The organism is Nostoc sp. (assembly GCF_036917395.1).
Classification (GTDB): Bacteria; Cyanobacteriota; Cyanobacteriia; order Cyanobacteriales; family Nostocaceae; genus Nostoc.
On record NZ_JBALDI010000004.1, the window covers coordinates 346028 to 403318 of the forward strand.

At 41.5% G+C, this 57291-nt stretch carries 47 protein-coding genes, 5 pseudogenes and 1 riboswitch (1 of these 53 running past the window's edge); of the genes and pseudogenes, 27 read left to right on the forward strand and 25 right to left on the reverse strand.

Annotated elements, in window-relative coordinates:
- Positions 1–65, reverse strand: the start of a protein-coding gene (locus V7K46_RS03860) for a hypothetical protein (protein ID WP_335111213.1). 283 nt of this gene lie to the left of the window's left edge; only the first 65 of its 348 coding nucleotides appear in the window; its start codon is at positions 63–65; its stop codon lies off the left edge, out of view.
- A gap of 13 nt (positions 66–78) precedes the next feature.
- Positions 79–555 (reverse strand): hypothetical protein, encoded by a 477-nt coding sequence (locus V7K46_RS03865; RefSeq protein ID WP_335111215.1) that lies wholly within the window; start codon positions 553–555, stop codon positions 79–81.
- A 126-nt stretch (positions 556–681) separates the two neighbouring features.
- Here V7K46_RS03865 and V7K46_RS03870 point away from each other — a divergent pair, with 126 nt between their 5' ends.
- Positions 682–1098, forward strand: coding sequence for a XisH family protein (locus V7K46_RS03870; protein WP_335111217.1), 417 nt, complete (start codon positions 682–684; stop codon positions 1096–1098).
- Positions 1086–1421, forward strand: a complete 336-nt coding sequence (locus V7K46_RS03875; protein ID WP_335111219.1) for a XisI protein — start codon at positions 1086–1088, stop codon at positions 1419–1421. Before V7K46_RS03870 ends, V7K46_RS03875 begins: the two co-directional genes overlap by 13 nt.
- Positions 1422–1480: 59 nt before the next feature.
- Here the strand turns inward: V7K46_RS03875 and V7K46_RS03880 are convergent, their stop codons facing one another.
- The 3 genes and pseudogenes from V7K46_RS03880 to V7K46_RS03890 all read right to left on the reverse strand — a co-directional run bounded on the left by V7K46_RS03880 (position 1481) and on the right by V7K46_RS03890 (position 5679).
- The gene (locus V7K46_RS03880; RefSeq protein WP_335111221.1) at positions 1481–1702 is read right to left on the reverse strand and encodes a type II toxin-antitoxin system HicB family antitoxin; all 222 of its coding nucleotides are present in this window, start codon (positions 1700–1702) and stop codon (positions 1481–1483) included.
- Positions 1703–1773: 71 nt separating this feature from the next.
- Positions 1774–1926: pseudogene (locus V7K46_RS03885) on the reverse strand (type II toxin-antitoxin system HicA family toxin); the annotation flags it as partial.
- A gap of 15 nt (positions 1927–1941) precedes the next feature.
- Positions 1942–5679 carry a HEAT repeat domain-containing protein gene (locus V7K46_RS03890; RefSeq protein ID WP_335111224.1) on the reverse strand — a complete coding sequence of 1246 codons (3738 nt, stop codon included), beginning with the start codon at positions 5677–5679 and terminating at the stop codon, positions 1942–1944.
- A 149-nt stretch (positions 5680–5828) separates the two neighbouring features.
- Between V7K46_RS03890 and V7K46_RS03895 the strand changes: the two are divergent.
- A pseudogene (locus V7K46_RS03895) lies at positions 5829–6348 on the forward strand (hypothetical protein).
- Positions 6349–6515: 167 nt separating this feature from the next.
- On the forward strand, positions 6516–7370 hold the full coding sequence (locus V7K46_RS03900) for an HIT family protein (protein WP_335111226.1): 855 nt from the start codon (positions 6516–6518) through the stop codon (positions 7368–7370).
- A 263-nt stretch (positions 7371–7633) separates the two neighbouring features.
- Here the strand turns inward: V7K46_RS03900 and V7K46_RS03905 are convergent, their stop codons facing one another.
- The gene (locus tag V7K46_RS03905; RefSeq protein WP_335111228.1) at positions 7634–8374 is read right to left on the reverse strand and encodes a Uma2 family endonuclease; all 741 of its coding nucleotides are present in this window, start codon (positions 8372–8374) and stop codon (positions 7634–7636) included.
- Positions 8375–9187: 813 nt separating this feature from the next.
- Here V7K46_RS03905 and serA point away from each other — a divergent pair.
- Together serA and prmA are read left to right on the forward strand one after the other, a co-directional pair.
- Positions 9188–10768 carry a phosphoglycerate dehydrogenase gene (gene serA / locus V7K46_RS03910; protein ID WP_335111230.1) on the forward strand — a complete coding sequence of 527 codons (1581 nt, stop codon included), beginning with the start codon at positions 9188–9190 and terminating at the stop codon, positions 10766–10768.
- A gap of 250 nt (positions 10769–11018) precedes the next feature.
- The gene (gene prmA / locus V7K46_RS03915; protein WP_335111232.1) at positions 11019–11939 is read left to right on the forward strand and encodes a 50S ribosomal protein L11 methyltransferase; all 921 of its coding nucleotides are present in this window, start codon (positions 11019–11021) and stop codon (positions 11937–11939) included.
- A 391-nt stretch (positions 11940–12330) separates the two neighbouring features.
- Here the strand turns inward: prmA and V7K46_RS03920 are convergent, their stop codons facing one another.
- Positions 12331–13512 carry an acyl-CoA dehydrogenase family protein gene (locus tag V7K46_RS03920; RefSeq protein ID WP_335111234.1) on the reverse strand — a complete coding sequence of 394 codons (1182 nt, stop codon included), beginning with the start codon at positions 13510–13512 and terminating at the stop codon, positions 12331–12333.
- Positions 13513–14159: 647 nt separating this feature from the next.
- Here V7K46_RS03920 and V7K46_RS03925 point away from each other — a divergent pair.
- Entirely contained in the window at positions 14160–15872 is a 1713-nt protein-coding gene (locus V7K46_RS03925) for an iron uptake porin (RefSeq protein ID WP_335111236.1), read from the forward strand.
- 570 nt (positions 15873–16442) lie between these two features.
- On the opposite strand, the gene V7K46_RS03930 is transcribed toward V7K46_RS03925, so the two are convergent.
- Positions 16443–17336, reverse strand: coding sequence for a hypothetical protein (locus tag V7K46_RS03930; RefSeq protein WP_335111238.1), 894 nt, complete (start codon positions 17334–17336; stop codon positions 16443–16445).
- Between the two features lie 58 nt (positions 17337–17394).
- Between V7K46_RS03930 and V7K46_RS03935 the strand changes: the two genes are divergently transcribed.
- Entirely contained in the window at positions 17395–17592 is a 198-nt protein-coding gene (locus V7K46_RS03935; protein ID WP_335111240.1) for a hypothetical protein, read from the forward strand.
- 97 nt (positions 17593–17689) lie between these two features.
- Here V7K46_RS03935 and V7K46_RS03940 read toward each other — a convergent pair whose 3' ends face one another.
- A complete protein-coding gene (locus tag V7K46_RS03940) occupies positions 17690–18898 on the reverse strand; it encodes an SfnB family sulfur acquisition oxidoreductase (protein WP_335111242.1) in 1209 nt (402 codons plus the stop codon).
- A gap of 256 nt (positions 18899–19154) precedes the next feature.
- A complete protein-coding gene (gene sfnG / locus V7K46_RS03945) occupies positions 19155–20252 on the reverse strand; it encodes a dimethylsulfone monooxygenase SfnG (RefSeq protein WP_335111244.1) in 1098 nt (365 codons plus the stop codon).
- Positions 20253–20829: 577 nt separating this feature from the next.
- Here sfnG and V7K46_RS03950 point away from each other — a divergent pair.
- From V7K46_RS03950 to V7K46_RS03960, 3 genes are all read left to right on the forward strand, one after another.
- Entirely contained in the window at positions 20830–21879 is a 1050-nt protein-coding gene (locus V7K46_RS03950; protein WP_335111246.1) for an LLM class flavin-dependent oxidoreductase, read from the forward strand.
- A gap of 23 nt (positions 21880–21902) precedes the next feature.
- Positions 21903–23990 (forward strand): LysR family transcriptional regulator, encoded by a 2088-nt coding sequence (locus tag V7K46_RS03955; protein ID WP_335111248.1) that lies wholly within the window; start codon positions 21903–21905, stop codon positions 23988–23990.
- 204 nt (positions 23991–24194) lie between these two features.
- Positions 24195–24572, forward strand: coding sequence for a hypothetical protein (locus V7K46_RS03960; RefSeq protein WP_335111250.1), 378 nt, complete (start codon positions 24195–24197; stop codon positions 24570–24572).
- Between the two features lie 58 nt (positions 24573–24630).
- Here V7K46_RS03960 and V7K46_RS03965 read toward each other — a convergent pair whose 3' ends face one another.
- The 4 genes from V7K46_RS03965 to V7K46_RS03980 form a co-directional block, all read right to left on the reverse strand.
- A complete protein-coding gene (locus tag V7K46_RS03965; protein ID WP_442939800.1) occupies positions 24631–24957 on the reverse strand; it encodes a WD40 repeat domain-containing protein in 327 nt (108 codons plus the stop codon).
- Between the two features lie 168 nt (positions 24958–25125).
- Complete coding sequence (gene glmS, locus V7K46_RS03970) at positions 25126–27006, reverse strand: glutamine--fructose-6-phosphate transaminase (isomerizing) (RefSeq protein ID WP_335111252.1); 1881 nt, start codon at positions 27004–27006, stop codon at positions 25126–25128.
- A gap of 459 nt (positions 27007–27465) precedes the next feature.
- Positions 27466–27711, reverse strand: coding sequence for a photosystem I iron-sulfur center protein PsaC (gene psaC, locus V7K46_RS03975; protein ID WP_012411495.1), 246 nt, complete (start codon positions 27709–27711; stop codon positions 27466–27468).
- Between the two features lie 729 nt (positions 27712–28440).
- Positions 28441–28677 (reverse strand): hypothetical protein, encoded by a 237-nt coding sequence (locus V7K46_RS03980; protein WP_335111254.1) that lies wholly within the window; start codon positions 28675–28677, stop codon positions 28441–28443.
- Positions 28678–28887: 210 nt separating this feature from the next.
- On the opposite strand from V7K46_RS03980, the gene V7K46_RS03985 reads away from it, so the two are divergent.
- The gene (locus V7K46_RS03985; RefSeq protein WP_335111256.1) at positions 28888–29256 is read left to right on the forward strand and encodes a Dethiobiotin synthetase; all 369 of its coding nucleotides are present in this window, start codon (positions 28888–28890) and stop codon (positions 29254–29256) included.
- Positions 29257–29363: 107 nt separating this feature from the next.
- Here V7K46_RS03985 and V7K46_RS03990 read toward each other — a convergent pair.
- The 3 genes and pseudogenes from V7K46_RS03990 to V7K46_RS04000 all read right to left on the reverse strand — a co-directional run.
- A pseudogene (locus tag V7K46_RS03990) lies at positions 29364–29729 on the reverse strand (hypothetical protein); the annotation flags it as partial.
- Between the two features lie 75 nt (positions 29730–29804).
- A pseudogene (locus V7K46_RS03995) lies at positions 29805–29960 on the reverse strand (dehydrogenase); the annotation flags it as partial.
- A 152-nt stretch (positions 29961–30112) separates the two neighbouring features.
- Positions 30113–30499, reverse strand: a complete 387-nt coding sequence (locus V7K46_RS04000; RefSeq protein ID WP_335111258.1) for a hypothetical protein — start codon at positions 30497–30499, stop codon at positions 30113–30115.
- Positions 30500–30996: 497 nt separating this feature from the next.
- Here V7K46_RS04000 and V7K46_RS04005 point away from each other — a divergent pair, with 497 nt between their 5' ends.
- Positions 30997–32901, forward strand: coding sequence for a chloride channel protein (locus tag V7K46_RS04005; protein WP_335111260.1), 1905 nt, complete (start codon positions 30997–30999; stop codon positions 32899–32901).
- Between the two features lie 507 nt (positions 32902–33408).
- Here the strand turns inward: V7K46_RS04005 and V7K46_RS04010 are convergent.
- On the reverse strand, positions 33409–33822 hold the full coding sequence (locus V7K46_RS04010) for an AbrB family transcriptional regulator (protein ID WP_273768913.1): 414 nt from the start codon (positions 33820–33822) through the stop codon (positions 33409–33411).
- Between the two features lie 472 nt (positions 33823–34294).
- Here V7K46_RS04010 and V7K46_RS04015 point away from each other — a divergent pair, with 472 nt between their 5' ends.
- The 3 genes from V7K46_RS04015 (at position 34295) to pyrR (ending at position 36586) form a co-directional block, all read left to right on the forward strand.
- Complete coding sequence (locus V7K46_RS04015) at positions 34295–34735, forward strand: Rrf2 family transcriptional regulator (protein ID WP_335111262.1); 441 nt, start codon at positions 34295–34297, stop codon at positions 34733–34735.
- Positions 34736–34988: 253 nt separating this feature from the next.
- A complete protein-coding gene (cbiB, locus tag V7K46_RS04020) occupies positions 34989–35960 on the forward strand; it encodes an adenosylcobinamide-phosphate synthase CbiB (RefSeq protein WP_335111264.1) in 972 nt (323 codons plus the stop codon).
- An 89-nt stretch (positions 35961–36049) separates the two neighbouring features.
- A complete protein-coding gene (gene pyrR, locus V7K46_RS04025; protein WP_335111266.1) occupies positions 36050–36586 on the forward strand; it encodes a bifunctional pyr operon transcriptional regulator/uracil phosphoribosyltransferase PyrR in 537 nt (178 codons plus the stop codon).
- Positions 36587–36596: 10 nt separating this feature from the next.
- Here pyrR and V7K46_RS04030 read toward each other — a convergent pair whose 3' ends face one another.
- On the reverse strand, positions 36597–36755 hold the full coding sequence (locus V7K46_RS04030; RefSeq protein ID WP_335111268.1) for a hypothetical protein: 159 nt from the start codon (positions 36753–36755) through the stop codon (positions 36597–36599).
- Between the two features lie 490 nt (positions 36756–37245).
- On the opposite strand from V7K46_RS04030, the gene V7K46_RS04035 reads away from it, so the two are divergent.
- Positions 37246–38526 (forward strand): DUF4912 domain-containing protein, encoded by a 1281-nt coding sequence (locus tag V7K46_RS04035; RefSeq protein WP_335111270.1) that lies wholly within the window; start codon positions 37246–37248, stop codon positions 38524–38526.
- 84 nt (positions 38527–38610) lie between these two features.
- Complete coding sequence (locus V7K46_RS04040; RefSeq protein WP_335111272.1) at positions 38611–39537, forward strand: phosphodiester glycosidase family protein; 927 nt, start codon at positions 38611–38613, stop codon at positions 39535–39537.
- 209 nt (positions 39538–39746) lie between these two features.
- Here V7K46_RS04040 and V7K46_RS04045 read toward each other — a convergent pair whose 3' ends face one another.
- Positions 39747–40115: a hypothetical protein gene (locus tag V7K46_RS04045; protein ID WP_335111274.1), complete on the reverse strand. Its 369-nt coding sequence runs from the start codon at positions 40113–40115 to the stop codon at positions 39747–39749.
- 802 nt (positions 40116–40917) lie between these two features.
- On the opposite strand from V7K46_RS04045, the gene V7K46_RS04050 reads away from it, so the two are divergent.
- From V7K46_RS04050 to V7K46_RS04060, 3 genes and pseudogenes are all read left to right on the forward strand, one after another.
- Positions 40918–43143, forward strand: a complete 2226-nt coding sequence (locus V7K46_RS04050; RefSeq protein ID WP_335111276.1) for an EAL domain-containing protein — start codon at positions 40918–40920, stop codon at positions 43141–43143.
- Between the two features lie 471 nt (positions 43144–43614).
- A complete protein-coding gene (ovoA, locus tag V7K46_RS04055; RefSeq protein ID WP_335111278.1) occupies positions 43615–44976 on the forward strand; it encodes a 5-histidylcysteine sulfoxide synthase in 1362 nt (453 codons plus the stop codon).
- Between the two features lie 2 nt (positions 44977–44978).
- Positions 44979–45228: pseudogene (locus V7K46_RS04060) on the forward strand (hypothetical protein).
- Between the two features lie 134 nt (positions 45229–45362).
- Here the strand turns inward: V7K46_RS04060 and ilvC are convergent.
- Positions 45363–46376: a ketol-acid reductoisomerase gene (ilvC, locus tag V7K46_RS04065; RefSeq protein ID WP_335111319.1), complete on the reverse strand. Its 1014-nt coding sequence runs from the start codon at positions 46374–46376 to the stop codon at positions 45363–45365.
- Between the two features lie 222 nt (positions 46377–46598).
- Here ilvC and V7K46_RS04070 point away from each other — a divergent pair, with 222 nt between their 5' ends.
- The 4 genes from V7K46_RS04070 (at position 46599) to V7K46_RS04085 (ending at position 51232) form a co-directional block, all read left to right on the forward strand.
- Entirely contained in the window at positions 46599–47525 is a 927-nt protein-coding gene (locus V7K46_RS04070) for a DUF4349 domain-containing protein (protein WP_335111280.1), read from the forward strand.
- A gap of 234 nt (positions 47526–47759) precedes the next feature.
- Positions 47760–49118 carry an NAD(P)/FAD-dependent oxidoreductase gene (locus V7K46_RS04075; RefSeq protein ID WP_335111282.1) on the forward strand — a complete coding sequence of 453 codons (1359 nt, stop codon included), beginning with the start codon at positions 47760–47762 and terminating at the stop codon, positions 49116–49118.
- Positions 49119–49238: 120 nt separating this feature from the next.
- Positions 49239–50474: an LL-diaminopimelate aminotransferase gene (locus V7K46_RS04080; RefSeq protein ID WP_335111284.1), complete on the forward strand. Its 1236-nt coding sequence runs from the start codon at positions 49239–49241 to the stop codon at positions 50472–50474.
- A 119-nt stretch (positions 50475–50593) separates the two neighbouring features.
- Complete coding sequence (locus tag V7K46_RS04085; protein WP_335111286.1) at positions 50594–51232, forward strand: Uma2 family endonuclease; 639 nt, start codon at positions 50594–50596, stop codon at positions 51230–51232.
- A gap of 193 nt (positions 51233–51425) precedes the next feature.
- On the opposite strand, the gene V7K46_RS04090 is transcribed toward V7K46_RS04085, so the two are convergent.
- The 3 genes from V7K46_RS04090 to V7K46_RS04100 all read right to left on the reverse strand — a co-directional run bounded on the left by V7K46_RS04090 (position 51426) and on the right by V7K46_RS04100 (position 54603).
- A complete protein-coding gene (locus V7K46_RS04090) occupies positions 51426–51890 on the reverse strand; it encodes an RloB family protein (protein WP_335111288.1) in 465 nt (154 codons plus the stop codon).
- The gene (locus V7K46_RS04095; protein ID WP_335111290.1) at positions 51883–53046 is read right to left on the reverse strand and encodes an AAA family ATPase; all 1164 of its coding nucleotides are present in this window, start codon (positions 53044–53046) and stop codon (positions 51883–51885) included. The genes V7K46_RS04090 and V7K46_RS04095 overlap by 8 nt, the downstream gene beginning before the upstream one ends.
- Before the next feature lie 243 nt (positions 53047–53289).
- Positions 53290–54603: a voltage-gated chloride channel family protein gene (locus tag V7K46_RS04100; protein WP_335111292.1), complete on the reverse strand. Its 1314-nt coding sequence runs from the start codon at positions 54601–54603 to the stop codon at positions 53290–53292.
- A gap of 95 nt (positions 54604–54698) precedes the next feature.
- A riboswitch (Fluoride riboswitch) is annotated at positions 54699–54782 on the reverse strand.
- Positions 54783–55419: 637 nt separating this feature from the next.
- Between V7K46_RS04100 and V7K46_RS04105 the strand changes: the two genes are divergently transcribed.
- Positions 55420–56289, forward strand: coding sequence for a zinc metalloprotease HtpX (locus V7K46_RS04105; RefSeq protein WP_335111294.1), 870 nt, complete (start codon positions 55420–55422; stop codon positions 56287–56289).
- A gap of 105 nt (positions 56290–56394) precedes the next feature.
- On the forward strand, positions 56395–56817 hold the full coding sequence (locus tag V7K46_RS04110; protein WP_335111296.1) for a hypothetical protein: 423 nt from the start codon (positions 56395–56397) through the stop codon (positions 56815–56817).
- A 227-nt stretch (positions 56818–57044) separates the two neighbouring features.
- Here the strand turns inward: V7K46_RS04110 and V7K46_RS04115 are convergent.
- The coding region (locus V7K46_RS04115; RefSeq protein WP_335111298.1) for a hypothetical protein at positions 57045–57291 on the reverse strand (247 nt) is incomplete at its 5' end.

The window sequence follows — 57291 nt, forward strand, 5'->3', positions numbered from 1 at the left end:
ACGCAGCTAAAAGACTCGTTCACGAGTATCAAAGGTGGATGAACGCAGCTAAAAGACTCGTTCACGAGTATTAATTTATCAAGAAGCGGAAGTTTTTGCAGCTTTGCCTTTACTAATAGCTTTAAAGCGATCGCTCAACACTTCTGCTACAGTTTTTAAGCCTGGAGTCTTTTTCGCTGCTATCTTGACGTAATCATAAACTGTCAAACTGCCGAGCATCGCTTCGCTACCGACTGCCAACAGGGTATCATCTACTTGTTCACTGAGTTGCCGGATTGAGATTAAAAGTTCGCTGAGTGTGGTAACTAGTTGATAATCCAGGATAAATTCCTCAATGTCAAAGCTGGCTGGGAAAATCTCAGGGTTAGACTGAGCAGCATTGACGCTATTGTTCACAAAGGCTAGGCTTTTATCGCCCATTTTGAATAACTTGCGGCGTTCTTGGGCAGTTAAAGCAATCAGAAAGGGCATCTTTTGTGCGATTATTTGTAGCGCTGCTTTAATTTCTTGGATATCTTCTGGCGAAAGAGTGCTTATGATGTTTTGATCAGCCATCGTATAATTACTTGGGGATACTAGAGAGTCAGTAGCAATATTTGCTAAATATATGATTCCCAGAGTAAATGTAAAGGCACATCTTTTTATTAGAATTTTTAGTATATTTGATTAAGATGTTAGATCATGCCAGCCAGAGATATCTTTCACAATGCAGTCAGGCAAGCATTAGAAAAAGAAGGGTGGAAAATTACCCATGACCCCTTACCCGTGAGTTTTGAGTTAGGGGATATGTACATAGACTTAGGAGCAGAAAAAATTCTTGCAGCAGAAAGAGAGGGAGAAAAAATTGCTGTTGAAGTTAAAAGCTTTTTTAAAACATCTGTAATTTCAGAATTTCACACAGCTTTAGGACAGTTTATTAATTATCGACTAGCATTATCCGAACAAGAACCAGACCGGATTCTTTATTTAGCAGTTCCCATCGATACATACACGTCATTTTTCACCATCAGACTTGTACAAAGTATTATCAAAACATATCAACTTAAATTGATTACTTATCAGCCTGTGACAGAGGATATTGTCGAATGGATAAACTAACACAATATGAAAAAATAATTCAGCAACTTCTCCAAGAATATGCTGTAATTGCTAGTCAAGATCCCGAAATTGAAACTCAATTAATTTTTGACACAGAACATCACCACTACCAACTTGTGAATGTCGGTTGGAAAAATCAGCGCCGTGTTTATGGTTGTTTTTTACATATAGATATTAAAGATGGTAAAGTTTGGCTGCAACATAACGGTACAGAAAATGAAGTCGGAGAAGACTTAGCGAATTTAGGTATACCCAAGCAGGATATAGTCGTCGGCTTTCATTCACCGTTTAAACGACAATTTACAGATTATGCTGTTGGTTAAACCAACGAACTAGAACTTTAAAGTATTTGGGTAGATGTCAAGGGAGCGCTTTTTTAAAGTTATGCTACTTTTAACGACTTTTCTAATGTTTTTGGCTCTGGTAGAGGTTGACCGTCTGCCAAAGATGATTCAATCAGCATTTCTAAAACTTCTTGAGCATTTTTTAAAGCTTCTTCGTAAGAATCTCCATGAGTATGACAAAATCCCCATTCAGGAAGACTAATAACAAAACACTCATCTTCATCAGACCACTGAATAATTATTGTGTAGTGAGAATTCATTCTTGTTCTTCCTCTTGAGCCTTTTTAATTTATTCTAACCTTTGGAGTGCATTATTAACGTCTTTCTCTTAATAAGCTTTAGCATCATTCCCGTCTTTACCTGATATAGTAACTCTCCCAGATAGCAGGGGATGATACCAATTAGTGTGGCTACCTTTCTCAGGACGGTATGTAAACCCTGCTTCTAGCAACAAGCTTTTGAGTTCTCTGATTTTCTTGGGCATATACTCAGCTCACATTTACTCTCCCCACTGGTTTAACTTCTGTTGAGCAAACTTTCGCACCTGCTCATCTGGGTCATTCTCTGCTTTGTCGCGCAACAGTGGTAAAGTCTGGGGATGTTGAGCATATTGCTTAATAATTATTTCCAGTGCAACGCGCCGAGGGTTGGGGTGCTGCCAGGGATCATGACTACCTTCAAAGAAGCCATTGACAGCACAGTTGTAGTAAATTTCAAACAACTCAGGCTGATTTCTGAAGTGTTTCGCTAATGCTTGGATAGCTGCACGTTGCACATCCCCAGATTTATCAGCAGTGGCGCGTTCTTTGAGAAACCAGTGGGTGTCCGGGCCATGTGAAAAATTGCTGGCTAATGCTTGGATAGCTGCACCTCGCACATACCCTTCATTATCAGCAGTGGCGCGTTCTTTGAGAAACGAGCGGGTGTCTAGGTCATGTGGAAAATTGCTGGCTAATGCTTGGATGGCTGCACCTCGCACATACCCTTCATTATCAGCATTGGCGCGGTCTTTGAGAAACGAGTGGGTATCCGGGTCATCTTGGAAATTGCTAGCTAATACTTCGATGGCTGCACGTCTCACACCTCCTTGATTATCAGCAGTGGCGCGGTCTTTGAGAAACGAGTCGGTATCCGGGTTATCTTGGAAATTGCTAGTTAATGCTTGGATGGCTGCACGTCGCACATCCCCAGATTTATCAGCAGTGGCACGGTCTTTGAGAATTGAGCAGGTGTCCTGGTCATCTGGGAAATTGCTGGCTAATACTTGGATGGCTGCATATCGCACATTCCATGCATTATCAGCAGTGACTCGGTCTTTGAGAATTGAGCAGGTGTCCGGGTCATCTGGGAAATTACTGGCTAATGCTTGGATAGCTGCACGACGAACATCCTCATATTTATCAGTAGTGGCGCGGTTTTTGAGAAACGAATGGGTGTTTGAGTCATCTTTGAAATTGCTAGCTAATGCTTCGATGGCTGCATATCGCACATCCCCAGATTTATCAACACTGGCACGATCTTTGAGAAACAAATAGGTGTCCGGGTCATCTTGGAAATTGCTGGCTAATGCTTGGATGGCTGCATATCGCACATGCCCAGATTTATCAACACTGGCACGGTCTTTGAGAAACGAATAGGTGTCGGGGTCATCTTGGAAATTGCTTGCTAACGTCTGGATGGCTGCATATCGCACATGCCCAGATTTATCAACACTGGCGCGGTCTTTGAGAATCGAGTAAGTGTCCTGGTCATCTGGGAAATTGCTGGCTAATGTCTGGATGGCTGCATGTCGAACATCTTCATATTTATCAGTAGTGGCGAGGTTTTTAAGAAACGAATGGGTGTTTGAGTCATCTTTGAAATTGCTGGCTAATGCTTGGATAGCTGCATATCGCACATCCCCAGATTTATCAACACTGGCGCGGTCTTTGAGCCAGTGTAAGGTATTATAGTTATCTTTCCAAATTGCGGCGATTGTTACAACTGCTTGAGTGCGAATTTCCTGAACTAGCTTAGTTTCTTCATTTTTAAAGGGTCTGTAATAGTACCAGAGGTCATATTTAGTTAAATCTTGTAGCTCGTCAAACAATTTATTAACCACTGACGCAATCACCAAGCGATTTCTCACTTCTGCAAGACACTTAGCCGCTAAAAACAAGTTGATAAATTTTTCCTCTTCACCATCTTGCGCCATTAAGTAATCAAGAATTTCCCCAACAAATATTGGCTCAATCATTCCCGCAATTAACAGCAATACCTCATGCCAAGTTTCATCTTGCCAGTGTTTGCCAAAAACTTCTGTTTTGAGAAACTCAATTGTAATACTGCGTTCCTTCTCAAACTGCCAGACAAACTCCCAAGCACAGAAATATTCTAAAAAAGTCCGATGCACAAAGGCATAGTAATCTGCACCCAAGAAACATAAAATAAAGTTGCGAGTCCGCAGTTGATTAATCATCACTCGCGCAAGTTCTCTAGCTTGACTCACTTCTAGACTTTTGAGATAGTCAGTCAAAATCTTCTCTAAATCACCTGCACTAATCAAATTGCCAGCCAAACCTTTATCGCCGGTTTGCATATGATAGGCAACTTGACGCAACATTGCTTGCTTATCTTTATAATCAATAGTTTTAGGATCTAACCTCTTATCTTCTTGCAAAGCACGTTCCACATCCCATTGATGCAACAGTACCCGCGATGCTTGATTATAAAGTTCGGCTCTATCTCTTGGCAATTCCTGATTCCGATTCAGAATCGCCATCATCGTCAACAACAGAGGATTTCCTGCTAGTTCTGCAATAGATTGTGAAGTCTCAATCCCTATTTGCAGCCGTTCCCGTTTTCTAACTTTATCCGCTGTATCGATAAAAGTTAACTCATGCCAGCGGTAAATAAAATCCTGAATTTGTTCTGGTTCTAAATCTTGCAATATAAAGTGGTGAAACTCAGCATCTCGCAAACGTTGCGGTTTGTAGCCAATCACGCGAGAAGTGACAATAACCTGCACATCACGATATTCATTAGTGAAGCGATGAATATCAATAATTACATCTTCTCGTTGAGCAGGATCAAATACCTCATCCAAACCATCGAACATCACCAAAGCGTTACCACTCTTTAGCTGTTCGTGCAGTTGATGTTGGTTGAGGTGAGAAATCGCACCACTACATTTATGAAAAAATTCCAGAAAATTATGACACTCTTTATCCTCCCGCCGCCGCATATAAGTGCGTAACTCAATCAGCACAGGAATCGGTAGAGAAAAAGAATTATTCAGAGGACTCCTAGCCCAATTTAATGCCAAGTATTTTAATAAAGTAGATTTCCCGGAACCAGGGTCGCCCAGAATTACGATATATTTATAAGTCTGCTTTTCATTGACAATATCCACTACAGAACGTTTCGGTTGTTCTAAATAAACTCGTTTGTAGCGTTCTAATTCTTTTAACTCGACTTCTGCTTCCAGTTCGTTACTTTCTCGCAATCTTCGGAGATGTTCTTTCGGCAGCTCGTGAATTCGGGGAATAACTTGATGAATTTCGCGGACATTTTGTGCTATGAATATATCCCAGACTTTGAGTTTATCTCGATAATCATAGGTACTCGTATCTAAGCTATCTAAATTAAGATTGCTATAGGTTTCTTTAATAGCTTCTTGGTATCTTTCCAAATCAAAATCAGGAATAATCCCGGCTATCTCTGTTGTGTTTTTCTGGATTTTGTCTAAATTTCGGGAATCCAGAATCTCTTGCAGTTCAGGAACTCCTATAATAATCTCTTTAACCTTTTGCAGATATTTCTTGGCAATCCGTTTCCAGTTAAAATCATCCGGTAACGGGTATGAAGCATTAAGTTCATACCAAATTGTTTCTAATTTCTTGGTGTCTATAGCTTGAGAGTCATCTTTAAAAGCAGTTCCCAAAATTGCTTTGACTTCTGGATGCTTCAGAAATTTATTTAACGGCTGCTCATAGTTTTTAATTTCATCTTCAGCAAGTTCACTATCATCTAAATCCTGCTGCATAAGTTCTAAAAATTCTGTTACAGCCATGACAATAGCTTTCTCCAAGGGTTCTCGCTTAAAAGGCGCGGTTACAGCATTGTTAAAGATATTTTTGAAAAAATCTTTAGCGTAGTCCTTGAGTAAATCCTTGACAAATTCTTCGCTAATAATAGTTTTGACAAGAAATCCAACCGTTTTTTGACCTATCCAAAGAGTGAACCACTCAAACATCATATTCACGCCTGCTAAGTGCTTGACTACGAGTATATACACTAGCTTGAGGAATATTTCCAGATTTCTGAGTCTTCTAAGTTAAGAGCGATGCTAGCTGAAGATTTGTTAAAAATAACTAATAACTGTGCATTGATATTAGGAGTAGTTTTATGGTTCTACAAGTTAACCCCATCCAAAAAGAACCAATTGTTACTTGGGAAGCACTTCCAGCCGACTTCATTTTACCTGACGATCCGCTAGAAAATATTCAACAACCTGCGATCGCTGCTGCGCTTAAAGATTCTCCAAGTTCCAACCTACGTAACCTAGGACCCCTACGAACCAAGCATAGAAGTACGGTGCTTGCAAAATGGACAATATACTTCGCAGCAAGCAGATACGAATGGACCTTACTGGATTCCTGAGTTAGAGTTATTTGTCGGAATTTGGCAAGGTGAAATATTATGCCAAACCATGAATTGGCTGCGCTGGTGGGATAGAGAAGGAAATCTGCTGTTGTGGAGCAGCGAACAAGCCCAACAAGAACGCCAACGCGCCCAACAGGAAAGCCAATGTGCCCAACAGGAAAGCCAACGCGCCGAACAAGAACGCCAACGTGCTGATATATTAGCAGCTAAGTTACGCGAGCTAGGTATTGACCCTGATGCGACGCCGATAGCGTTCGCGTAGCGTCTCTAAGAGTTGCGTTAGCGAGTCTTCTCCCTTGGCGCTAGCCTCTCACGAATGGGAGAAGGGGAGACGCCAAAGGCGAACGAGCGTCATAGCCCGTCGTAGACATCGCATAATCTAAAGGGATGCTGGGAATAATAATTTTGGGACATCAGCACCAAAATTCCATGAAACAGCAAAAAAATCAGTTCAGCCATCTCACTGCGATCGAAAGAAATTATCTATCATTCCCTGCACAGTTTTTATTAAATCAAAACCTTCTCCAAGGCAAAATACTAGACTTTGGTTGTGGCTTTGGTAATGATGTTAAAATATTGCGCCAAAAAGGTTGTGATATTACAGGCTATGACCCTTATTATTTTCCAGAATATCCTCAAAATACATTCGATACAATAATTTGTTTTTATGTTTTAAATGTTTTATTTATTGAAGAACAAACTAATGTTATTATGGAAATCTCACACTTATTAAAGCCAGGAGGAAAAGCTTATTATGCTGTAAGAAGGGATATCAAAAGAGAAGGGTTTAGAGAACATTATGTCCACAAAAAACCTACCTATCAGTGTATTGTAAAACTTCCCTTTCCTTCAATCATTTTAGATGAACATCGGGAAGTATATGAGTATGTCCACTATAATAATCAGCGAAATTCATCTAATTATTGTATATTCTGTAATCCCCATAAAACTCTAAAACTATTAACTGAATCAGCAACTGCTTATGCTGTTTTTGATGGCTATCCAATAAGTAAAGGACATATTTTGATTATTCCCAAACGTCATGTTAGCAGTTATTTTGAATTACCATTGAAAGAGCAATCTGCTTGCTGGTTTATGGTGAACAAAGTACAAGAAATTCTCAAAACAGAATTTGAACCTGATGGCTTTAATATAGGAATGAATATTAACAGAGCCGCCGGTCAAAATATTATGCACGCCAGTATTCATATCATCCCTCGTTACAAAGGTGATACTGTCTCTACTAAAAGTGGAATCAGGAACGTTATTCCTAAAAAGCAATAGTTTTTTCCCTGACAGCTTTTAGTAGCAAACCCAGATTTATAGCGAATACATAAATTTGAAAAACCTAATTTTTCAGGCTTATTGAAAATATTGCAAAATATTTCAGTTAACGTGAGTTCGATGGGTTACATAGTGTTGGCCTAATTAGTCGAATAAAAAACCTCTAAGAAGTTTTACTATGCAAAATTTGTCCCTCTCCGACGGGCGAGAGAAACTTGAACTTTAATTCAAGACAGGGAGAGGTTCGTCGAACTCACGTTCAATTAACCCAGATTATCTGGATCTATTCCCAGCGCTCTTAATTTTTCTGTCAATTGTTGCACCTTTTGTTCTGCAACTTCAGCGCGTTGTGCTTCTTGTTGAGCGCGTTGTGTTTCTTGTTGAGCGCGTTGTGTTTCTTGTTTTATTTGTTCTGCGGGCGTGAGATACCGTTGTCCTTGTTCATCATACCAATACATCCATTCCCGCGTTACACCGCAATAATTTCCCCTTTCGCAACCAATTCCCAGCCCAATTACTGGTAGCCAAACGGGGTTTCCCTCTTGCAATTCATATTTACCATTAACTAACTTATGTACTTCCAAATGCGGTTTGCGACGGCGACGGGAGGAATAAATCACGTAGTAAAGTACACCCAAAGCCGCATATTCATCCAATTTAGTGGTGTATTCCTTGCGATAATTTTGGGAAACTACTTCTAGCACGAAAATCGGTACAACATTTTCATCCCACAGCACATAACTGGGACGCAACTCTTCATCATAAAACCGCTCTACCCCTAAGCTCAAAAACCCATCTGGCACAATAGGCGGTTTATCGGGGTGATAATAAATACCCATATCTATGACAAAGAGCCAGTCCATGCGTTCTGCCCAAAGTATCAGCAGGATCGCCTTCAGTAAGCCTGGTATCAATTCTTGCAGTTCGTTATCCACAGGCGTTTCATCGGAGTCAGGTAGTTCCTCGGCTGAAGGCAAGTACCTTGGCAAGTTGTACTCTAACATGGCTGGTCTCCCCAAAACTCAAAGGATATTTGGCTCTATTTGGCTCACCAGAATTATAGCGATTTCTTTGCTAGCGATGTCTACAACGGGCTGTGACACTCGAATACTCGCTCTAAGCGTTGGCGCAGCCTCTCGTAGAGAAGGCTTTACACAACTCTACAAAACACTGTTCGCGTTCGCTATCAGTGACGCACGGGCATTAACTATGTCATTAGTTTACTACTATATCTTTAAGTAATTTACTGATACTAATTGGCAGCTTTTAGCTACTAGACAATCTTAAGTCTGCCGCAATCATGAGCAAGAAAATTTATTTGATACCTAAATTCTAACTGTCACAATCCGATTATCTTGATGATGCAATGTTTTGCTTTGACTAAAGGATACTACTTATGGTATAGAGAAACAGCCAAGATTCGACAGATATAATAGTTGCTGGCTGGTTTTTTGGTTGTACAGAGCATTGCCTCAGCTAAAGTTGCAGCCCAGTCAAGAATACAGGCGTTTCTACCCCACCAAGGAAGTTGCTTAAGCCGAGAAAATTTTGGTAACTCTTAACTATTAATAAATATATAAGTGCTTAGTGCTATTCATGCTTTATATTTAGCGACAGGGTGGCGCAAACAGCCACTCATGTTCAAATACTTAGGAGGCAGTACCCACCGGAAGCAACTCACGCTTCGATACTATCAGCACGGAGCGTAAGAAGGTTAAGTTGATATTAAAACGAATAATTTTTGCTGAATTGCGACAGATAAAGACTAAACTAAAAAGTCTTGTGCAGCAAAACCTGTAGCTTTAAATGAAATAATCATGTCTAAGGTTCTTGTCTCAGATTCTATTGACCAAGCTGGAATTGACATTCTTTCTCAAGTTGCTACCGTTGATGTCAAAATAGGTCTAAAACCAGCCGAACTGCTCCAAATTATTGGTGAGTATGACGCGCTGATGATTCGTTCTAGTACACGCGTCACCCAAGAAATTATTGAAGTCGGCACGCAGCTAAAAATCATCGGTCGTGCTGGTGTGGGTGTGGATAATGTGGATGTTCCTGCTGCCACACGCCGGGGAATTGTGGTAGTCAATTCTCCAGAGGGAAATACAATTGCCGCCGCTGAACATGCGCTAGCAATGATTTTGGCTTTGTCTCGCCACATCCCCGATGCTAACGCTTCGGTGAAACGCGGTGCGTGGGATCGCAATAGCTTTGTCGGCGCGGAAGTCTACAAAAAAACTCTCGGCGTTGTTGGTTTGGGTAAAATTGGCTCCCATGTTGCCACTGTAGCTAAGACAATGGGGATGAAACTCCTAGCTTATGACCCTTTTATTTCTACAGACCGAGCCGAACAACTTGGCTGTCAGCTAGTGGAGCTAGATTTACTCTTCCAGCAAGCAGACTATATTACCCTACACATCCCTAAAACCCCAGAAACCACCCACTTAATCAATGCCACAACCCTGGCAAAGATGAAACCCACAACCCGGATTATCAACTGCGCTCGTGGTGGGATCATTGATGAAGTAGCCTTAGCAGCAGCTCTGAAAGCGGGTAAAATCGGGGGTGCAGCCTTGGATGTGTTCGAGTCAGAACCACTGGGTGAATCTGAGTTGCGATCGCTAGGCAAAGAAATCATCCTCACCCCCCATTTGGGAGCCTCCACCGCGGAAGCTCAAGTAAATGTGGCCATTGATGTTGCCGAACAAATTCGGGATGTACTTTTAGGACTACCAGCACGTTCAGCCGTCAACATTCCCGGACTCGGCCCCGATGTGTTAGAAGAACTCAAACCCTACATGCAACTAGCAGAAACTCTAGGTAACCTGGTGGGACAGCTAGCTGGCGGACGGGTGGAAGTACTCAATATTCGACTGCAAGGGGAACTCGCGACTAACAAAAGTCAGCCTTTGGTAGTTGCTGCCCTGAAAGGATTACTTTACCAAGCTTTGCGGGAACGGGTAAATTACGTAAATGCCAGCATAGAAGCTAAAGAACGCGGAATTCGGGTGATTGAAACCCGCGATGCTTCCATTAGAGACTATGCCGGAACGCTTCATCTAGAAGCCACGGGTACTTTAGGGACTCATTCTGTCACAGGCGCTTTGTTGGGTGAGCGGGAAATTCACCTGACTGATGTTGACGGTTTCCCGATTAACGTCCCACCCAGCAAATATATGTTGTTTACCCTGCACCGCGATATGCCGGGGATTATCGGCAAACTCGGTTCTTTACTCGGCAGTTTTAATGTGAATATTGCCAGTATGCAAGTAGGTCGTAAAATCGTCCGTGGTGATGCGGTAATGGCTCTGAGTATAGATGACCCCTTACCTGAGGGCATTTTGGATGAGATTGTAAAAGTCCCTGGTATTCGGGACGCGTATACAGTAACACTTTAATTTTGGATTTCAGACTTCGGCTCCTTTCGGCAACTCTTAGAGACGCTACGCGTAGCTTGCTTCCCCGTAGGGGTACGCTCAAAGCAAGTCGCTCAGTCGAACGATTTTGGACTTCGGCTTCTCTACGAGACGCTGCGCGAACGCTCAGTCGAACGATTTTGGATTGGTAATGGCTAATTGCTCATTGTTTTTCGCATTGGTCATTATCCGTTACCTAGTCCCCAATCTAAAATCTAAAATCTAAAATTATATGGCAAACACCTGGTGGGAACTACAGATTTTATGTGAGCCAGACCTAGAAGATTCTATCTTTTGGCGACTGGAAGATTTTGGCTGCCGTGGAACAGCTAGTGAAAACAAAGGAAATTCATCTTTAGTCAGGGCTTATCTACCGACAATTCAAACGCAGCTACTAGATTTGGCAGCGCTATCGCTGTGGCTGCGTCAAGATGCCCTCTGTGTAGGACTTTCATCTCCCTCCCTGCAATGGCAGTTGATTGATGAGGAAGATTGGGCGACTAGCTGGAAACAATATTGGCATCCGCAGGAAATAGGCGATCGCTTCCTAATTAACCCCGCTTGGCTACCATTACCAGAAACAACGGAACGGTTAGTGATTCGTCTTGATCCTGGTGTAGCATTTGGTACGGGCAACCACGCCACGACTCAGTTATGTTTGGAATCCTTGGAAATGCGGCTGAGTGGAGTTCCTCAGTCGTTTGTGGGTACTAGTGGTAAACATGAACATCTGGTAATTGCGGATATTGGCTGTGGTTCTGGTATCCTTTCCATTGGGGCGCTGCTACTGGGAGCAGAGAAAGTTTATGCAGTAGATACTGACCTTTTGGCGGTGCAATCAACTACCAGTAATGGTGCCCTGAACGACATTAGCCCAGAACGTTTACTACCAGCACTGGGAAGTGTAGAGGTTTTGACAAAACTAGTTGAAAAACCAGTGGACGGTATTGTATGCAATATTTTGGCTAATGTGATTATTGAATTGGTTCCAGAAATGAGTGCGATCACTAAACCTGAAACTTGGGCTGTCTTCAGTGGTATTTTACTAGAACAATCTAAAGCTGTTGCTGACGCTTTAGAAGAAAATGGTTGGGTCGTTGCTACCCTGTGGAAACGAAAAGAATGGTGTTGCTTGAATGTACGCCGTTCTTAACCCAGTGGATACTAGTACACTGTGGCGTCAGTTTGCCTACCTTTAAGACCTTGTGATTACCCACATTTTTGTCACAGTCAAAGTATCGCGCCACTGTAGAAATTGGTATATTTGGGAAACTGAAAAACTTTGTGAATAACCTTGGTCGCTTTTTTCCAACAATATCAGTGCTGTAATAAGTAAAATTCAGTCTTGATTTGCCAAAAATGGAAACAACACTAGTACAGCAGGGCGTAAATAAGCAGATCATTGAAAAGCCCTAAAGAGCTTATTCCATAATACTTTTGACTTTTGACTTTTGACTTGCGGTACTAGTGGTTTTGATTCTTTAATCAGAGAACTAGAAAACGACAAAACTAGTACTGTGATCTTAAACAAGCAAAGTCAATAACTATGAATAAAAGTTGGGTTTTGGCAGTTGATCATTTAACGCCCAGTTTCCTATATCTTGGATTTTGTAATCTACTGGATCATGGAGAGTGAACGTGCGGAGATTACGCCAATAGCGGTCAAAGCCATATTTTGCATTAGTAGCGCGTGCGCCCATAACTTCAAAGATGCGGTTGGTAATGTCTAAACCGACTCTAGTGGCGACGACTTTGGCAGTAGCGATCAAAATCGCACATTCTCCCCGTTGTTCTGCGGTAAGTGACCATTCCTGCTCCCAAGCTGCTTGGAGTAATTCTCCCGCCTGCTCAGTTAAATATGTGGCTGCTTGGAGATCAACCCATATTTTGCCAAAGTGCTGGAGGATGTAAGGATCTTTGGTAGCACTCTCTACACCTGATGTCAGCCAAGGTTTTGTATTAGTGCTATATGTTTTAGCAGCTTCAAATGCTCCTTGTGCAATTCCCAGGTAGATATTAGCAAGATTCAATTGAGTTAAGCACGCACGAATAGTGGTGAAGGGTTGACTGGGTTTGTCTCTACTACCAAGAATTTCGTCAGGGTATACCAACACATTCTCAAAAGTAACACTACCACTGTCTGTTTGACGTTGCCCTATATTATTCCAATCATGATTAACAGTAACACCTTGCCGTTGGGTAGGAATTACCAGAATATTCAATTCACCATTTTCTTGATGAGTGGCAGTGATTGGTAATATATCTGAGTCTTGAGAACCAGAGCAAAAGCTTTTGATGCCGTTGAGACGGAAATAATCATTTTCCGGTGTCAGAGTAGTTCTTTTATCCAAAGGGTTGAGGGCATTGCACCAAAACCAATTGTTGCGAATAGTTTCTGAGTAATACCGCTGTTTTTGCTCTGCCGAACCAAAGATATGAGGAATTACTACACCTAGATGGTGGTAAGAAAAGACGTGAGCAATGGAGCTATCAACTTTGGCAAACTCACGGGTAATTTGCAGAACGGTAATCCAGCTTTGCCCTAAACCACCGTACTCTGTGGGTACAATCAGTTTCAGCAAGTTGCTTTGGCGCAAGCGATCGCGTTCATGCTTTGGTGTTCCCCCTTTTGCATCCCGCTCTACAGCAGTCTTTGCAAATTCCTTTGCTAAAGACTTAGCTAGATCAATATATTTTTGAGACTCTTTAGTTTCGATTAATTGCATATCTTGCAACTTCTCCTGCTAACCTTTTGTGAGGAGCAACTATAAACTTGGCTGGAAAAACTTTCAATCTACAGTGTTTCGATAAAACTACCGTACTATAAAGATATCATTGCAGAGTTTAACTAATAAAGCAAGTTCAAATTAAATTAATTTTGCTAAAGCTATAGGTTGTTAGTGCTGGAGCAAAAAATATTTGGTTGATACTCAAACAGAAAAACAGGTACATTAAAAAAAATCTGATAATCTACTTGTTTTTCCAGACTATATATGCAATATTAATAAATTGAATCCAAAATCTACTTTAACTAGATAAGTAAACAGTAGATAAGAAGCAATGGGCAAAAAAATCAGATTTCTGTCTAAAGTTTAAATATTTTTTACAGATAGATATTCCCTGAGCAAATAGACCAGCTTAAACAGGGATTATTTTGTTGTAAAAAAATTCTTTTTACATTGAAATATGGGGATTAAAATGCCAGGTATTAACGATGTATCTGGAAGCATAGCGATATTAATGAAAACTTTTGAGTATTAGACTAATTCAACATTTCTCAAGGCTAGTCATGAATTTTTAGCTTGACAAATCACTGAAATGTCTGATGGCTTTCACTAAATTTTGCCTATCAAAAATATGAGGAGTGATAGAAATGTTCAATCGTTCATTTCATAATTTATGCATTGAATCGATGATTTTGGGGGCTACTTTGCTAGCCAGCACATCAGCTTATGCTGGAGACAGGAATTTAGTGGCTGTGACTGGGACTCAAACAAATATGACAACTGCATTGGTGCAGCCCGCCGCAGGCATCACCAAGCGCGTCCTAGACCCCAACCAAACTCCACGTTTAGGAGATAATTTTTCGGAAACAACCATTGTACAAACGCCTGAAATTCCTGCAATCAATAGTGATATAAGTGTCCCACAGACAAGTATATCTCAAGTAACATCTGTATCTCAGTTTTCAGATGTGCAGCCAACTGATTGGGCGCTTCTTGCACTCCAATCTTTAGTTGAGCGTTATGGATGTATTGCGGGGTATCCAAATAGCATCTATCGGGGAAACCGCGCCATCACTCGCTATGAATTTGCAGCAGGCTTAAATGCTTGTTTATCTCGCATCAACGAGCTAATTGCAACAGCTACATCTGACTTAGTTACCAAAGAAGACTTAACTACCTTACAAAGACTGCAAGAAGAATTTGCCTCTGAATTAGCAACTCTACGGGGTCGCGTTGATAGTTTAGAAGCTCGGACTGCGGAACTAGAAGCCAATCAGTTTTCTACAACAACAAAGCTTTCTGCGGAAGCCATTTTTGTGATTACGAATGCTTTCCAAGGCTCAGTTAATGGTGATAACACAGTTTTTCAAGATAGAGTTCGCCTCGTTTTCCAAACTAGCTTTACAGGTAAAGACAATCTATATACTCGTCTAAGTACTGGAAACACTACTCTTTTGCAGCTTCCTGGTGGTTCAGCTGAAGGTTTACAAACCTTCAATCTTGCTCCTAGTAACAACAACCTGTCCCTAGATTGGCTCTCTTACTATTTCCCAGTTGGCAACAAAATCGATGCTTATATAGCAGCCGTGAACGGAGTACTTTATGATTTTGTTCCTACTTTGAGTCCCTATCTTGAGAGTGCCTCAGGAGGTGGTCGTGCTTTGACAGAATTTGCTTCCTCTAATCCTATCTACCGTATTGGTGGTGGTGCAGGTGGGGGATTCAATTATCGATTCAGTGACCAATTGGTATTGAGCTTGGGTTACTTAGCAGGAGATCATGCCAGTCCTCAGCCAGACAGAGGTTTTTTTAATGGTCAATATAGCGCATTTGGACAAATAGCATGGAACCCCAACAAGAACTCTGGCATTGGTTTGACTTATGTAAATGCCTACCAAAATCGAGGAGCAATATTTGACTTGGGTAGTGGTTTTCCACTTGTCGGGACAGCTCAAGCCAATACTCCATTTGAGCGGATGATTACCAACTCCTACGGAGTCGAAGCTTTCTATAAATTTAGTCCTCGATTTGCAGTCAATGGGTTCTTTGGCTACACTAACGCCAAAAATCTGGCAGGTAGCGGTAGTGCAGATATTTGGTACTATGCTCTGGGATTGGCATTCCCAGATTTAGGTAAACAAGGCAACCTTGGTGGTGTTCTTGTGGGTGCAGAACCTTATCGGGGTGGTAATCCTGCACCTGCAAACGATTTATCCTTACATATTGAAGGCTTTTACAAGTATCGGCTTACAGATAACATTGCCATCACCCCTGGCGTAATTTGGATCACGGCTCCTGCTCAAAACGATGACAATCAAGATGCGGTAATTGGCACTGTAAGGACAACCTTCACCTTTTAGTTAATCAGTAAAGGTGCAAAGAATAATTCATCGAAAGTCGGCGAGTTTTTTATCTTTCTAATCAGCAATGCAGATATGAAAGCTAAAAAACTCTCCCACTGCTAATACCATTTCACTTTAATAATGATACAAATACGTTGGTAAGGGCATGGCATTGCCATGCCCCTACAAGAAATCTATCTGTATCAGGGTTTTCGTGAATTGGTATAAGAAAATAGAGGGAGCAGAGACGAATAGCACTGAGTTAAGACATAGCCCTTGCCCTAACTGGTTCCCAGCCTCTGGGCTGGGAACCCATCCTGGGAGGCTCTGCCTCTCGTCAAGAAAGAGGAGGCAGAGCCTCTTAGAATACATTCCCAGTCCAGAGACTGGGAACGAGGTGACACAAGACTTTGGGCTTATCTTAGTGCCATTCGGAGCAGAGACAACAACATCGCAACTATTAACTAATTACTAATTCGTAATTGAATTCTTAACTACGAATTACGTTAGCGAGTCCGCGTACTTCTGCAAAGAAGCAAGCTAGCAAGAGCGTCTCGTAGAGAGCGTCATTATCAATTAAGAATTATTCTAACGCCCTTCACTATTCAAGCTCAGGGGTTGCTGTTCTTCAACTAGTGGCGGTATATCCTGCCAAAGGCTAATTCCATCGTATAATCCTGGAGCCATTAAGAATACTTGAACCCAAAGGATATTGAACCAGCAGTAAAGCCCTTGGATAATATTTTCCTGACCTACTAGAGATACTGTCACGAGATACAAGAAGACCGAAATTATTAAACTAGCAATAGATGCAACTATGCCTTTTTTGGGCTGTGATAGCTCTGTGAAAGGCCACATATTGAATTGCCAAACAAATCCTAAACCAACAGTTGTCCAAATAGCTGCAAACGTTGGCCCTGTCGTTGTTGTAAACAAATCCAGTCCTAGCTGTTTGAGGAACAATTCTGTAATCAGAGTGAGTAACAAAACAATACCTGTATGCAGTAACCCCAAACGTGGCATTCCTAGTTCCAATTTGTTCAAAGGCCAACGTTCAAAGAAACTGCCGAACACTGTTGAACAAGGATACCAATACCAAGGGATGTAAAAAGGTTGAAGTCCCCACATTTGTGGCAAAAAGGTGAGGGCAGGGGCAATAAAAAAGATATTGATAAAGCCGCTCACTGGATGCCGGTTGCGTACTTCTTCAGTGGTGACAATTGTATTGTCAAAGAAGAATAGACTGGCGGCGGCTGTAATAATTGCTGTTTGTCCCCACAAGCCAACAGGTGTATCAGTGAGAATTGCTTTTGCAGAGATGAACTTCCAAGCTTCTCCAGTAATGTAGACTAGCGCCAACAGCACTACTAAATTCACTGTTCCTCGTCTAAATCGGGTAGAAGAAAAGCGAGAACCTGGATAGCCGTTGAGGGAAAAACCTAGATGCCACCACCAGACGAAGCATATAGTAATGTAAGTCAACTTTGTTCCTACGTTCAGCTGAATAATTTGACCAAAGATGAGTTCAAAAATATAGCTAATGACAGCAATTACAGCAATAAAAAGTAGTCCCTTAGATGGCTGGCTTTTCCAAATGCTCCGCCTCTGGGTTGGGTTTGCAACACTTATAGGATCAACTTCAATAATGTTAGATTTATCAGGGGCAAAGCATTCTGCTAAATATTCCCTCCAAATGCCTCAGCGAATTTTAGATTTTAGATTTGCAATTTTAGATTGAAAAAATTTCCTAATCCAAAATCGTTCGATTGAGCGCTCACACCGAAGTCTAAAATCCAAAATCCAAAATTGAGTCACTCCAATAGAGAATGGGACAATTACAGCCAAGGATGGCGTGGGGGGTAGACTCCATTAAGGAAGTAGTTGCCAACAGCGTAGTACTTCCAGCGCACGGGATCGTGGAGTGTGTGAGCGCGGGCATTTCGCCAGTGACGATTGTAGTTGAATTGCTCCAATGTGGACTTAGTACCTGCTAATTCAAACAACTTGTTGGTAGCTAGTAGTGATGCTTCGGTGGCTAAGGCTTTGGCTTCAGCAACTGCGATCGATGCTTCAACTACCTTGGGTTCTTCTAAACCTGACTCGTTGGCGATGTCGATAAACTCACCCGCACGTCGCAGCAATGCTTCAGCAGCGTGAACCTGAATTTGGACATTGCCTAAGTTATAGAGCGTTAACGGGTCTTCGTATCCTTTTTCTAAATTGCTGTCAACCCAAGGGCGGGTATGGTTGCGGACAAAATAGATGGTGTCACGGACTGCGGCTTTGGCAATCCCCACGTCTACGGCGGCTTGGATGATTTGCGCGATCGCACCCATTGGTGTTGCCCTCTCAAAGGCTAAGTAGTGCGGAATCACGTGTTCTGCTTTAACTTTCACATTTTCAATAATGCTAGTGCCGCTAGCAGTGGTACGCTGTCCGAAGCTCGTCCAGTCATCAAGTAGCGTCAATCCTGGGGCATCCCGTTCGACAAATGCCACCACTGTTTTACCATCTGGATTGCTGGCAATGACGGGAACCCAATGTGCCAGTAATGCCCCAGCAGAGTAGTATTTGCGTCCGTTAAGTACGAAGTCAGATCCATCTGGTTCTAACTTTGTCTGGACATCAGTAACAGACTTAGTGCCAATTTCCGAGAAGGCGTTACCGAACCGCTTGCCTTGTAGAGCCAAATCAAAGAAGAACTTCTTCTGCTCATCTGTGCCATCTAGGCGAACTGCTTCCACCATATAGAGGTGGTTTTGGGGAATTTGACCGAGGCTAGAGTCGGCTTCGGAGATGATTTTAATTACTTCTGCTAGGGTGGCACTCGATACAAAAGCACCGCCATACTCTTTCGGGACTGTAATCCCCCACAATCCGCTCTGGGAGAACTTTTGCACTTCCTCAGCAGGGAGACGCCGATTTTGGTCGCGCTCTGAGTCTCCCTTGGCAAACTCAGCTGCTAGTTCGTGAGCGATCGCGATCGCTTCTTGGTCATCCCGAATGATATGCGCCTTCTGTTCAGTATTAATTACTGATGTCATAATATAACTCCTTATTGATTCTGATTAAATAACTGACAACGGAAAAACGAACCACTCTAAGCACAGAAGAGGACACTTGCGGCTTGAGCAGAATCTCCGTAACACGGAGTAATTAGAGTTTTAAAGTTACTTTGTGTCAGTCCTAAGATTGAATCTAAATTTTTGTCGGGAGGGGCTTAAACATTAAACGATTTACCAGTTAAAGCCCGGATAAATTACACAACTACTTGCAGAAGTCGTTAACTCTGAAAATCAGCTACACCACAACCAACTCATCAGCTGTCCGACGATTAGCTTCTAGTTCGCGTACAATTGGTATTACTGTCTTCCCAAATGCTGGGAGATCATCTGTGTAGTGTAAGAAGCCACCCAGAATTAAATCAACTCCCGCTTCATAAAACTGGCGAATCTTGTCAGCTACTTGATCAGCCGTGCCAATTAAGCCTGAACGGAAGCCATCGTTATACTGCACCAAGTCTTCAAAATTGGAATTCGCCCACATTCCCTGACGTTCACGAGTCGAAGATCCCGCCTGTTTCACCGCTTCGCCAAATCCTTTCACCGCCTCTACATCGGCCTGGGCAATAATATCGCGCAATACTTCATGGGCTTCTGCTTCCGTATCTCGCACAATGATAAAGGAATTCAGACCAAACTTAATTTTGCGTCCTTCAAGACTCGCTAATGCAGACACTTCTTCAATCTGCTCTCGTACCCCTTCTATGGTGTTGCCATTCATGAAATACCAATCAGAGACGCGGCCAGCCATGCGCCGCGCTGCTTTGGAGTTACCACCTTGGAATATCTCTGGGTGTGGATTCTGATTAATTGGTTTAGGCTTCACCCAACCGCCGTTAATCCGGTAAAAGTCGCCCTTAAAGTGAAACTCATCCTCAGTCCACAAACCTTTGAGAACGCGGATAAATTCCTCTGAACGACGATAGCGTTCGTCATGGTCTAACCAATGTTCACCATATATAGTAAATTCATCTTTGAACCAGCCGCTAACTACATTCAGAGCGAACCGTCCGTTAGAGAGAAAATCAATGCTGGCACCCATTTTGGCAACTACTCCCGGATGCCACAATCCAGGGTGAACTGCTGCAATTAGCTTCAATTTCTTGGTGACTGGAGCTAGGGCTGATACGGTTGTTAATGCCTCTAGCTGGTACTCAGCGCCATAGCTGGCAATAAATCTGGCTTGTGCTAGAGCATATTCAAATCCAACTTCTTCAGCCGTCTGAGCTAGTTGAGCATTATATTCATAAGTCCAATCTGTCCGTTGGGGAATTTTACTAACAACTAACCCGCCGCTGACGTTGGGAATCCAGTATGCGAACTTAATATCTACCATAATTGTGCGTTTGTAATTGAAACTGCTTGGTTATTTGTCTAAATTTGCTTATGATGCAACAAAGCCTAATTTGTCATCGCTAACAAATCAGCTAAAATTTAAGCCGACAAAATTTTAATCAAAATTTAAAGCTTGAGAGCGGCTGGAAACTACTCTGAGTTTACAAGTAGACAATTTCAGGATTCTGATGGTCGTAATATACCATAACCCGACTGAACTACTGTAGTTTTTAATGGATCAGACTGTATCACGATAATTTCTCCGATGTCGTGACTCAATATACTTAAATTCCATTTCCATATTCCAAAATGGAATACTGCCAACTTTGCTAAGTATTTAATTATTATTTGATATTTGCTGGTTATCAGCCTGATTCTGTCAGAGCAAACTAGGAATCAGGACTCAACAAAGTATCGATACTATTCCATATCGTGATAGACAACTGATTTTCATGTGTCATCTGCAACTATACACAGCAGAAATAAATGTGGTAGTGTGAACTACTAAATCACGGTAAAAAGATATAAATACCGTAGTTTAATTGATGTCTCGTAGAAAAAGGCACAGGAAAAAATTTATGCCACTTCAGTTTGGAATTTGGTCGCCTGTCTGTGGTGGATGGTTGCGAGTTGTCAACCATGAAGCTAATTTATCCACACAAGATTTGGTAAAGCTGGCAGTTCAGGCAGATGAGTTAGGTTATCACTTCTATTACATTCCTGAACATTACTTGAATGCAGTTCATGGCCCTAACTATAATGTGACTGACGCTTGGATTACAGCAGCTTTAACAAGTTTGAATACCAAAAATATCAAGATTGTTGCGGCTGTACAACCTGGTTTTAAACTACCTGCGGTCGTTGCCAAGCTGAGTGCAGACATTCAAAATCAACTCAGCAATGGTAGATTTGCTCTGAGTGGTATTGCAGGTTGGTGGAAATTAGAAGTAGAAAGCTATGGAGATATTTGGTTACCCCACAGCGATCGCTACGCGCGATTAGAAGAGTATATTGATGTAATCAAGGGGCTGTGGACAGTTGAAGCTTTTAATTACGTTGGTAAATACTACACGATCGCAGGTGGTATTCTTTCAGATAAGCCTACACCAACACCACCGATTTTCATTGCTGGTGAATCAGACCGGGCGATTGACCTAGCGGCTCGTCAGGGAGATTATTTATTTATCAATGCTGATCATCCTGAAAAAACGGCAGCATTGGTGCAGAAAGTGAAAAGATTGGCTAGCGATCGCTACCAGCGTCAGATTAAAGTAGCAATGAGTGCGTTTGCGATCGTTCGTGAACATACCGCCCAAGCCGAAGCCAGATTATCAGCGATTTATCGTTCTGCGGATCAGCAGCAGATCAAATATTTTCAAGAGCAAATCGATCCTAACGTAGTTGCCCACAACAAACTCGATATCAGTCAAACTATTGAAGCCAATCTGGGTTTATCTGCTCAACTCGTTGGCGATCGCTATACTGTTATTCAACGTCTGAAAGAATACGAAGCCGTTGGCGTTGACTTAATAGTACTCAAATTTGAATCTATGTTGGAAGATACTATTCGCTTCCATAAACTAGTGATTTCCGAATATACACAGCAGAACAGCTTAATTGCCTTATAATTAAAAATCTTGCTTTACCTAGTATGAATAAGATTAAACTCGAAGACATTACCCTAAACCACATCAAAATTTTAAAAGCAGTAGATGACTGTGGTAGCTTCTCTAAAGCAGGACAAAAACTAGGGTATAGTCAGGCACTAATTAGTAAAAAAGTTAAGCAAATAGAGGATTATTTCGGAGTAATTCTCCTAAATCGCTCTCCTGGCTCTATATGCTTGACTAATAAAGGCAAGAAATTGATTTCCCAGACATTTAATGTAGTAGAAACTGTAGAAAATCTGCAAGAAGAATTTCAGGCAACATTTAGCACTGAGGGTGAAGATTTAATATTGGGGGCTACTAGTTTAATTTTAGAAGTCTGGATCAAAGAATATTTACAGCGATTTAAGCTTTGTTTTCCAGGGAGAAATATTAAAGAGATTGCAGTTAAGAATAGCATATTTTTCTCAAGTTCTCAATTTATAGAGATGGATCTCTTGCTCAATAGTTGCTCTGGATACAAGGAAGAACACCACTGTACTAGATTAACAACTCATAAAATGCTGCTTGTTTCCTTTGGGGCAAATAAGCATCTCAATGAGCATAGCTTAATTAAAATCAATCAGATTGATCTAGCTGACGTTGTACTTTTAGATGCGGTTCATCATGAACTATCTAAAAACGAATTTCTGATAAATAAATTAAGTAGTGCTAAGGTGCTACATAGTTATCCAGATGTACTCAAATATGCTTCAGAAAATCAAAAATTAACGATTATACCTGACTTTTGTCAAGCTGATATAATATCTAAATACAAAGCATTAACTCTGATGATTCAAGATGTTAATGAATATGGCATTTATCTTCATGTTCCTCGCTTTAGTGAGTTATTGATATCCGCAGAGAGTTTGGTGAGAAGTTTTAGACTCGATCGGGATAACTTGGAAAGTTTGCCTAATGTGAATCTAATTTTAGGTAGCTGTTCTTCCAAAGAAGAAAATGTTCTGAGGATAGGAATTCAAAGGGATTCCATAGGACAGTTCATTGCTGGGTATGGGACTAAATATATTTCTGATTTACAAAGAGCATCGTCATCACTTGAACAACCTATTTTCAAAAATATTGAAATTAATCGAGATTTCGAGTTACAAATTCTGCCGTTCGCCTCTGGGGAAGAAATGAATCGACAGATGAAACGGGGAGAGCTGGATATTTGTATTTTAGATGACATTTCTCTCTTGAATAATGGTAGCCAATTCTTTGATGATTTAAGTTTTGGTTCTAAATTAATTGGGATTGCTTCGTATAATCTTTTGGGTGAGGATATTAACATTATTCTCCCTAAAGATTCTTCTATAAACACTGTTCAGGAGCTTCAAGAGAAACGAATTTCCACCTTATTTGGTTCAAATGCTCATAGGTTCATCATTACTCTATTTGACCTCTATGATATGGATGTCAGTAAAGATTGCAGATTAGTGAATGAAGATTTTCGGAAAGCAAGTAAGAGTTTAGCAAATAAAACTATAGATGCTTACGTGTGTTGTCACACTTTTGCCTCAATTTTAGAAGGATATGCTTTTGTCAGAAAGCTGCCTTTATCTCAGACAGTTAGTTTAAGAATTCCATCAATCAGAGGAATTGTCTGTCGCTCACAATTTATTAAAGAAAACCCTAAAATTGTCGTTGCTTATTTACATGATTTAGTAGTTGCTAACTATTGGTTTAATTCATCTCCAATGAATGCGGCAGATTTATTAACTAAAGTAACTGATGTGAAAAAAACTCAAGTAAATCAGTTTTTTAATCCTGTCTTTGGTAACCGCATCGATCCGACGCTCAAACCTCAATGGTCTTGGTTACTGAAAACTTTAAATCGCAGGTTGGAAGGGAAATATGGCATTTCCCTGTTTGATGTAGATTTTTGGATAGATGATTATTTCTTGAGACTTGTCTACAATCTGCTGAATCTAGATTATCATTTTCATCAAGTTTCTTTTGCAAGTGAATTTTCTAGCAGCTATTTTGTCGAGGAACAGTTTAGCCGACACATGAAAGTTCTCTATAATAAATACGATCTGTTGCTCCAAGATTCAATGGCGATCGCACTCCAGTCAAAGCCAAACCAGTAATTTTGGTTGGTGATGTATGCGATCGCAGTAATTGAACTCACGTTATATTAACAAGGGTAAAAGAAAAACCTTTCCCATTACCCCTGCAAAACTTGCTATATCTCAAAAGCGTATTCTATTTAAGGGAAGATGCTGCAATAGAAGTCTGTTTCTTATAACGTCTTGGCGGAAGTTGCTACAGACTGCGCGAAACACCGAAACGTCTTGGCGGAAACTGCTACAGGCTGCGCGAAACACCGAAACGTCTTGGCGGAAGCTGCTACAGACTGCGCGAAACACCGAAACGTCTTGGCGGAAGCTGCTACAGGCTGCGCGAAACACCGAAACGTCTTGGCGGAAGTTGCTGCAAGGAAGGCGGAAGTTGTTACAGGGAAGGCGGAAGTTGCTACAGGGAAGGTAAACAGAGAAATTTATCGGTATGCGAAGGGTTTTACCCAATTCTCTAAAATCCGACAACACATTCAAACTGCAAAAACCAGACCATATCTGACTTTCTTAATTACAAATTGGTATTACTCGCCTGCTTTCCCCTGGTTTGTTGAGGGTTTGGATTTGAGCGATCGCCCCGAAATCCCGAAATAGCGATGGCTACGCCCAAAGCAGGCATCGCAGTAGCAGTAATTAATTTCTGGCTGCAAAGCTAATTGCTCTTAGTACCAATGCCATCGCACCCTCTGCGATCGCGATCGCTCACATTGGGATTTGATTGTAAATAAACATGTAGCCTGTTGCAACTGTAGCTCATCAGATCGTTGAGGCTACCAGAAATTATTAAATTCTTAAGGTGATTTGGGTACATATTCCAGAATTTCACGGTATTGTCATTACTAGCGGAAGCGATGGTCTTGCTATCGGGGCTGAATGCTACGCCCCAGACCTCATTGCTATGCCCATAGAGGGTAGTAATTTCCTTCCCTGTAGCCGTATTCCAGAGTTTTACAGTTTTGTCATTACTAGCAGAAGCGATGGTCTTGCCATCGGGGCTGAATGCTACGCTCTTGACATAATTGTTATGCCCGTAGAGGGAGTATTAATAAATCTATTATACTTATAATAATTGCCATAAAAATGGCTTCTGCAAGCCATAGAAGTTCTTCAGAAGCCATTATACATTAATTCTAGGTATAAAGTTATACTACTCAACGGTAACACTTTTAGCCAGATTGCGAGGCTGATCGACATCCAAACCGCGACGGGCGGCAATATGATAAGCCAATAATTGCAAAGGAACTACTGTCAAAATCGGAGAAAGTAATTCTTCTACATGAGAGACGGGAAGCAGATCGTTAAAGATTTCCGCAGCTTCGCCATCGTTGACGGGAGTCACGCCAATTAACCGAGAATCTCTAGCTTTGGCTTCTTGAGCATTAGAAATAACTTTTTCGTAAATACTACCAGGGATTGCGATCGCAACTACTGGTACTTTCGCATCTAATAGAGCGATCGGGCCATGTTTCATCTCTCCAGCCGGATACCCTTCGGCGTGAATGTAGCTAATTTCTTTTAATTTCAACGCCCCTTCTAAAGCAATAGGGAAGTTAATTCCTCTACCTATAAAAATGAAATCTTTGGTTTCGGCGAATTCGTGGGCTAGCTGTTCAGTTAAACGTTCTTGACTTTCCAAGGTTGCTTCAATTTCTTTGGGAATCTGCTGCAACCCGTTAATAATTTTTTCTAATACATCTTTTGAAACTGTCTGACGACGAGCTGCTAAATCCAATGCCAAAGCATAAAATGCCATCAGTTGGGCGGTAAAAGTTTTCGTCGCCGCTACCCCAATTTCAATTCCCGCTAAAGTACTAATGATATGCGGTACCATATGACCGAGGCTGCTTTCTGGGCGATTGGTAATGCCCAGTAGTCGCGCATGATACTTGGGTTCTTTTCCCTGACGACGTTCTTTTTCCATCGCCAAAGCTGCTAGAGTATCAGCAGTTTCACCTGATTGGGTAACACCGATGATCAAAGTGTTAGCCGTTACGGGTGATGGTGCATAGCGATACTCAGAAGAGTAATGTACCTGAGTTAAAATTCCTGCTAATTGTTCAATTAAATATTTTCCGATTAATGCTGCGTGCCAACTAGTACCACAGGCGAGAATCTGAATTTGTTCTAAATCGTTGTATAAATCCGCAGGTAAACCAAGATTGATTGGCGATTCAGTAGATTCGGCTGGATTAAAGTATGCGTCTAAACTAGCTCTTACTACCCCTGGTTGCTCATGGATTTCTTTGAGCATGAAGTGTTTGAAGCCCTGCTTTTCTACCATTGCAGGATTAAAGTTGAGCAGCCGGGGTTGTTTTTTCAGCCTGTCGCCAGCAAAATTGTAAATCTCAACGCCCAAAGGTGTGAGGCGGGCAATTTCGCCATTTTCCAGAGGTAGCACTGCACGGGTGTAGGCAACGATCGCTGGCGTGTCAGATGCACAAAAGAACTCCCCTTGGCCAAAACCAATTACCAAAGGTGCTTGTTGGCGGACAACAATCAATTCATCGGGGTAGTCAGCAGAAATAACTGCGATCGCAAATGCCCCCTGCAAGTGGTTAACGGCTTGGCGAATTGCCTCTAAGAAGCGAGATGAGGGAGATGAAGGGGGAAGATTCTTTAAAAATTCGGCTATGAGATGGGGAATTACTTCTGTATCGGTTTCAGAACGAAACTGGTGTCCTTTTCCTTTGAGTTCCTCGCGTAACTCGCGGTAATTTTCGATAATCCCATTTTGCACCACCGCCACTCGCTTTGCCGTATCCATGTGGGGATGGGCGTTGTACTCTTCTGGTTTACCATGAGTTGCCCAGCGTGTGTGACCAATACCAATCTGGGCGGGCGTTTCTATTTGTTCGAGTTTAGAACGCAGGTTATGCAGTTTGCCCTTTGCCCGTACACAATTTACCTCACCTTCCCAAATAGTGGCGATTCCAGCAGAATCGTAGCCCCTGTACTCTAGTTTTTCCAGCCCAGCCAGTAAAATCTCTGTTGCCGCTTGAGTGCCTATATATCCAACGATTCCGCACATTGTTCACACCGCTTTTTTTCAGGATGATTAAATCTAGTATGTATAGTTGGTAGCACAAACTTGACGTTTTGCAAATAAAAAAGGGAGTAAATTACTCCCTCTACCACTAAGTATTGCTAAAAATGCTTGCTATTAAGAAACTTTAAAATTCTTGAGTACTGAGTTCTGAGTTCCGTTAGCGTAGCGGGGCGTAGCCCGGGCTGAGTGAAGAATCAAGAAATTGTTTTTTGATTTACTTCTTTTGCCTCAAAACTCAGGACTCAGCGAGAACTCTGTAGCAAGATCCCGCAGGGTGCGGAGGCTTTTTTTGATGGTCTGTATCACTGCCCAGAGGCGTAAAGGCTTGCACCTCTCCCTTATGCTTATGTCCTTTGGACACAAGGCAACCGTTCTGGAAAAAACGGTTGGAGAGTAGACCAGCATCGCGATCAGAAGTTCGGTGACTCAGCACTGAGCTTTTTAGTAAGCTAGACCCATACTGCGAGTTGTTTCAGCGCCCAGGTAAACCCGGATGCTCAAAAAGTCGGTGGGACAAGCGGTTTCGCAGCGCTTACAGCCCACGCAGTCTTCTGTACGGGGTGAAGAGGCAATTTGAGCAGCTTTGCAGCCATCCCAAGGAACCATCTCCAGTACATCAGTAGGGCAAGCGCGGACGCATTGGGTGCAGCCAATGCAGGTATCGTAGATTTTTACTGTATGAGACATTGAAAAAACCGCTCCTTTCGAGTGTTCTTCTCTGCGAAAGAATCATAATCAACGCATAGTTTACCGCAGTGGTTGATAGGCCGTAATCAAAAGGCTACATAACTTCAAACAATGTAATGAGCACCCTTGAAAAGTTGTTTTTGCGAGATCGTCCCTATTGCCCGATTAATTAGCAACATCATCGGAGCGTATTTATCCCACCCATATACCATAATGTGGTTTAGTCGTAAAGATAAGTGAAATAAAAGTCAATCTACAAGACTTAGATGCAGAAATTATCTACGGTACTTATTGATTGGCAACTATATATAGCAGTCCTAAATCAAACGCGCAGAATTGAAAATTATTGCGACCCCCCTGTATTCTCCCCAAGGAATTGGGGGGAAGACGTTAGCGGGGGGTGAATTTTCTTACAACTCATTTAAAATTGCGATCGCAGTCCTAAATCATTCGTGAAAAGTCAGATCACCGACAATTTTTAGGAAGTCGGGGATTTGGACAAATCAGATAGGATTGCTCTAGCTGAAACCTGAGGTTTAGAAGTGTGAGCGAACCAAACAGTTATCTTTCCCTGTTTAGTTAACAACATCAACTGTTGATCTTGTTTTTAGCATCACTGCTAGTGAGTCTATCAAATCTCGCGTCAAGGAATTCTAAGCGATCGCTCACCGATAACTTGTATATTTGACTTTTTAAATCTGGCAAACTCATAATTGTTACTTTTACATATCAGAGGATTTCAGAAATAGCAAACTCATCATTCATCGCAGTAATTTCTATTGGAATTATTGGTTCACCAACCATCACTTCTAGTTTTTCTTTATAATTTTCGGCATCAGCCAATTTATCTTTTGTATACTCATTTTCTCGGATTTGTCTAGCAATACTTTCTAGCAGCCAAAGTTGTTCTTCCACAGACAAGGCACGGATGGAACGCTCAATTTCTAGTAAATTCGGTGATATCATTTTGCTTTTGATTCCAAGCAGGGCGTATTTTTCAAAGATATTATATTTAGTCTATACTGGTTAACTTACAGCATCACAAATCCCCCATTATTTTCTCCAAGCCTATCTTTTCACAAATCAAATGAGATTGTTATAAATAATCAAAAGCTAGTTTTATGACTTTTTAATTAGGTATTCCTGCTGAAGCAACATATACGCTAAACTGACTACATGAATTATGAAACAGCTCGGAAACTCCTCATAGATCAGACAATCACAACCGAGGAAAACCCAGATGCGCTGTTAACGCGGATGAAACAGGGGAAACCACCGATACCCGGTCAGATCACCTCAATTTTGTTGGCATTGAAAGTGGTGTTTGAAGCCCTCAAAGATGCAAAGAGCCTAGACCGAGAACTGGCTTTGACCCTTTATCAGTTAAGCATTAAAGCGCAACAGCTATTTGCCGCAGGGCGTAAAGCCGGAATAGATTGGCCACCACTACTGAAGGAAGATTTGCTACGAATTTCCTTAGCATCTGAAAGTATCTTTTCGGGTATATGGCAAACCCTTGCTCCTGTAGGGTTGGGGAAGTTGTAGAACACCAATTCAGTAATTTTTAAACGAGAAGAGATGAGGGAGCAGGGGAGCAGAGGGGAAGTTGCTTGCAGTAAGTCTTTCCCCTCTACCGCAATGCCCAATGCCCATTAACGAATTTGCAGTTCATTTTCTAACTTGTCTAGATCAGTTTTGAGTAAAATTGTCATTTGATCGGTAAAAGCTTTGCCAGTCTTAGGTTGGGCAATTTCCACCCAATATACATAGCGATCGCCTAGTCGTAATTCTCCCTTTAAAGCTTCCCGAATTGGAGTTTGGGCAAAACGCGCCGAGTTAATTACCTTCTGGTTGGGATACTCATACACTACCTGAGCGCGATCGTAGTCTTGATAAATCTCCAAGCCATAAATCACCCGCAAGGATTCCTGGAGACGCGCAAATGTCATGCCGTTAATGGCATCATACATGGCAATGCGCTCACTGCGAATTGTGCCACGGTCTTTAGAAAATTCTACTGCCAATAATCTTTAGTCCATCGCCTGTCCAGATAAAGTGATCTACCCACAGTTGCTGACGAGGATTGAATAGAGCGACTTAAGTAACTTAAAAGGAATTTTGCGACTAGCTAACAGTGATAACGCCAATCGCACATCGTTATGTGTATTATGAAACACGCTTGTGATGGTAGGTTCGCTGTAGTGTAGCCGTTCTGTGTTGACGGTAATACTTGTATCCCGTGGACATCCACAATAAGTTGACTGTTGCAGGACGGATCTTTAAACGGACATAATGTAAAACCGTGTCCTATTTGGGGCAATAAGACACGGTTTCACAGAAGTATTTAGTTATAATATTACAAAAATCAAAGTAACATTTGATTTATACCAAAGTTATCCATTTACTGAGATTTGTTTCCTGGTTCATTAACTTTCTCTGTTGTCGGAAAAATTTGGCGATCGTAATTTGTCCTTTCCTGAGTCAAGGCGATCGCACTAAAGAAAATGGCACTTCCTACAGCCAAGGCCACCATAGGACGCTTCAGCAGGACAAAATCTCTGATAATCCTAGCTAAAGGTCGGCTTTGACGACGTAGCGCCGAAGAAATCATCAATTGTCTCCAAGTAAACGGATCACGGACATAATGACCGCTTTGGCAAACTACTAGCCGTTCCTGGCAATAGGGACAGCAAAACAAGCCCATGCGCGTTTTAACTAATTTTGGTGTAGCATTTCTTTGGCAAATTGGGCAAGTAACATAATGATTATCAAAGGTGTGTATATTCATTTACCTCGTCCGCCTAGTCCATTTACTCGCTCTATAACAATAGTTATATTGAATGCCGATCAATACTTAGCAGACTTCCAAGTATGGTCTGACATCAGGCATAAATCATACATACATTGTATTACTACAAAGGATGGCTCAATGGTCGTAACACGAGTATAGCTAGATTTAGGCAAGGATGACTCCTAGTTAATGTTTGCGAGTGCGTCCACCCAGCCGACAAAAACTCTGTTGTCTCTAGAAAGCAATAGCGTTGGCGCCCACTCGCACCCCACTAGCGACGCCGAATAGCCCAACTTAGGCATCGTTGACCCTTAAATAACAATTGTCTCCCATTTAACCATTCTGCCCACAAAAGTTTTGCACAATAACATTTTTTGCTAAAGCTTTGTAAATCAAGCAAATAAAGTCTACTTGTCTGGTTGCTAAATAATGGCTCACAATGAGAAGTAACAGATAAAAATTTAAATTTTTTCTTACATTTACCCCGCCTCTGAATGACTCTCTTGCCTCCCACTCAACTGAGGAAGGTAACGGAACAACCTGCCTTTCCTACACCTTCCGCTCGTTTAGCTCACCTAATTAATCGTTTTCAACCATCCCCAGAAACCGTTGTGCTGTTTTTAGCCATGCTGATTGGCGGTGGTACTGGTATGGGTGTAGTCACCTTTCACTATTTAATCCAGCTGATTCACCAGCTGATGCTGGAAAATTTAATGGGTCAAATCGGCGTCTGGGGTGCTTGGACTTTAGCCTGCGTTCCCACCCTTGGCGGATTAATCGTTGGCTTCATGCGCTGGCGCACTCAAGACTTTGGCCCTGAACTTTCATCTCTAATCGCTGCCTCTCAAGGAACAGAGATTAAGCGACCACTAAGACCAGTTACGAAGATGTTAGCCGCATCTGTTTCTTTGGGAAGCGGTGCTTCTTTGGGGCCAGAGGGACCGAGTGTAGAAATTGGCGCAAATTTTGGGATGTTGTTGTCTGTGATCCTGAATGTATCTCAAGAACAACAACGTTTGCTGTTAGGTGCTGGCGCGGCAGCTGGACTCGCTGCTGGATTTAATGCTCCCATCGCTGGAGTCTTTTTTGCCCTAGAGGTGGTAATGGGAGCTACATCTTTCGCTACTTCTGCTGTAAGTGTGGTGCTGCTAGCGGCGGTGGTAGCAGCATTAATTGCCCAAATTGGTTTGGGGACACAACCTGCTTTTGATTTACCTGCTTACCAAGTCCGTAGTCTTTTGGAATTACCCCTTTATCTTGGCTTGGGTTTAGGGGCCAGCTTAGTATCTTTGGCTTATACTCAATCAATTCGGGGAGCAAAAGCCTGCTTTGCTGGAAAGGTTCCAGGTTTTGACTTTTTGGGACGAATTCCTGAGCCGATTCATCCAATTATTGGCGGTGTGATAATTGGCGCAGTTGCTTTGCACTTCCCGCAAATTCTGGGCGTCGGTTATGAAACTGTAGAAGCAATGCTTCAGGATGTGGAGTTTCCACTTTACCTGTTGGTGGTGCTGTTGGTGGTGAAGCTACTGATGACTGCAATTAGTGCGGGTAGTGGTTTCATTGGCGGTTTGTTTGCACCAGCAATGTTTTTAGGTGCTTCTTTTGGATCAGCTTACGCCAAGATTTTGGCTGTGGCATTCCCGGCTATTTGCGATCAGATGGCGGCTCCCCCAGCTTATGCAATGGTAGGAATGGCAGCAGTGCTGGCTGCTAGTGTCAGAGCGCCGTTAACGGCTATTTTAATGCTGTTTGAATTAACCCGCGACTATCGCATTGTTTTACCGTTGATGGCAGCTGTGGGTTTGAGTGTTTGGCTAGTGGAAAGGATTAAACCAACTTTTAACTCTAACTCTAACCTACAACAAATTGGTCTTTCTGAATTGAAAGATGAAAAAGTGGAAATTGTGCAGCAAATTTTGGTAGAAGATGCCATGTACCCCTGTCCAAAAAAGTTACCTGCAACCCTTGGAGTGTTAGATGCAGCTGTGGAAATGATCCGCGATCGCGCCCGGAGTGCTTTAGTAATTGATGAAGCAGAGCAATTAGTTGGTATACTTTCTCTGGAAGATATTAACCGCGCCCTTGCTCTTTGGCAAACTTACCCAAATTCGCTAACTGAAATTCCAGATAATTTATCCAGTCAAACCCTCATAGACATTTGTACTACTGAAATCCTCTACGCATGGCAGGATGAACTATTATCTGAAGCTTTAGACCGGATGACTCTTCGAGGTTTGCATCAATTACCAGTGGTAGCACGAGACAAACCCGATCGCATTTTGGGTTTACTAGAAAGAGAGCAAATTGCATTAACCTGCAATTTAGCGGTTACGCGTAAGGCACTTGGCCACTATTTACCAGTCTTACCCACCACAGATATAGTTATTAATAATTAGTCAAAGGTCTTTCAATTTGGGATTTTAGATTTGGGATTTTAGATTTGCGTTAGCGAGTTTTGTCTGCGACACATTACGCATAGCTTGCTTGATTGCAGGAGTACGAGCGTCTTTTAGATTTGTTCCACTCACAAGGGGTGTGGTATGAACCAAAAAACAATTCCATTATCCAAAATCAAATATTGGCACGGCCAATGGTCAAAAATCTTAGACTTTTGATTAATGACTCTTGAGTGCCAATTTTAGATTGAAGAAAACCCGATAGCTCAGCGTAAAGCCTTCTCTTTGAGAAGGCTTGTCTGCGAAACGCTCCGCACAACGGCATGGCTTTACGCTGCGCTACCCTTGCGTTTTTTAGGTTGATGCCAGACTAATGTCTCGCTACGCGTTTTCACCCCTTGTGGGTGACACAAATCCAAAATTCAAAATCTTCAAGCCCCATCCGTTTATTGGCGGGGTCAATCCAAAATCTAAAATCTGTTGACTTTGGACTCTTGACTATAATTATTAAGCTGTGGCTTCTATAGCTTCATCATCTTCCCGATCTTCTGGATCTACCTGTCTCAGACGAATGTGCTTTTTGCCTAAAGTGATCAGAAACTCATCTCCTGGTTTAAGATTCATCTGTTTTGTATAAGCTGAACCTATAAGTAAGTTACCATTCGATTGCACACTAATTCTATAGCTGGCACTACGTCCACCACGCCCATTAGCACTGGGTGTACTGTCCAACTGAATGCCTTCGGCATCAATTAGGGCATTTAAGAACTTCATCATATTGACGCGCTCTATACCGTTTTTGGTAATGGTATAGTAGCCGCACTTTTTGGCTTTGTCTTCCTTGCTCTCACTCTCTAGCTCTTTGACTTTTTTGAGCAGTTCTTCACCGAGTAGGGGTTCAATTTTTTTCAGTTTAGGCATCAACTTAGGTCGAAAATGAATGTTTGAAGTGTTTGAATCGATTTTATTTTAGCTGACATTGAGCTAATAGGAACATAATCCTTTAGTTTTTATCTCAACCTAGCCAAGTATATTACACTCATAGGCACAATTGTTATGTGATTAACAATATTGCCAAGACAATCTATTTTACAGAATGCTGGCAATGCTGATAACTATATATATAGTTAGTGAATCACTGCTAGACTATACAAGTTTTAAGTTTTCTAAACTAACGCTCAAAAGGTTGTTTACAAGCTTTAGATGATAACTGAGTCACAGAATGATAAGTAAAACTGATCCTTAGTCAAAGGTCAAGAAGAGGTAGTGCGGTCTTAGGGTCTCCCCAAATGGAGCAATAAGCGTGTTTCCCCAAAAAGAGCAACTACCGTTCAAGGGTCAATATTTGGACTCTGTAAAATTGATTATTGACTAAACAATAAACCTTGCCAAAATGAAACTAACTACCAAAGGACACTATAGTGTGAAGGCGTTGCTAGATTTGAGCTTACAGCCAAGATATGGCCCTGTATCAGTGAGAGCGATCGCCAAACGCCAAGATATCCCAGCTCCTTACCTCGAAAAATTACTAATAGAAATGCGTCGTGCGTCAATAGTTAAATCAATTCGTGGTAGCATCGGTGGATACCAATTGGCAAGAGAGCCTGCACAAATATCTATAGGACAAATTTTAGAAGCAGTTGGCGAGACTAGCCATTTACCTCATCACACTCCAGCACCTGCACAAGCTGAAGATTGGGTAACATTTAGCCTCTGGCAAAGACTCAACCAAAAGCTTAAAGAAGCTTTGTACAGTATTACTCTGGCAGACCTTTATTACGATGCTCGTAGCTGGCAAGCTTCCCTTGGGGAAGAGGCTAGTTTTGTAGTTTAGTAAAGAGTCAATAGTCAATAGTCAATAATCCAAATATTGACCCTTGAGAGCCAGTTCACTTGAGAGAGGAAACTCCCGCACATGACTGGCTCCTGTTGACCACGAATTTTAGATTTTAGGTTTTTTAGTTCTTGCCCCGGATTTCTCTGCGAGACGCTAACGCGAACGTACCGCTGTTCGCTTTCGTGGTCAGGGTCAATTCCATTATCCAAAATCCATTATCCAAAATTGGTTGACCCTTGACCAGTAACTTATGATTAATAGCATCTATATCTTAATAATTGCAGCACTTTTAGATTACTTAATTGGCGATCCTTGGGATTGGCCTCATCCAGTGCAAGTTATGGGGTGGGTAATTTCTCGCCTGACTAAATTTTCTCTGCAATTGTGTCAAAATTCTCTAACACAACGCCTAGCTGGAATTGTACTAGGCATTATCTTAATAATTGGTAGCGGCCTTGTTGGCTTTTTGATTATTCAAAGTGCTAAATGGGTTCATCCGTTGTTGGGAATTGCAATAGATAGTATTCTTTTGGCTAGTTGTTTTGCTGGCAGAAGTTTGCGAGCAGCAGCAGTGGCTGTTTTACAACCTTTAACAGCGGGAGATTTGGGGCAGGCTCGGAAGATTTTAAGTAATTACGTTGGTCGAGATACACAAAACCTCTCACAAGCAGAAATTTCACGAGCCGTTTTAGAAACGGTTGCAGAAAATGCCACCGATGGAGTAATGGCTCCACTTTTTTATGCAATTGTCGGTGTCTTTGTGCCACTTGTGGGGCCAACTCCCTTGGCTTTAGCATACAAAGCCAGTAGTACCCTTGATTCAATGGTGGGCTATCGGGAAGCACCTTATACTTATTTGGGATGGTTTTGTGCGCGGTTGGAAGATTGTTTGACTTGGCTACCTTGTCGGTTAACAGTTGTGACTCTGGCGCTGTTATCAGGTAAACCGATGCATGTTTACCGAATTTGTCGTCGAGATGCAATTAATGATCCTAGTCCCAATTCTGGCTGGAGTGAGTGCGCCTATGCTGCTTTTTTGGGTGTGCAGATGGGGGGTACAAATTGGTATCGTGGGATAGCTAAGTACAAACCACTGCTAGGAGATGCTATTTATCCGATTACTGCAACTTCTATTCAGAATGCTTTGCAGCTGACTCGATATTGTTTTTTACTATGGTTAGGGATAGCGATCGCTATATTCTTAATACTTCCAAATAGGTAATGATAAATATAAAGTTAGGAGTTAAGAGTCAGAAGTTAAGAATAAAAACTCCTAACTCTTAACTAATCACTCCTAACTTATCACTCGCTATGTCTGCCAAAGTAGTTGAAATTCTCTCATCAGAAGAAATTCGTCGGACCTTGACTCGCCTCGCCTCTCAAATTGTGGAAAGGACACGTGATTTGTCTCAACTGGTGCTTCTTGGTATTTATACTAGGGGTGCGTTATTAGCCGAATTGTTGGCGCGTCAGATTGAGACACTCGAAGGTGTAGCCGTGTCAGTCGGCGCTTTGGACATTACATTTTATCGAGATGACCTCGATAAAATTGGATTGCGGACTCCAACAAAAAGCGAAATTCCTTTTGACCTGACGGGGAAAACGGTTGTACTCGTGGATGATGTCATTTTCAAAGGACGGACGATTCGCGCTGCTTTGAACGCAGTCAACGAGTACGGTAGACCAGAGGTGATTCGTTTAGCTGTGTTAGTAGACAGAGGTCATCGAGAATTACCAATTCACCCAGATTTTATTGGCAAGCAGTTGCCTACTGCTAAAGAAGAAGTTGTCAAAGTTTTCTTACAAAATTGCGATGGACGAGATGCAGTGGAGTTGATTACAGATTAGGAGTTGGGAATTAGGAGTTAGGAGTTTGAAGAATTTGCTCGATTTGTAAAGACTGACGAATTTTCAGGGTGATATTAGCCAAAACTTGTGATCGCAAGTTTTGGCTAACTAATTCTACTTGTACCCGATTGCGATCGCCGCAGCACAGCAAGCCGTTCGGTAATATCAATTGATCGCGCCCATCATCCGCACTGGCTTACCTGTTTTGTGATCAACGACATAACCCCTTTGAATCCTACTCCTTTGTTTATGGATTACGATTTTTAGCTAACCCACAACCTAATGTCATTAAAAACTGACATTATCACCATTACTCACAGGTAACCAGCTATAATGTTATGAAAAGATGACAATTCGATCCCAGAAGACCTGATAAATTCGTGAAACAGGTAAAAAACCTATTGAAAACCCTTGATCCCTACATATACTTAGTGGTTAATATTGACTTAACATAACAAATAGAACTTCTTTGATCTCAAAGAAATGCTGATTTTGGCATAACAAGGAATTGATTGGAAGTGATCTCAATTTAAAAACTTAAAAACTGGGCAAAACCAGGAGTCAGGAATAAGAAGTTCATCTGGAGTGGATGACATTTTACATAGCATTCTTTAACCAGGGGAAATCATTTACCGCTTAAACTACTGGAGGCCAAACAAATGGCAAAAGAACGCCCACCACTAGAAGAGATGACCTTACGGCAACTACGCAGAGTTGCCAGCGAATATAGCATCTCTCGCTACAGCCGAATGCGTAAATCACAATTGCTGGCATCAATTCTAGAAGTCCAGCGCAGCAAAACTTTGCTCAGTCCATCTCGTTCGTTGGAGGCACAAGAAACCGTGGAAGCAGCTAAGTTTGAATTAGGTCAGGAAGATCGGACTGGTGGATCTTTGGCTGATGTTGATGAAGGACTCGCCGATCTGCCCTCTGGCTATGGTGAAAGCCGGATTGTCCTTTTACCGCGCGATCCTCAGTGGGCTTACACTTACTGGGATATTCCGAATGAACATAAACAGGAACTGCGCCGACAAGGAGGACAACAACTCGCACTACGGATTTATGATGTCACCGACATCAATATCGAATACCAAAGCCCCCACAGTATTCAAGAATATCCTGCTGATGAACTAGCTAGAGAATGGTATCTACCAGTTCCAGTTAGCGATCGCGATTATGTGATCGATATTGGTTATCGTGCTGCTGATGGTCGCTGGTTGGTACTAGCTCGTTCTGCTAAAGTACACATTCCTCCCGTCTATCCTTCTGACTGGATTGAAGATGTCTTCATCACTGTCAACTTTGAAGAAGATTTGCGTGGTGAGACTCAGTACGAACTGGTTCACCCTGCTGAGAAAATTGCAGTTACCACCAATGATGGTGTGAATGTGAATGTCAACGGCAACAGCAACAGCAACGGTAACCCCATCTACGACGAAATATTTGGTTTAGCCGAATCTGCTGAAGCACAACGGGTTGCTGGTTCTATCTTCGGCTCCCAGCAGCAAGTACCAGGTTCAGCGCGTCCTGAACAAGCCATTAGCTCCTACATTTTCCCATCTGGTGTAGGTCTGTGGGCAATTCCCACCGGATCTGGCTTAACTGCTTCTGGTGCAGGAATGTCAGGTGTTGGCTTCTCGGCTTCCGCTGTACCATTGCGTCCGCGCCAGTTCTGGTTAATTGCCGATGCTGAGTTGATAGTCTACGGTGCAACTGAACCTGATGCTACCGTAACCATTGGTGGCCGGAGAATTCAGTTAAATCCAGATGGGACATTCCGCTTCCAGATGTCCTTCCAGGATGGTTTAATCGACTATCCGATTTTGGCTGTAGCTGCAGATGGTGAGCAAACCCGGTCAGTTCAAATGAAATTTAATCGTGAGACACCATCCCGGAATACTAATACCAAAGAAGAAGCTGTTTTAGAATGGTTCCCTTAAGTTTTGGCTCTTAGATTAGCTCCAAACTGAAATTTTAAATTATTCCCCGCTATAGTAATTCTGTAGCGGTTTTTTTTGTATTATATGTCTACAAAAAAATTCTTTTTGTTATTTAGCTTGATAATTAGTGCAAGCTTTTTACCAGGTTGTCAAAAGATTGAGGCAAATTCAGTCCCAAAAGCATCTAAAACTTGCCTTGGTAAAGATGCTAAGTTCAGTATTGATTTTTTTAAAACTAATAATCAAGGTAAAAAAAATCAAAGAGGTATTAACAATGTGATTATTTTTAATCCCAAATCAGCAGAATTAGATTTCAAAGTTAATGTTGGTCTATCTCATAAACTCTACGCCAAAGATGCTAGAGGGAAACTGCGTAAGGAATATGTACCAAAACAGTTTCATGAACTCATCGGCGATGAGAATGCCAAATTAAACGGCCAGCTACCCATTGCCGCAATTAATGCCGACTATATAGGTACTGATGATAAACCACAAGGCTTAAATGTTTCTCGTGGCGTAGAATATTCAGGAGCATTTAAAAATAAACGTTCTTCCTTTGGGATATCAGGAGGTACACCTAACCAGCGACAGGCTACTATCCAAACTGGTAGAAGAAAGAGCAATATTCTCAATTATAATTTAGTGGGCGGTAATGGCAGATTCTATCGTCAGGGTAAGTTTAAAGATATTTGTCAAGATTTGGGAGAATTTGCCTGTAAAAATGCAACTAATCGCTCTCTGGCAGCTATCACTAATCAAGGCTATGTAATACTATTAGTTAATGACTTGAAAGCTAATTCAAATATTGAATTGTCTCAATTTAATCAAGAGTTACTGCCAGATATGTTTGATAATGTCCTAGAAGGTATTGCTAGCAATAACTGTTTAGGTAAGATTCAAGAAGGGATTTTATTTGATGGAGGGATGTCTCCAGGATTATATTATAACCAGAAAACTTATGTAGAAAACCTTGGGCCGATTGGTTCAGTTTTTTTAATTTACAAAAAATAAAATAGGTTAGAATTTTAGGGCTGTAACGTAACTACGCCCGTTAAAAACATCGACTTTTGTACCATCAACAGGCTACTCTAAATTGGATAGCTTGGGAGCATCCCATTTTGGAAGAAACATTTTTGGTATCTCACCCTAAATCCAAATACTTTGTCCAGTAAAGACTTTTGTCGCTGGCTAGGACTGGTTTACTTCCATCTGGCTCAATTTTAGAGTACTGACCTTTTAACTTTTTGCGAATTCTCAAGCTTGTTTGGATTCACCCAACGATTAACAAATTCGTTGTTATGTTTGTAGACCTTGATTTGCACTTGCTTGGAGCTTAACTTGACTACTTCGGCAGGAATTCTTTGGACATCGCTAGAATCTGCGCGAGCCTTGTAAAGCCAAATGACTTTTTGCCCTACTTGAAAGTAGTTAAGATTGCTAGTTAAAGAAGGCGCTCTTTCTGCCCAAGAAGGGAAAGCAATTGCTAAGTTGATCAAAAGTACTAAGACCACTAGAGTGATTTGGAAAAGTTTCATGATCATTGCACTTGTTTTGGGTCTGGTGGGGCAATCAATCTGCTGCTCTAGCATTTATATTGTCCTTCTTTGCTTTCTCAAAGTTGAAAAGTAGATATACTAAAACTTTTTTGGGCAATTTAGCATTACTTTGCTCTTTGAACTCTGAGCGAGTGGCTCAGGAATGGGCGCTCCGGTACTGGGTACTGTAGAAGTTATTCTTATTAAATTCTTGGTTGGAGTCCCAATCCTCCGTAAAGAGTTCAAAGTTCAAATCTCTACTGATTTCAGGATAAAGCAACTTTGATAATAAAATCAAATAGTCTTATCTGTTAAAATAATAAGTTTAATTTATGATTATCTGACTTGAGATCACGATCTCTATCTCAGCAGTTTGGAACTTAAATCATGCATTTTCCGTAAAACAGGAGATACTTTATTGACTTGTTTGAGAGCTTTTGTTATTTATTGAGCAATCCGCTTGCTCTAATTCCCTCCTTAAAAAGGAGGGTTAGGGAGGATGAAGCCTTAACCCAAGCGTATTAGTTTATTGAGGTTAGATTCTTTTTTAAGTAATATATTTACTCTTAATTAATCCAGCTAAAAGTTATTCTTATTCTGGCTAATATTTGCCTTGATTTGGTTACTTGAATTGTTAATATAACTCCTCCTTAATTGGCTTAATTGCACAAAATAGATTGGTAAATACTTAAGTATTTAGTATAACCTTATGGATGTGTTGGTGAGTTACCTGCTCAACTAAATTATTCAATTAACTAAACTCATCAAATCTTCATCTATTTGAAGTCTAGTTTATCTTTTAGATTAAAAATAGTGGGAATAATAAAGGAAATCGGATTGAGCAGATTAGTTAGTTATGAGCCAAATATGTCCTATCTCCAAAACCTGTCCTTGTCGCAATGTTGCACGCTGCCGGACTAAGGAGGCAGGCAGGCTCTTTCTCTGGTTCCCCGTTCCCCATACACTGAAAAAAGTCACCTCCTACCTACAGCAGTTTGCCCTGAAGTATGAACTGATGCACAAGCGTCCAGGTCTGAGTTTGGACTGTAGACCTGGACAGTCACAAGAAATTGCCCGTAACCTGGCCCAACTACTTGCACCGAGAGAATTAAGAGAGACGCAAGTCCTTTTCCTTCAAGGTGCTATCCAACCTCAACTCCATGATTTTAGTGACATAACCTCATTACAACGCTTCATTAAGTTCAACCAATCCGACTGGCTGGTTGAAATGCTGGCAAGGGAACGATTCACCAGTTACTTCCAACCAATTGTCTCAATTAAGGATACATCGCAGATTTATGGATATGAATCACTCTTGCGGGGGCTAGATGAACAAGGCAATTTAGTGCTACCGGGACCAATTCTGGAGTTAGCAACTGAAGCTGGACTCTTACCACAACTCGACCGAGTTGCTCGCCTGAGCGCGATCGCTCAATTCAGCCGCCATCAAGTAAGCGGGCAGATTTTCATCAATTTTGCACCGACGGCGCTTTATGACCCTGTTTTTTGCCTACATAGTACCCTAGAGGCAATTGATCAAGCAGGCATCTCCCATGAGCAGGTTGTTTTTGAAGTCGTGGAGTCAGACAATTTTCAAGATTTAGACCATCTCAAGACAGTGCTCAAATACTACCGGGATGCTGGTTTTTTAATAGCCCTTGATGACCTCGGTTCTGGCTATTCCAGCTTAAACTTGCTGCATCAGTTACGTCCAGACTTTATTAAGTTGGATATGGAGTTAATTCAAGATGTGCATCAAAACCCTTACAAAGCTTCGATTACAGAGAAGCTTCTAGAGATTACTCAAAAGTTAAATATCCACAGCGTCGTTGAAGGGATTGAGTGCATTGAAGAACTGAACTGGCTGCGAGAACGAGGCGCAACTTTTGCTCAAGGCTATTTGATTGGTAAACCCAGTGAAGTGCCTGTGACTACAACTCCTCACTTTGATCCGATCGCGTTAACTGTAGCATCGGCAGATGGTAAGCAAGTTGAGCAGCATGTCCAACACCAAAGTGAGTCCGAGCGAATTGTCGCTGCTGTGACGCAACGCATTCGACAATCATTAGAGTTAGACGAGATTTTGCAAACCACAGCAGCCGAAGTGCGACAACTGTTTGAGGTAGACCGAGTGGTGATTTACCAGTTTGAGCCAGACTGGAGTGGTTTAGTCGCTGTAGAATCCTTAGCAGAAGGGTGCATGTCCATTCAGGGATACTTCATGGACACGTGCCTTCAACCTAGCCGTGCAGCTTACTTTCAACAAGGTAACACCAGAGCGATCGAAGACATTGAAACTGCGGGACTATCGCCGTGTCATGTTGACTTCCTCCGAAGTTTGCAAATCAGGGCATACCTTATGGTGCCTATTTTGCAGCAAGAGCATTTATGGGGACTATTGATTGCTCACCAATGCCGTTATACCAGACAATGGCAGCAATCGGAGATTAACTTGTTCAACCAGTTAGCGGGTCAAGCTGCGATCGCTATTCAGCAATCAGAACTTTACCACCAATTGCAACAAGCAAATCATGAATTACAGCGCCTTGCCTGTTCGGATGGTCTAACCCAAGTGGCAAATCGACGCTGCTTTGATGACACATTCAACGCACAGTGGCAACAGTTGGCACGAGAGCAAGCCTCGCTATCTTTGATTTTGTGCGATGTCGATTACTTTAAACTTTACAACGATACGCATGGACATCTGGCAGGAGATGATGCACTCAGACAGGTTGCCAAGGCAATCTCTCAGACAGTTAAACACCCCGCTGATTTAGTTGCTCGTTATGGTGGAGAAGAGTTTGCAGTTATTTTACCAAATACTGATATCGAATCGGCCATTGCAGTTGCAAGAGATATTCAGAACAATGTTAGTGCGTTAAAAAAGCCTCATCCCCATTCTCCGGTCAGTGAATTCATCACGCTAAGTCTTGGCGTGGCAACCATCACTCCTTATAGCCAATTGTCTCCCGCAACCTTAATTGCTACTGCTGACCAGGGACTCTACCAGGCAAAAGCACAAGGAAGAAATTGTGTGGTGCAGATGGATTGTGAGGAGGTTGACGCTAAATCTCTCCTTTAACGCCAGTCTCCATTTTCTCTGCCAATTATCGTGAATATTGTTAATCTGATGAACAGAAAATTCTCGTTTCTAGCCTCTGGCTGGAAATGCATTAAAAGCGGCTCTGCCGCAAATTTAGGAGGCAAAGCCTCACAATAGACATTCCCAGCCAGAAACTGGGAACGAGGAAAGCCTCTCTCCTTTTAGAAGAAAGGTCAGAGTGTATTGCATACAAACGAGAAGTGCTATGTTTGCACTCCAGAAAAATCATCTGAAACTCAGTTAAGATAAGTAATTGAACGCTAATTCATTATTGATATTATTCTAGCAACCCGTAGTTTAAGTATTTTAAAATACATTCTTTGTCTATTTACAAATTGAACAAATTGGCTGATCATGACGACACAAGAAAAAATGTGATAAACAACACTTATTTTTGTAATAAGTTGTAGTTTATGTAACTTATGCAGTTAATCTCCTGTCAAAAATATCATGCCTTTAGTTTCAACGATAAATAAACTGACATCGACTCAAGTCCCCACACTTAATGATTGCAGTTTACAAAGCCTGCTCAACTACTTTCAAAATTCTTGGGAGCTTGAAGAAACACTCATGAAAAGTTTGGTCAGGGAAGAAACTTTTTATTTTAACCCTGATCCTTTAAGAAACCGTCTAATTTTTTATCTTGGTCACTCAGCTGTTTTTTTCATCAACAAGTTAATTAGAGTTGGTTTAATCAAAGCTCGAATTAATTCCCAATACGAAACCCTATTTGAAATCGGAGTTAATCCAGAAACACCGATAGAACTCGACGCAGCGATGAAAGGAGTTAGCTGGCCTGATGTAGAAAAAGTTTGGCAATATCGGGACAAGGCACGAGAAGCTATTACAAAGGTGATCCAAAATACTTCTCTGGATCTCCCGATTCATCAACAGCATCCTTTTTGGGCTTTGCTGATGGGAATAGAACATAGTCGCATTCACTTTGAAACCTCTTCAATGCTGGTGCGTCAATTGCCTACTAATTGCCTAAAACGTCCCCAAGGCTGGAATTATGCACCTAGCAAGGGGAATATTCCCAACAATGAAATGCGCTCAATTTCCGGTGGTGTGGTGAAACTAGGAAAACCCAAGGATGATCTTACATTCGGTTGGGATAGCGAATATGGCGATCGCACTGTTGAAGTAAAACCATTTTTAGCTAGTCAATATCTAATCACTAACGGAGAATATCTGAAATTTGTTCAAGCTGGTGGTTACAACAATCCAGACTACTGGAATGCTGAATCTTGGGATTGGAAGCAACTCTACAATGTCCAACATCCCAAATTCTGGATACCCTTGCAGGATGGCTACCGTTATCGAGCCACGTTCGACGAAATAGACTTACCCCTAGACTGGCCTGTGGAAGTCAATTACTACGAAGTGATCGCATTTTGTCGTTCTCAAGGCTCAGAAATCCGCTTGATGAGTGAAGCTGAATGGAATCGAGCTTTACTTACCTGTGAGGATAACCACTTATCAACTAACTCTAATCTCAACTTACAATTCATTTCCCCCAGCCCAGTGGGAATGTTCAAACCAGCTAATAGCGCTTGTGGGCTTTATGATCTCAGAGGAAATGTCTGGGAATGGCTAGGGGACACTTTCAACGCCCTACCAGGATTTGAACCTCATCCGCTTTACGAAGATCAAGCAGCACCCTTTTTTGATGATAAACATCAGATGATGCTCGGCGGTTCTTGGGCTACTAATGGTGCAATGGCATTACCAACCTATCGCAACTGGTTTCGTCCCTACTTTTATCAACACGCCGGTTTTAGAATTGCTCAAGATTTAAAAGGAGATTATTGAGAATGAAACCAAATCATATTCTACCACAACCCGGTCAAGAATCAGTTTGGAATTATCCCCGTCCGGCTCGTTTAGAAGATAGCAACAAATCAATTCGGGTGATTTGTAATGGTATTTTACCCTAGTTTAATGGATGCTTGCTATGTAAATGATGAGTTAGTTATGTCTCAACCTGGTGATTTTTACGGAGGATGGATTACTGCTGATATTGTCGAACCATTTAAAGGTAGTGCCGGAACAATGAGGTGGTAATTTATGAAACCTTATTAGATAGAAGCAATCCTATGTGATTTGTGAAAATTTGCGGTGTCCAGATCCCCGACTTCGTAAAAGTTGTCGGGGATCTAACTTTTCACGAATGATTTAGTCCTTCGACTTACTTTTGCTTAAGCTTTTTTCAACCAGCTAAACATAGCGCGTAAATCTTTACCAACTTCCTCAATTTTGTGTTCAGCTTCTTTGCGACGCAAAGCGGTAAATCCTGGTTTACCAGCTTGGTTTTCCAGAACAAATTCCCGTGCAAATTGTCCAGATTGAATTTCGCTGAGAATCTTCTGCATTTCAGCTTTGGTTTGTTCGGTGACAATCCGCGGTCCACGGGTATAATCGCCATATTCAGCTGTGTTAGAAATGCTGTCGCGCATTTTAGCTAAACCGCCTTCCACAACCAAGTCAACAATCAGCTTGACTTCATGCAGACATTCAAAATAAGCCAATTCTGGTTGATAACCAGCTTCTACCAAAGTTTCAAATCCGGCTTTGATTAAAGCACTCAAACCACCGCACAATACTGCTTGTTCGCCAAATAAATCAGTTTCGGTTTCTTCGCGGAAAGTAGTTTCGAGAACACCAGCGCGGCTACCACCGATACCTTTAGCATAAGCCATCGCGCGATCGCGTCCCTGACCACTAGCATCTTGATAAACTGCAAATAGCGCTGGTACACCTTCACCCTGTTCATAAGTCCGCCGGACTATATGCCCCGGCCCTTTGGGTGCTATCATCACCACATCTACGTTAGCTGGTGGTACAATTTGCCCAAAGTGAATATTGAAACCGTGGGCAAAAGCTAACACATTCCCTTCTTCTAAATTGGGTTCAATCTCGTTTTTGTAAATCGTTTTTTGGACTTCATCAGGTAACAAAATCATGATGAAGTCAGCAGCATTGGCAGCATCTGCAACATTCTTCACAGTTAACCCAGCTGCTTCAGCTTTTTCTACTGACTTACTACCCGGATATAATCCCACAATCACATTCAAACCACTATCTTTTAAATTGAGAGCGTGGGCATGACCTTGCGAACCATAGCCGATAATAGCAATGGTTTTTCCAGCCAAAAGGTCTAAATTGGCATCTTCGTCATAATACATCCGGGCCATAGAAGCATCTCCTGTCAGCAAGCGTCGTCATTAATTTGCAGGCTTTTGAGTATACCTCAAATTGAGTAACCACGGAACTATGAGCCATTAACAATTCGTAATTCGTAATTACGTTACGGATGGGGATTTACTTTACCAAACTCAGCCCTCTTCATCTCTGTTACAGAAATCGCAACAATACAGGTTTTGAGTTGTACGTGAGCAATACTGGGGTTAACTTCATCCATCTGGGGGTAGATTATGTACGCTTCGACGAAATTACCGCGCACATCTGCTTTATTTATAAGTGCGTTATTGGGAGGGGTGATTTTCACCAGTTGCGCCTCTTCCGAACAGACGGCAAATAAGGCTGCACCTCCAATTGCAGCCGATGGCAGGGCAAATCAAGCAACTGCACCTGCTAATGAAAGCAGTCTTTCCCAAAAGGCGGAAGCTGCACCAATAGCCCGTTCTCGTCCTCAACTGATTAAAAAGGCAGCAATGTCTTTAACTGTCAACTCTGTAGATCAGACTATTGATGCCGTTTCGCAAATTATCAATAAACAGCAAGGGGATTTAATCGGGTTGAAACAACAACAACCCAAAAACGACAACCCGCGTTACACAGCAACAATACAATTGCGGATACCAGAGAATCTGCTGGAATCTACATTAGAACAACTAGCTAAATTGGGCACTGTTGAGAGTCGTAATATCACTGCGGAAGATGTAGGCGATCGCCTGGTGGATTTCCAAGCTAGATTAACCAATTTGCAGAAAACTGAAGCCAATTTGCAAAAAATCATGGATCGGGCAGGTTCTGTTAGAGATGTGCTTAGTGTTGCCCAAGAACTGAGTAATGTCCGAGAAACGATAGAACAAATTGATGCCCAACTCAAAAGCTTACAAAATCAGGTTGCTTATTCCACTATTACGCTAAACCTAGAAGCAGCAGTTTCTAGCACTAGTCCCCAACCTGCCTTTGGTTTGCAAGTTCAGGAAACTTGGAACAGCTCCACCCACTCTTTGAGTGCATTTTCCGTTGGCTTACTTAAGCTGAGTATTTGGTTAATTGTTTACAGTCCCTATTTGTTAATTTTTGCTGCTCTTGTCTATGGCTTTACTCGTTGGCGGCGAACTCATTCACCACGTTTAACACAAACACCAGAATCAACTAGTTCTGAGTAAGCTTGCATAAATCATACATCTACCTTTGATAAATTTACATAAGTAAAAATTAATTCAAATATTGCCAAATCTTATTGCCTGAGTCTCCATCTTGAAAAATTCTGTTTATCCTGTCGTTTTGATTACTTTAATCTTTAATTAAATGTAAAAAACAATACAAAATATATGATGACAATTTTGATACAAGTTTGTTAAGAATAGTTACAATAGTCGGAACACAGGATAATATTTCTTATGGTAAACTCACTTGACAATAATCCACCTCATCAAGTAATCATTGTTGGTGGTGGTTTTGGTGGACTGTATGCGGCAAAAACACTAGCCAAGGCGGCAGTAAACGTTACTCTGATTGATAAACGCAACTTTCATCTATTTCAACCCCTCCTATACCAAGTCGCTACGGGTGCTTTGTCTCCTGCTGATATTTCTTCACCGTTACGTTCTGTACTCAGCAAGAGCAAGAATACGAAAGTGCTGCTGGGAGAGGTGAATAATATTGATCCAGAAGCAAAACAAGTGACTGTGGGCGACGAAGCAATAGCTTACGACACGTTAATTGTTGCCACAGGTGCGAAGCATTCCTACTTTGGCAAAGATAACTGGGAAGAATTTGCGCCCGGCTTGAAAACAGTAGAAGATGCTATAGAAATGCGTAGCCGGATATTTACGGCGTTTGAAGCCGCAGAAAAAGAAACTGATCCAGAAAAACGGCGTGCTTGGTTAACCTTTGTAATTGTCGGTGGTGGCCCAACTGGTGTAGAGTTAGCGGGTGCGATCGCAGAATTGGCAAATCAAACTCTCACAGAAGATTTCCGCAGCATCGACACATCGGAAGCTAGGATTTTACTATTAGAAGGTCTGGATCGGATTCTGCCACCCTTTGCACCAGAGTTATCACAAGAAGCGGAAGCATCCCTGACACGGCTGGGGGTGATTGTCCAGACAAAAACACTGGTAACGAATATTGAAAATGATATTGTTACCCTCAAACAAGGCGATGAAGTTAAAGAGATTGCCTCAAAAACAGTATTATGGGCAGCAGGTGTGAAAGCTTCAGCAATGGGAAAAGTGCTAGCAGAACGCACAGATGTTGAATGCGATCGCGTTGGACGCGTTATTGTCGAACCTGACTTAAGTATTAAGGGACATCCTAATATTTTTGTAATTGGCGACTTAGCAAATTTTTCTCATCAAAATGGTAAACCCCTACCTGGTGTTGCACCTGTAGCGAAGCAACAAGGTGAATATGTAGCAGCGCTAGTCCAAAAGCGGCTTACAGGTAACAGTTTGTCACCCTTTGCTTATGTTGATCACGGTAGTTTAGCGATGATTGGGCACAATTCTGCTGTGGTAGATTTGGGCTTTATCAAGCTGAAAGGTTTCTTTGCATGGCTGTTTTGGCTATTGATTCACATCTACTTCTTAATTGAATTTAATAACAAATTAGTAGTAATGATTCAGTGGGCATGGAACTATTTCACCCGTAATCGTGGAGCAAGATTAATTACAGGTCAAGAATCACTCACGCAGTTCAGAATTGATAATAACAACAGTTATACATCAGCCGATAATCAACAGCCAGTAAATGTCTAGTTGATTGTAGGGAATTGAGCATTGGTTATTTCCCTCATCTCCCCACACCCCACAACACAACAAAGTTATCGCCCTTATAAATTAGCAGTAAGCTGTTTGAGGGCGTTTTTCATATTTACTATGGCAACTATTAACGACAACTACCTGAAACTGAAAGCGGGTTATCTGTTTCCAGAAATTGCTCGGCGGGTGAATGCCTTTGCTGAAGCAAATTCTGATGCTAAGGTGATCCGGTTGGGCATTGGTGATGTTACCGAACCTCTGCCAGAAGCCTGTCGCACAGCTATGATTAAAGCTGTGGAAGAAATGGGCGATCGCAATACCTTCAAAGGCTACGGCCCAGAGCAAGGCTACGCTTGGTTACGGGAGAAAATAGCTACTCAAGATTTTCAAGCACGGGGAGCCGATATTGATGCTTCAGAAATCTTTATCTCTGACGGTTCCAAGTGCGACACAGGCAATATTCTGGAAATCTTTGGTCATGATAACATCATCGCTGTTACTGACCCTGTTTATCCCGTGTATGTAGACACTAACGTTATGGTGGGAAATACTGGGAATGCCAACGACAAAGGCGAATTTGAGGGTTTAGTCTATCTGCCGATTACGGCTGAAAACAACTTCACCGCCGAAATTCCCTCAAAAAAAGTCGATTTAATTTATCTCTGCTTTCCTAATAACCCCACTGGCGCAACTGCTACCAAGGAATATTTAAAGGCATGGGTAGACTATGCCAAAGCTAATAACTCGATTATTTTCTTTGATGCAGCCTACGAAGCTTATATTACCGATCCGTCGATTCCCCACTCAATTTATGAAATTGAAGGTGCAAGGGAAGTTGCGATCGAGTTTCGTTCCTTCTCCAAGAATGCAGGCTTTACAGGAACCCGTTGCGCGTTAACCGTGGTACCGAAGACACTCATAGGAAAAGCCGCTGATGGTTCCGATGTGGAACTATGGAAACTCTGGAATCGTCGCCAGTCCACTAAATTTAATGGCGTTTCTTACATCGTCCAACGGGGAGCCGAAGCGGTTTACTCCGAAGAAGGACAAGCACAAATCAAGGGATTGGTGAGTTTCTATCTAGAAAACGCCAAAATTATCCGCGACAAACTCACAGCCGCCGGATTATCAGTTTATGGTGGCGTGAATGCACCTTATGTCTGGGTGAAAACGCCTAATGGTTTATCCAGTTGGGAATTCTTTGATAAGTTGCTACAAACTGTCAACGTTGTCGGAACACCCGGTTCTGGCTTCGGTGCTGCGGGTGAGGGTTACTTCCGCATTTCGGCGTTTAACAGTCGGGAGAATGTGGAAGAGGCGATGAAGCGGATTACCGAGAAGTTTAAGGTGTAGGCGATCGCTTTTGTTAAACTCAATCTATTAGTCTAAAGGTTACGGTGGGCTATATTATCCACCGCAACCTAATAGATTTTGAATTTTGAATTTTGAATTTTGAATTGGAGCGAAGCGACGTGACTGCTGCTATCCCCGTTTTCAAACCTGTTAGCCGGATGCAGTTAGCACCTGGTAGCACGGTGACAATTCCTGATGTTAGCTGGGAAGAATTTGAATCTATTTTAGAAGAAATGGGAGAAAAAAGAACTACACGAATTGTCTATAGCCAGGGTAGTTTAGAAATTATGGCTCCTTTACCAGAACATGAAATTCCCAAAGATTTAATTTCTGATATTGTCAAAATATTGTTGAAGGCTAAAGATATCAGATATCAACCTTTTGGTTCCACCACTTTTAAACGGCAAGGTGTAGCAGGAGTTGAACCTGATGCTTGCTTTTATATTCAAAATTATCAACGAATGATTGGTCATCGCCGCTTGCAACCTGATGATCCACCGCCAGATTTAGCGATTGAGACTGATGTGACATCAAAAACTACTCTTGATGCTTATCAAGCGATTGGAGTCCCAGAATTATGGGTTTACGATAGCGGGAGTCTTTCTATTTATTTGCTCAGAGATGGGAAATACATAAAATCTAATACCAGTCCTAATTTTGAGGATATAGCTATTACTCAGATTATCCCTGCTGCTGTGGAACGTAGTTGGCAAGTAGGAAGTTTTCAAGCTTTGGAAGAATTGGAAGCGATGATTTAGTAAATAAAATAGGTACTGGATGATGTAAAAAATAATTAATGTAATCTCAAAGATAAGCATTATCGAATAAACTTGTTTAGCTCCTCAACTAAAAGATGTACTGTTGTTGAAGGGTTATCATTTACTGGATTAGAAGGGTTATATTGCTTGAGAAGACTTTTAGCGTGTTTGATGGCAGTAGATTGCCGACTTTCTATTTCCTCATAGATTGTTGCACTATTTTTTTATATTGGTGTCCAAGTAATTCCTTTTTCTCTAACTTATCGATGTAATCTTTGCGAGGAAGTCCAGTATTTAAAAATTCAAAATGCAATACATACCATAATTCAAAAGCTTCATTAGAGTAAGCAACTTTAAATCCTTCTTTTTCAGCGTTCGCAATAGCATTATTAAAATCTTGTTTAGGCCAGTCATCCCTATCAAATACGCACCAAACTTGATCGTAATCTTCTTGAACCTTTAATTTTTTCGCTTCTTGTACTAGTTTACTTGGATTGTATCCAAATCCTCTAACATCAATTTTCTTGACAGTCGTGGAAACGCGAAAGCTTTTGAAGTAATTTGGCTCAGTTTTTTCACCTTCACAAATAATTAAAAATATTTGTCTAAGTTCTCTTGTTTCAACTTTTCTATCAGCATAGCCACGGTTTCTAGGCATCAGGCTCACCAAGAAGTTGACTTAAGTCACCAATAAATGGAATAGCACCATATCTGCCTTTGATATAGTCACTTTCAAAAGAGGCATCCTTCTGTATTTTATATTCAACTAATGAATATAAATCTGTAGCACCATATTTATTTTTCTCAGTAAACCAAATCTGATCTCTGCGAAAGAGTTTATTACTGAGCAAATTGGTGTCATCAGTCATAAATATTAGTTGTGCATTATTATAATTTATATTTTTGGAGTTAAATAATTCAACAATTACTTTACTGATTAGTGGGTGAAGTCTCGCATCAAATTCGTCAAATATTAAAATTTTGCCATATTTAAGAGTATCTATTAAAAGTCCAGCAATAGAAATTATTTTTTGAGTTCCTTCCGACTCTTGACTATCTAAATCAAAAAATCTCATAGAAACATAATTGCCTTGCTTATTAAGTTTTTTATGCCCAGTCTTAATTGAAGCTCCCTTAATTCTGATTTGTTCAATACCTAAATCTAATTTTTTAATTAACTGAATAATTTCTGATTTATTATCATTATTTTCTGCTAAAGAGTTTAGTGTATAACTCAAATGATCTTGATCGTCTAAACCTGAAACTATATTCACTTGTTTTGTGAGCCAATCTAGTATTCTCTCAGCTATTTCAACGTTGAATTGAGCAGCTACTGATAGAAAAAGTGCATTGCTTCTAGTTTTTGGATAAATATCCTCACCTTTGAATGCTTTAGATAGATATTTTATCTTACGTGAGTTTCCGTCATAAACTCGCTCAAAAAGACGAGTTTGGTTTGTCTTAGGAACGTAAAATAGCCACTCGGAAATAACCCTTTTTTGATTAGCTTGAAACCCATATCTATACTTTGTACCATCTAAGAGAAAAACAAGTTCAAAAAAAGATGGTTGTGCTTCAGTTTCTGTACTTAGCTCAAACGGTTCAACTCCTATTTTTTCTGTACTTTGAGTCTCTTTAGAGGAATTGATCATAAACCACTTCATAAAGCTAAAAGCTTTTGAAAGATTACTTTTACCACTGGCATTAGCACCATAAATTACAGCCCTCTTGAGTAATTTGAGGTCATCATCTACTGTAAAAACATTATTATCATCAAGTTCTTTTTCCTTGGCAACAATATTGGCAGCTACCATACTAAAAGTGACTTTATCTTTAAAGGATCGGTAATTACCAATACTAAACTCTATGAGCATAGTAAATTTTTATCCAAAACACCATATTTGTGAGCATTTTACAAATATATAAGTTAAGCATAACGGTTATCGTGCATACATGACTACTTTGACTATGCGATGCCTACGGCGGTAAACTACGCACTTTTCCAACTATCCATTAATTGCATCAATAAATTATTCCTGAGAATTACTTCCGCCTTCTTAGCCATCATCAGGTAAATCAATTTTCGGCTTAACTTTTGGTTGTCCATAAGTACCCAAAGTCAGTCCTTCTTCCAGATATACAGAGGAGTACTTACTCAATCCGATACGCTGTGAAGTATAAATTCCAGAATGACCTGAAAATAAATAGCTGACTACACAGCCAATACCAATAAATACTCCCGATTCCAGACCAAATAATTCAATTCCCATTAAGGTTGATGCTAAAGGTGTATTTGCTGCACCTGCAAACACACCCACAAATCCCATTCCTGCTAACAGTGGTGCAGGTAATGCTAAAAGCAACGACAAAGCATTACCTAAAGTTGCACCAATAAAAAATAAAGGTGTCACTTCTCCTCCCTTAAAACCTGCTCCTAAAGTTAGAGCAGTCAGACCAAATTTTGCTGCAAAATCCCAAGGAGGTAGCTGAGTGGAGAAAGAATCAACGATAGTAGGGATACCAAGTCCAATATATTTAGTTGTACCACTTAACCCAACAATTGCTGCGATGATCGCACCGCCTATTAAAGGACGCATTGGAGGATAAGATATCTTTGCTTTAAAGAAGTGACTAATTTTGTGAGTTACTTGAGCAAAGAATCTCGCTACAATTCCAAAGATTGCACCTGCAATAATGGCAGTAATCAATCCCCAAATTGTGAGCGTCGGTATAGAGGGAGCATGTCGGTATGCGGTATGATGCAAACCCAATAGTAAGGTTACTTGATTCCCAACGATCGCAGCAATGAAAGAAGGGAAAAGAGCGTCGTAATTAATTTTACCAATCGCTAAAACTTCTAGACCAAATACGGTTCCAGCTAAGGGAGTACCAAAAACTGAAGCAAATCCCCCACTGATACCTGCTGTTAATAAAATTCGCCGATTGGCTCCTTTAAAATGTAATATTTTAGTTAGCTGGTCTGCTAAAGAAGCACCCATTTGCAATGCTGTACCTTCACGACCGGCTGAACCTCCAAATAAATGTGTAAGGTCTGTTCCTAGCAAAACAAGAGGAGCCATCCGAAAGGGAATAATATTTTTAGGTTTATGGATTTCTTCAAGTAAAAGATTATTTCCAGCTTCTACAGTCCGACCGAATTGATGATAAATCCAACCACTCAAGAAGCCACCAAGGGGCAGTAAAGCGATAATCCAGCGATGTGATTCTCGCCAATCAGTTGCCCATTCTAATGATGCTAAAAGAGCCGCAGAAGCTGTTCCAGCAAGAATACCAACCACAACGGAAATAGGCAACCATTTAATTAGGTGTGGTAATGCAATAAACGGTTCAAATTGACGAAAGTGTTTCATACCATGACTCCTTGAGGTGCGATTTGTAGACTTACACTTTCTACAGGGGAGTCAGGTAATGCATTTAGTCAAGCCCTACTCTCCCGCAGGCAGCGGAGAAAGTAGGAGCTATCAGCCTTTCAGTGATCATTTCTGGGACTGAAAAGGCGGTTTCGGCGAGCTCCATCGCCATTGATTTAAGTTTAACAGAACTTATGCAAAATTATGAAAAAACGAACAGCAAAGAACGCATTCGCGCAGCGTCTCGTAGAGAAGGACACAAAGCAATAAAACTTTCAGAGGGTTACTGCGTAAGTTCTATTTAAATCAAGGATACCATTTTTGCTAACAGATGTATGAAGCACAAGGAATAAACTCAAAACCTGTATATAGCGATTCTCATTTAATGAGGGACACGGCATTGCTGTGTCTTACTTTGTATCTGTGTTCATCTGTGGTTAATTATTTTTTCTGTACCTGCGGTAGCCTGCGGCAAGCCACTGCGCGTTTACGTTTTTTAGATAACTTATTTCTTAGAAATCCCTAATGGCGTAGGCGTAGCCCACTGTAGGCATCGCACTTGTAATTTATGCCTGGATAAACAATTTACTACTATAGATAGATGTCTTTTTTATCGATTAAAATACTTTTATTTACCAATAGAACAACTATCAAAAACAACTAAATTAGTATTTATAAAAGTTAAGTAGGAAAACCGTACTTCTCTGATAGGTTTTCTGTACCATATATCTAAGTTTAGCTGGATAGAATCAAAATGTAGCTTAAGTAATGCTGTTTTCTAGAAAATTTCCACAGCATTAGCAGGAGAGCAAAAATATGACAAATCAATTGAAAACGGCTGCTTTGCTAGCTGCACTAAGTGGTCTTTTGATCGCAATTAGTTACTGGGTAATTGGCGGTAGTAGTGGCTTGATCATTGGAATTGGCTTGGCAGCAGTAACAAACTTGTTTTCATGGTATCAATCAGATAAGATTGCGCTGGCAGTATACCGCGCCCAGCCTGTGAGTGAAAGGGAAGCACCAGGACTTTATCGGATGGTGCAGAGATTAAGCGATCGCGCTAACATTCCCATGCCCAGAGTTTACATCGTTCCAAGCCAAGGTGCTAACGCCTTCGCTACAGGACGCGATCCAGAAAACGCTGCTGTTGCTGTCACCGAAGGCATTTTGAATATATTGCCAGATGACGAACTCGAAGGCGTTATCGCCCACGAACTTACCCACATTATTAATCGTGACACCCTCACACAAGCTGTTGCTGCTACTGTCGCTGGTGCTATCTCATTCATAGCGCAAATGGTGAGTTACAGCTTGTGGTTTGGCGGTGGTTCACGAGATGACAACAGAGGGGCAAATCCTTTGGGAGTTTTGTTAACAGTAATGCTTGCGCCAGTGGCTGCGACAATTATTCAGCTAGCAATTTCGCGCACACGAGAATTCTCTGCTGATGCAGGTTCTGCTAAATTAACTGGTAATCCCCGTGCTTTAGCCAGGGCATTACAACGCTTAGAAGCCTCAGCAAGGCAGATGCCTTTAAATGCTAATCCAGCATTTGAACCGTTATTAATTATCAATTCCATCTCTGGACAGTTTCTAGGTAACTTGTTCTCCAGTCACCCTGCTACAGAGGTGCGAGTTGCAGCATTGCTTAAATTAGAGCAACAACTACCAACAAAAGCTTATTAAATTTTTGTCATGAGTCATTTGTTAAATCACTCATGACTAATGATTATCGTTATAGGGTGCAGTTTTCATCCGAAAGTAAACATTGTAATTAAGGATGTTTTAACTATGACTGCTAACAATATCGAATCCTTTGAAACCACAGTAATTGAATCTACCGAATCTATAGTAATTGTAGAAATTAGTCCTCAAACCGACGAATTAGTAGAAACCGAAATGGCTGGCGCAAGTGATGAAGTGAAGCGCGAAACTAAAGCGCTGATTGAGGCACTAGAAAGACGCAGCCAAGCAGAGTCAGCAGGTACTCTCACGCGTGAAACCTATTTGAAAGCTGTGCGACAAGCACGGGAATTAATTGAAGACAGGAAACTGATAGAACGCGATCGCTTACAAGACTCTTGGGCGATAATTCAGGATGAAGCTGAGAGAAACTGGCACTTAATGATGAAAGACTTAGTAGACTTCAGCTTTCGCCTGCAAAAGGCGGCTACTGCTGCTTGGGAAACCTTCAATAACCCTTACCCTCGTTAGTTCGACGAATCTCTCCCTGTGTTGAACTTTAGTTCAAGTCTGTCTCAATACACTTGGGTTAAGGCTTGCTCTTTTTCAAGTCTGTCCCTCTCTGAGTCGCCTACGTTGTACACGCAGGTTATTGAATTACCCCTCCCTAACCCTCCCCGTATGTATTGGGGAGGGAATTAAATGTTTTAGTTTCCCCTTTCTAATGTTATTTTGGCGATGCCTGCGGCTGGCTACGCCTACGCATTTGTTGATTTAGGGTTCGCATTTGTTGATTTAGGGTTCGCATTTGTTGATTCGGCGATCGCATTTGTTGATTCGGCGATCGCATTTGTTGATTCGGCGATCGCATTTGTTGATTCGGCGATCGCATTTGTTGATTCGGCGTTCACATTTGTTGATTCGGCGATCGCATTTGTTGATTCGGCGTTCACATTTGTTGATTCGGCGATCGCATTTGTTGATTCGGCGTTCACATTTGTTGAT

Coding starts and splice junctions, on each gene's coding strand:
- V7K46_RS03865 (WP_335111215.1), bottom strand. CDS start 555: ATGGCTGATCAAAACATCATAAGCACTCTTTCGCCAGAAGATATCCAA.
- V7K46_RS03870 (WP_335111217.1), top strand. CDS start 682: ATGCCAGCCAGAGATATCTTTCACAATGCAGTCAGGCAAGCATTAGAA.
- V7K46_RS03875 (WP_335111219.1), top strand. CDS start 1,086: ATGGATAAACTAACACAATATGAAAAAATAATTCAGCAACTTCTCCAA.
- V7K46_RS03880 (WP_335111221.1), bottom strand. CDS start 1,702: ATGAATTCTCACTACACAATAATTATTCAGTGGTCTGATGAAGATGAG.
- V7K46_RS03890 (WP_335111224.1), bottom strand. CDS start 5,679: ATGATGTTTGAGTGGTTCACTCTTTGGATAGGTCAAAAAACGGTTGGA.
- V7K46_RS03900 (WP_335111226.1), top strand. CDS start 6,516: ATGAAACAGCAAAAAAATCAGTTCAGCCATCTCACTGCGATCGAAAGA.
- V7K46_RS03905 (WP_335111228.1), bottom strand. CDS start 8,374: ATGTTAGAGTACAACTTGCCAAGGTACTTGCCTTCAGCCGAGGAACTA.
- serA (WP_335111230.1), top strand. CDS start 9,188: ATGTCTAAGGTTCTTGTCTCAGATTCTATTGACCAAGCTGGAATTGAC.
- prmA (WP_335111232.1), top strand. CDS start 11,019: ATGGCAAACACCTGGTGGGAACTACAGATTTTATGTGAGCCAGACCTA.
- V7K46_RS03920 (WP_335111234.1), bottom strand. CDS start 13,512: ATGCAATTAATCGAAACTAAAGAGTCTCAAAAATATATTGATCTAGCT.
- V7K46_RS03925 (WP_335111236.1), top strand. CDS start 14,160: ATGTTCAATCGTTCATTTCATAATTTATGCATTGAATCGATGATTTTG.
- V7K46_RS03935 (WP_335111240.1), top strand. CDS start 17,395: ATGACAGCAATTACAGCAATAAAAAGTAGTCCCTTAGATGGCTGGCTT.
- V7K46_RS03940 (WP_335111242.1), bottom strand. CDS start 18,898: ATGACATCAGTAATTAATACTGAACAGAAGGCGCATATCATTCGGGAT.
- sfnG (WP_335111244.1), bottom strand. CDS start 20,252: ATGGTAGATATTAAGTTCGCATACTGGATTCCCAACGTCAGCGGCGGG.
- V7K46_RS03950 (WP_335111246.1), top strand. CDS start 20,830: ATGCCACTTCAGTTTGGAATTTGGTCGCCTGTCTGTGGTGGATGGTTG.
- V7K46_RS03955 (WP_335111248.1), top strand. CDS start 21,903: ATGAATAAGATTAAACTCGAAGACATTACCCTAAACCACATCAAAATT.
- glmS (WP_335111252.1), bottom strand. CDS start 27,006: ATGTGCGGAATCGTTGGATATATAGGCACTCAAGCGGCAACAGAGATT.
- psaC (WP_012411495.1), bottom strand. CDS start 27,711: ATGTCTCATACAGTAAAAATCTACGATACCTGCATTGGCTGCACCCAA.
- V7K46_RS03980 (WP_335111254.1), bottom strand. CDS start 28,677: ATGATATCACCGAATTTACTAGAAATTGAGCGTTCCATCCGTGCCTTG.
- V7K46_RS03985 (WP_335111256.1), top strand. CDS start 28,888: ATGAATTATGAAACAGCTCGGAAACTCCTCATAGATCAGACAATCACA.
- V7K46_RS04000 (WP_335111258.1), bottom strand. CDS start 30,499: ATGAATATACACACCTTTGATAATCATTATGTTACTTGCCCAATTTGC.
- V7K46_RS04005 (WP_335111260.1), top strand. CDS start 30,997: ATGACTCTCTTGCCTCCCACTCAACTGAGGAAGGTAACGGAACAACCT.
- V7K46_RS04010 (WP_273768913.1), bottom strand. CDS start 33,822: ATGCCTAAACTGAAAAAAATTGAACCCCTACTCGGTGAAGAACTGCTC.
- V7K46_RS04015 (WP_335111262.1), top strand. CDS start 34,295: ATGAAACTAACTACCAAAGGACACTATAGTGTGAAGGCGTTGCTAGAT.
- cbiB (WP_335111264.1), top strand. CDS start 34,989: ATGATTAATAGCATCTATATCTTAATAATTGCAGCACTTTTAGATTAC.
- pyrR (WP_335111266.1), top strand. CDS start 36,050: ATGTCTGCCAAAGTAGTTGAAATTCTCTCATCAGAAGAAATTCGTCGG.
- V7K46_RS04035 (WP_335111270.1), top strand. CDS start 37,246: ATGGCAAAAGAACGCCCACCACTAGAAGAGATGACCTTACGGCAACTA.
- V7K46_RS04040 (WP_335111272.1), top strand. CDS start 38,611: ATGTCTACAAAAAAATTCTTTTTGTTATTTAGCTTGATAATTAGTGCA.
- V7K46_RS04045 (WP_335111274.1), bottom strand. CDS start 40,115: ATGCTAGAGCAGCAGATTGATTGCCCCACCAGACCCAAAACAAGTGCA.
- V7K46_RS04050 (WP_335111276.1), top strand. CDS start 40,918: ATGAGCCAAATATGTCCTATCTCCAAAACCTGTCCTTGTCGCAATGTT.
- ovoA (WP_335111278.1), top strand. CDS start 43,615: ATGCCTTTAGTTTCAACGATAAATAAACTGACATCGACTCAAGTCCCC.
- V7K46_RS04070 (WP_335111280.1), top strand. CDS start 46,599: ATGTACGCTTCGACGAAATTACCGCGCACATCTGCTTTATTTATAAGT.
- V7K46_RS04075 (WP_335111282.1), top strand. CDS start 47,760: ATGGTAAACTCACTTGACAATAATCCACCTCATCAAGTAATCATTGTT.
- V7K46_RS04080 (WP_335111284.1), top strand. CDS start 49,239: ATGGCAACTATTAACGACAACTACCTGAAACTGAAAGCGGGTTATCTG.
- V7K46_RS04090 (WP_335111288.1), bottom strand. CDS start 51,890: ATGCCTAGAAACCGTGGCTATGCTGATAGAAAAGTTGAAACAAGAGAA.
- V7K46_RS04095 (WP_335111290.1), bottom strand. CDS start 53,046: ATGGTAGCTGCCAATATTGTTGCCAAGGAAAAAGAACTTGATGATAAT.
- V7K46_RS04100 (WP_335111292.1), bottom strand. CDS start 54,603: ATGAAACACTTTCGTCAATTTGAACCGTTTATTGCATTACCACACCTA.
- V7K46_RS04105 (WP_335111294.1), top strand. CDS start 55,420: ATGACAAATCAATTGAAAACGGCTGCTTTGCTAGCTGCACTAAGTGGT.
- V7K46_RS04110 (WP_335111296.1), top strand. CDS start 56,395: ATGACTGCTAACAATATCGAATCCTTTGAAACCACAGTAATTGAATCT.